Origin of the sequence: Pseudomonas sp. NBRC 111123, assembly GCF_001320205.1 — a bacterium.
Lineage (GTDB): Bacteria > Pseudomonadota > Gammaproteobacteria > Pseudomonadales > Pseudomonadaceae > Aquipseudomonas > Aquipseudomonas putida_J.
Map to the genome: position 1 here is coordinate 1 of NZ_BCAZ01000049.1, position 41,310 is coordinate 41,310.

Below are 41,310 nucleotides of genomic sequence, written 5' to 3' on the forward strand. Positions count from 1 at the left end.
CCGAACATCACCGACACATCTGCAAACCATACAGCACCTGAACCTCCTCCCACCAAACTAGGCTGAAAGGGAAAACACACGTTCATGGATGACCAACATGCCCCCACAAAAAGGTTGCCTGCTACGCCGAGGCAGATGTTCAGAGCCCGGCAGGCTCTACCTGCTCACAACTGTCACGCAGAACCGCCACCCCCTGTTCATGGATTTGCTACGCGCTCGAACCGTAATCAGGCACCTGCGTCTTGCTGATCAGGAGAACAGCTGTCACTCACTGGCATGGGTGGTAATGCCTGACCATATACATTGGCTGATCGAACTCAAAGCGATAACCCTGAGCACACTGATGCGCCGTTTCAAAGCAAGGTCGAGCCACGAATTGCGTAAGGCAGGAACCGTTGCGGCCCCGGTCTGGCAAGCCGGATATCACGACCGGGCCTTACGCAGGGAAGAAGATGTGGTAAAGGCCGCGAGATACAGTGTTGCCAACCCCATCAGAGCAGGGCTGGTAAGCAGAATCGGGGACTATCCACATTGGGATGCAATCTGGATCTGATCATCAAAGGCTGACAACCATGACCTGACAGGTTCGGCACGTTGCAACAAATGTAGGCGCGGATTCATCCGCGATGCGCCGCGCGGGCGGCGCTCGTTCTCACAGGCGCAGCAACCCTCCCGGCGCACACGTGGTGGCCCTGATGCGCCTTCACTCCTGGCGGGCCTCATCGCGGATGAACCCGCTCCTACAGACCGGAGTGAGCAAATGGGCCCGCACAGGTTTATACCGCAATCCGTTCAAACCACCGAGGCCGCGCCGCCGGCAGATGCGGCACCGCATCGAGCAAGGCTCGGGTGTAGGGATGACGTGGCTGCCCGAGCACCTGCGCCACCGACCCTTGTTCCACCACCCTGCCCCCTTGCATCACCAGCACCTGATCACTCACCTGCTCCACCACGCCAAGGTCATGGGAAATGAACAGGCACGCCAGGTTCAGCTCCGCCTTGAGCTCCGCCAGCAATGCCAGGATCCGCGCCTGCACCGACACGTCCAGCGCCGAAACCGGCTCATCCAGCACCAATACCTTGGGTTTCATGGCCAGCGCCCGGGCAATCGCGATGCGCTGGCGTTGCCCGCCAGACAACTCCAGCGGGCGCCGGTCGAGCAGCCCCACCGGTAACTGCACCCGCTCCAGCAACGCAGCCGCCTCGGTACGCTGCAAACCACGCGGTACACCGGCCTGGGCCAGCGCTTCGGCCAGCACACGCAACACGGTATAACGCGGGTCGAACGAGGCCAGCGGGTCTTGGAACACCACCTGAATCCCCTTCCGGGCCTGGCGCTGCTGTGCGGCGGAAAGCGCCAGCCAGTCCTGCCCGGCCAACTGCACACTGCCCTGCTCCGGTCGCTCCAGGCCCAGCAGGATGCGGCCCAGCGTGCTCTTGCCAGAGCCAGACTCGCCGACCACGCCAAGGGTCTGCCCGGCGCGCAGCTGCAGGGACACATCGCTCAACACCTCACGCGGCTTGCCGTCCGGCCCGACGAACGCCTTGCTCAGGCCGCGTGCTTCCAGCACCAAGGGTTGCTCGTCCACGGTGTCCTCCACCAGCGCCAGCGCCGGCACCAGCGGGCGCTGAAAGTGCACCGCCCGCGCTGCGCTCAGCAGGCGTTGGGTATAAGGGTCCTGCGGGTCCTGCAGGATCTGCTCGACACTGCCCTGCTCCACCACCACGCCATGGCGCATCACCGCCACCCAATCGGCCAGGCGCGCAACCACCGCCAGGTCATGGCTGACCATCAGCAGGCTGTTGTCGCGCGCGCGCAATTGCTCCAGCAGGTCAAGGATCTGCGCCTGAACCGTGGCATCAAGCGCGGTGGTGGGCTCGTCGGCGATCAGCAGGCGCGGCTGGCAGGCGATGGCCGAGGCAATCAGCGCGCGCTGGCGCAGGCCGCCGGACAACTGCCACGGGTATTGCCGGGCACGGAGTTCGGGCGCCGGCACGCCGACCTGGCGCAGCAGTTCGAGCACCCGCAAGCGACGTTGTTCGGCAGCCAGGTCGGTGTGCAACAGCAGGGGTTCTTCGATCTCGGCACCCACGCGCCGCAGCGGATCGAGCGAGCCCAGCGCATCCTGCATGACGAAGCCGATACGCCCACCGCGCAAACGCTGCCAGGCGTTTTCGCCGAGATGGCGCAAGTCCTGCCCGGCAAAGGCCAGGCACTGTGCCTGCACTTGAGCGCCACGCCCGGTGAGGCCGACCAGGGTACGCGCCGTGACGCTCTTGCCCGAACCCGATTCGCCCACCAGCGCCAGGCATTGCCCGGCATGCAGTTGCAGGTCGACGCCGTGCACCACCGGCACACCGTTGAAGCTCACGCGCAGGCCGCGGATGTCCACCAAGGGTGCCGGGTGCTTTTCGAAGATGCTCATGGGGTTCTGCCCTCGCTACGGCGCAGCCAATCGCGGCCGATGACGGTGATGGAAATGACAGTCAGGGTGATTGCCAATGCCGGCCAGGCCATCAGCCAGGGCGCATTGGCCATGAAGTTGCGCGCCACCGCCATCATCGCGCCCCATTCAGGCGCTGGCGGTGGTGCGCCGAAGCCGAGGAAGCTCAGCGCGGCGGCAGCGGTGATGGCGCCGCCCAGGCCGATGCAGGCCAGGATCAGCACAGGTTGCAAGGCGTTGGGCAGTACGTGGGCCAGCACCACAGCCGAGCGTTTGCGGCCCAGCGTCACGGCGGCTTCGACGAAGCCGGCGTGGCGGATGGTCAGGGCCTGGGCGCGGACCAGGCGGGCGTAGCGTGGGACCGAGGCGATGCCGACGGCGAGGATCAGGTTGCTGGTGCCCTGGCCGAACAGGGTGATGATGACCAGCGCCAGCAGCAGGTCGGGGAAGGCCAGCAGGACATCGACGGCGCGCATCAGCAGATTGTCCAGCCAGGACGGGGCCAGGCCAGCGACCAGGCCAAGCGAAGTGCCCAAACCGAGGCCGACCAAGGTGGCGGCCAGGCCGATGGAGAGCGATGGGCGGGCGCCGTGGATCAGCCGGCTAAGGACGTCGCGGCCGTTTTCGTCGGTGCCCAGCCAGAAGTGGGTATTGGGCGGGAGGTAGGCCAGGCGGGCATCGGCGGCCAAGGGGTCGGTTGGGGAGAGCCCATCAGGGAAGGCTACGGCCAGCAGGAGCAGGGCCAGGATGGACCAGGCCAGCGTCAAGCCGGGGCGAACCTGCCACCGCCTGGTCACTGTGGTCGGTGTCAATGCAATCGCGTTCATGTCTGTCCTTTCTTTATCGCCTGTGCTGGCCTCTTCGCGGCTAAAGCCGCGCCTACAGGGGCTGCACAAAACCTGTAGGAGCGGCTTTAGCCGCGAACAAGGGCGAAGCCCTTGCCATGCGGGCTACGGCGCCGGGTTGGGAATACGGCGGTGCACGGCCTGGATCTCAGCCAGCACTTCGTCGCTGAGCTGCACCTCCAAAGCACCGAGGTTCTCCTGCAACTGCAGCAAGGTGGTCTGCCCGGTGATCGCGCTGGCCACGAACGGCTGACGGATCACGAAGGCCAAGGCCAACTGCGCCGGCGTCAGCCCATGCTCCCGGGCAATCTGCACATAGCTGCCAATGGCACTGTTGGCCTCGTCACTGCCATAGCGGTTGAACGTGCGATACACCGACGACAACCGCGAACCCTGCGGCCTGGCCCCGTTCAGGTACTTGCCGGTCAACGCCCCGAATGCCAGCGGCGAATAGGCCAGCAGGCTGACGCCGTCGCGGTGGCTGAACTCTGACAGCCCGTTCTCGAACAGGCGGTTGAGCAGGCTGTACGGGTTCTGGATGCTGGCAATACGCGCCAGGCCCTGGTCTTCGCTGTGCCGCAGAAACTGCGCCACCCCCCATGGGGTTTCGTTGGACACGCCGATATGGCGCACCTTGCCGGCCTTGACCTGCTCGTCGAGCACCGCAAGGGTTTCTGCAATGGCGGCGGTTTGCGGGTGGTCATCGACGTAGGGGTATTCGCGGATGCCGAAGAAGTTGCTGCTGCGGTCGGGCCAATGCAGCTGGTAGAGGTCCAGGTAGTCGGTGTTCAGCCGGCGCAGGCTGCCTTCCAGGGCGGCGACGATGTTCTTGCGGTCGTGGTGCGACAGGCCATCGCGGATGTGCGCCTGGCCACCCGGGTCACGGGCCGGGCCGGCGATCTTGCTGGCGAGGATGAACGTGTCGCGGTTGCTGCGGGCTTTGATCCAGCTGCCGATGAAGCGCTCGGTGGTGGTCCATGTTTCGGCGCGGGTGGGCGTGGGGTACATCTCGGCGGTGTCGATGAAATTGATGCCGGCAGCGATGGCAGCGTCCAGTTGCTGGTGGGCGTCCTGTTCGGTGTTCTGGTGGCCCCAGGTCATGGTGCCGAGGCTGAGCAGGCTGACCTTAAGGTCGGTGTGGCCGAGTGGGCGGTAGCGCATGGGTGCATCCTGATGAATGGGTCTTGGGTTTGAGGTCCTGGGGCTGCTCTGCTACCCATCGCCGGCAAGCCAGCGATTGGTGCGCAAAGCGCCCCTAGGCAGCGAACTGGTTGTGGGCCTTGGGCAAGCCCAGGTGCTCGCGCAGGGTGGTGCCGGTGTATTCGGTGCGGAACAGCCCACGTTTTTGCAGCAACGGCACCACCTCCTCGACGAACACCCGTGCACCGGACGGGAACATGTCGGGCATGATATTGAAGCCATCCCCCGCCCCCGCCAGGAACCACTCGGCCAGGGTGTCGGCGACCTGCTCCGGTGTGCCGACGGCCAACCGATGCCCCACCAGAATCCGCCGCGACAGCTGGCGGATGGTCAGGTTCTCGCTGCGCGCCAGGTTCAACTGGGCTTCGAGAAAACCATGGGACCCCCGCTCGAAGTCCGCCACCGCGCCAATCCGTTCCCAGGGCAACGGCGCGTCCGGGTCCAGCTCGCTGGCATCGATGCCGATGCGCCCCGCCACCTGCTGCAGCAGACCATGCTCGCCATGCCAGGCATTGAGCTGGTCAAAACGTGCATGGGCCTCGGCCTCGGTACTGCCGATCACGGTCGACAGGCCCGGCATGATCTTCAGGTGCTGCGGGTCACGCCCCCAGGCCTTGGCGCGGGCTTTCATCTCCTGGTAGAACGCCTGGCCGTCGGCCAAGGTGGTCTGGGTGGTGAAGATTGCGTCGGCATAGCGTGAACCCAGTGCCTTGCCGCCTTCGGAGGAGCCGGCCTGCACCAGCACCGGCCGCCCTTGGGGCGAGCGCGGCAGGTTCAGCGGGCCCTTGACCTGAAAGTGCTTGCCCTGGAAGTCCAGGGTATGAACCTTGCGCGGGTCGGCGAAGCGGCCGGCGGCGCGGTCGCCGATGACCGCGTCATCTTCCCAGCTGTCCCACAGTTTCAGGGTCACATCGACGAACTCCTCGGCACGCCCATAACGGTCGACATGCAGCGGCGCGCCCGCCAGGCCGAAGTTCTGCGCCGCTGCGTCACCGGCATTGGTGACCACGTTCCAGGCTGCACGGCCGCCGCTGATATGGTCCAGCGAAGCGATGCGCCGGGCCAGGTTGAACGGCTCGTTGTAGGTGCTGGAACAGGTGGCGATCACGCCGATGCGCTCGGTGGCGGCGGCCACGGCGGTGAGCAGCACAGTCGGTTCCAGGCGCCCGCCGGGTTGGGCGGACACATCCGGCGGCAACGCCGGGCCATCGGCAAGGAAGATCGCGTCCAGGCAACCGCGCTCGGAAATGCGCGCGATGTCGCGGTAGTAGTTGACGTCGATATAGGCATCGAGCGCCGCCTCGCCCTGGCGCCAGGCGCCGGAGTGCGAGCCAAAGCCCAGGATGTTCATGCCCAGGCTCATCTGTTTGGTGGTCATTGGGGGTTCTCCTGTTCAGACCGCGCTGGCTTCGTCGCCGCTGCCTTGCCCTTGGCTGGCGGCAGCATGGCGGGCGCGCCAGGCCTGGGCCGGGCTGATGCCGTTGAGGTAGTAGTCGCCCAGCGCCTGCTCGCGGTAGATCGCCGGGTTGTGCGAGGCCAGGGTGCGCGCGTTGCGCCAGTGGCGGTCGAGGCGACGGGCATTGCTGGTGGCCGAGGCGCCGCCGACCTCGAACAGCAAGGTGCACGCTTGCAGCACCTGCGGCAGGACGATCTGCTGAGCCTGGAACGCCTGGATTTCGGCCTCGGTGTAAAGCTGCTCAGGCACCTCGCCTTGCTGCCCCGCTTCAAACACCGCTTGCAGGCTCTGGCCCACGGCAGTCACTTGGGCCTCGGCGGCGAACGCCAGGCTCGACAGCCGGCCGATCACCGCCTGCACCAGCGGGTCGGCGGCCGGCCGTGACTGCCCCGGCACACCAAAGGCGCGGGTGCGGCCCTGGACGAAGGCCACGGCATCGGCCAGCACCGCACGGCTGATGCCCGCCAGCGTTGCCAGGTGCACCGCCTGGTAGAACGCCGTGAGGTACGATTCGGCGCGCAATTCGCCCTTGGCGAAACGCCGCAGCAGATGCTGCGGTTGCACCTTCACCTGGGTGAAGCGCGTGGTACCGCTGCCGGTCAGGCGCTGGCCGAAGCCGTCCCAGTCATCGACCCGCTCCACGCCCTGCGCACGGGTCGGCACCGCCAGGCTGACGAAGTCGTCGCCGTGGTTGGCCACGGCCGCGACCCAGTCGGCGTAGAGGGTGCCAGTGCAATAGTACTTCTCACCCTCCAGTCGGTAACCGCCCTCGCCCTCAATGAGCTGCACGGTATTGCCGGTGCTGTCGGTGCGCTCGGCCATGGCCGCGCCCCACAGCTCACCGGCGACCACGCGGGCGAACCAGTAGTCCTGGGACGCAGCATCATTGGACGACAGGCGCCCTTCGACAAAGCCGAAGTGGGCGCGAAAAATCTGCGGCAGGTTGGAATCGGCCTGGCCCAGGCGCACCAGTTGGCGCAGCAGCTGCGCCAAGGTCACGCCAAGGCCGCCATGGCTGCGCGGCACACGCAGGGCGCCAAGACCGGCTTCGCGCAGCCAGGCCACCGGTTCATGGGCCAAGGTACGCTGCTGCTCGCGGGCTACCGCGCCTTCGGCGATGCGCGCGTACAACGGCGCAAAGCGCTCATCCAGTTCGGCATCGGTAATCGGGGTTTGACTCATGACGGTTCCTTTCTCGTGAATTCAGGGGCGTGCGGTGCGCGGGTCGATGGCGTGGGTCGCCAGGTCCACCAGCAGGTTGACCAGCACGTAGATGGCCGCTGCCAGCAGGGTCACACCGAGCACCAGCGGCACATCCTTGGTGGCGGTGGCGTCGAGCATCAGGCGGCCGATGCCTTGCCGGCCAAACAGCAGTTCCAGCACCACGGCCCCGCCGAGCAGGCTGGCGAACACGTAGCCGGCCAGGGTCACCAGTGGCACCAGGGCGTGGCGCAAGGCATGGCGCAGGCGCACCGCGGTATCGCCCATGCCGCGGGCGCGGGCCTGGGTAATGAAGGGTTGCTCCAGCACCTGCTCCAGCGACTGGCGCAGCACCTGGGCCAGAACCGCCGCGATCGGCAGCGCCAGGGCCAGGCTGGGCAGCAGCAGCGAGCGCCAGCCGCTCGAACCGGACGGCGGCAAAACATGGAAGTAGAAGGCGAAAGCCAGCAGCAGCACCGTGCCGATCACGAAGTTGGGCGCCGAGGACAGCACCAGTTCGATGCCCGATACCAGCGCCCGCAGGCGTCGCCCACGGTTGGCGGTGAGCAGCGCCGAGGCCAGCGCCAGCAGCACCGCCAACACGGCCGCACTGCTGGCCAGGGCCAGCGTCGCGCCGGCCTGCTCGGCAATCGCCTGGCCAACCGGAATGCGCAGCCGGTACGACTCGCCCAGCTCACCTTGGGCCAGGCGCAGCAGGTAATGGCCGTACTGCACCCCCAGCGGCTGATCGAGGCCATATTCGGCGCGCACCTGGGCCAGCATCGCTGCGCTCGGCATGGCGTCCGGGCCACCGAGAATGGCCAGGGCGGTGTCGCCACCGCTGTGCTGCATGCCGAGGAAGGTCAGACTCGCCGCCGCCCACAACACGATCACGCCGTCGCGCAGGCGACGCAACAAGGTCAGTAGCAGGTTCATGGTTGCTCCTTTTGCTGTGCTCGAGCGTCCAGCCACACGCTGGTGAACAGCGGAACGTTGTGCGAGCCGTCGAACAGCACGCCGCCAAGCACATTGCGGTAGGCCAGCAGCATCTGGCTTTCCACCGAGGGCACCGCCGGCACGGTCTCACCCAGGCGTTGCTGGGCCTGGCGATACAGCGTGCGGCGTTGTGCGGGGTCAGTGCTGCGGCGGGCTTCGCCGAGCAACTGGTCGAGGCTGGCGTCACGGAAGTGGCCAACGTTCTGGCCGATCATCCTCGCGCTGGGGATCGACTGGCTGTGATAAAGGATGTACAGGCCGTCGGCGGTGTTGGTGTGCCAGTAGCCGCCGCCCAGGGCATCGAAGTTGCCGAGGTAGCGCAGCTCCATGACCTTGCTGATCGGCAGCAGCACGATGCGCAGGTCGAAGCCGACCTTGCGCAGGTCCGCCTGGGCCGCCACCGAGACATTGGCCGGGAACGCCGGGTTGTCGTAGGTCAGCAAGGTCGCCCCGAGGCGCTGGCCGTTGCGCGTGCGATAGCCCTCGGCATCACGCCCGCTCCAGCCGGCGGCATCGAACAGGCGCGCCGCTGCGGCGGGGTCGAAGGCCAGCGCATCGCGCGCCACCGGGTCGTAGCCGGGGGTGTTCACGGCAAGAAAGTCGCCCTTGGCCAGGTACTCGCCGAAACCGGAGATCCACGCCAGGCCGTCGCGGTCGATGGCCTTGGCCACCGCCTGGCGCACCCGCACGTCATCGAACGGCACGCGCTCGACATTGAAGGTGATGCTGCGCGCCGGGTTACCTTTGCGGATGCGGTTGCGCAAGGTCAGCTGCGGGTTGGCGCGGATCGCCGTTGCGTTCTGTGCCGGGGCGTCCAGGGCCATGTCGTTGTCGCCGGCTTCCAGCGAGGTATAGCGGATCATCGCTTCGGGCACGTAGCTCAGCTCGATGCCGTCGAGGTAGGCCTCGCCTTGATGGTTGATCGCCGCTGGCGCCCAGTTGTAGCCCGGGCGGCGGGTGAAACTGGCGCGCTGGTCACGCACCCAGCCGGTCAACACGAATGGCCCGGTACCGATCGGCTGGTTGGCGATGGTCGCGGGCGCCTCTTTGATCTGCCGCGGCGAGATCATCCCCAGCCAGGCTTGCGAGAGTACATCGAGAAACGGCGCATAGGGCGCGCTCAAGGTGGCCTCGAAGGTGAAAGCATCGACCACCCTGCCGCGCAGGTAGGGTGCGATGTAGGCAGCGGCCAGCGGCGACTTGGTCTTCGGGTCGCGCATGTGTTCGAGGTTGACCCGCACCGCTTCGGCGTCGAAGCGCTCGCCGTCGCTGAAGGTGACGTCGTCACGCAGGTGGAAGGTGTAGGTCAGGCCGTCAGCGCTGATCGCCCAGCTTTTGGCCAGCCAAGGCGTCAGGGTGCCATCCTCGGCCTGGTAGACCAGGCAGTCGAAGAGAATGCGGCCCATCCACTGCATGTTGCCGTTGGACAACGCATGGATATCGAAGCTGCCGGCGTCAGCCGCAGCCGACACGCGCAAGGTGCCGCCGCGCTGGCCGGCCTGCTGCTCGACGAAGTCGCTGGCCGGGTAGCGCATCACGCCATTCACTTCGCTGACCACTTCGCCCTTCAGGGTGCCCTGGGTGGGTGGTGGCGTGGCGGGTGAACAGGCGGCAACTAACAGCGCACTGGCCAACAGGCATGACTTTAATAATCGGACATTTGGCTGCACAGCAGGCCCTTTATATAGACGGCTACATAAAGTGTTGTTGCAGTTGTCGTGCCAGCCTTTTACGTGCGTATTTACTGGGGATTGGTAAACAACCAAATTTGCCAGGCAAACAAACTGCCCGCTCGCTGTTGGAATACCAACAGCCAGGCGGCTCAAGCTCTGTGGGAGCGGGTTTACCCGCGAATACGGCGGTGGGCTTACTGCCGCATTCGCGGGTAAACCCGCTCCCACACGGCTCTCCGATTAATTTGGATATTTGGATATAACCAGCGCTGTTCGAAACACAACACAGGCACAACAAAACTTACTATTTCGTTCACCACCACACACTTAACAACCCGACAAACGCCCAACTTTCCGGCCTTTTGCCAGCTGGCACAGAAACTGCTCACACCTGTTTTGGCAGGCCTGACTATTCCCATAGAACGCCGAGGACCTACGATGACTTTCAAGGAATACAATGATGCGTGCGATTCAACTCCCTCCACTGCGCCTGGCCGTGGCCACGGCCCTGCTGGCCCCGGCCACGGTACTGGCCGCTGACCCGACCCTGGGCACGGTGACCGTGCAGGCCGCCAAGCAGACTGAAGTGCAACAGGCTGCCAGCGCCCTCGCCGAAGTGCCTGGCGGCACCAGCGTGGTCGACAGCGAAGAGGTCGCCAAAGGCCGTACTGCCACCCTGCAGGACACCCTCGCCTACCAGCCCGGCGTGTTCGTACAGTCCACCGGCGGTAACGACGCGGCGAAAATCTCGATCCGTGGCTCTGGTGCCAACACCTCGCCCGGCTACTTTCGCGAAGGCATCAAGTTCCTCTTCGACGGCCTGCCGCTGACCGGCCCCGGCGGCACTCCGTATGAATTCCTCAACGCCAGCGGCGTCAACTACACCGAGATCCTGCGCGGCGCCAACGCCTTCCAGTACGGCGCGCTGACCCTCGGTGGCGCGGTCAACTTCGTCAACCACAGCGGCTACAGCGCCCCCGGCCTGCGCGTGCGCGCCGAGGCCGGCAGCTACCACTACCAGAAGCAGAGCATCAGCTACGGCGGCGTCGAAGGCGACCTAGACTACTACCTGCAGGCCGACAACTACCGCAACGACGGTTACCGCGACTACAGCCTGTCGAAAAGCTCCGGCATTGTCGCCAACGCCGGCTACCGCTTCAGCCCGAAGCTGGAAACCCGCCTGCTGCTGCGCTACCGCGACGAAACCCACAACGACCCCAGCGCCACCACCCTCGACAACGCCCTGCACCACCCGCGCCGGGCCAGCGCTACCGCCGAAAGCAGTGGCGCCGGTGCGCGCCGCCCGGGCAGCATCTGGGTTGGCAGCAAGACCACCTACACCTTCGACGACGATGCACGCCTGACCTTCGGCCTGTCGTACCACGACTACCGCCACACCAACAGCCCGCGCAGCCCGAGCAACCCCAGCTACTGGGACTGGCACGACCTCGGCCTGCTGCTGGGCTATGACCGCGTCGACTACCTGTTCGGCCACGAGAGCCGCAGCAACATCGCCTTCACTTCGACCCAGCACCTGCGCGGTGGGGTGGATTCGGCCAACGGCAACAAAGTGTCGCTCAAGCAGGTCAACTACAAGGACTCGTTCGACCGGGTAATCGCCCTGGGCAACGACATCAACCTGGTCGACAACCTGTGGCTCACCAGTGGCGTGTCATTCATCAACGTACGGCGCAAGGTCAACATCGACTACGCGGTGAACCCCAACACCACCCCCTTCCCGCAGCACGTCGACTACGACAACTGGAGCGTCGCCCCGCGTATCGGCTTGCGCTACGAGTTCAGCCCCGACCTGCAGGTGTTCACCAACTTCAGCCGCAGCATCGACCCACCCGCTTCATGGGAGTACTCCGGCTCCGGCCCGACCCTGCCGTACATCCGCCCGCTGGTGGAACAGAAGGCCAACACCTTCGAGGTCGGCATCAAGGGTTCGCACGGCATCTTCGACGGCAGCCTGGCGCTGTACCGTTCGTGGATCCACGACGAGCTGCTGAACGTGCAGCTCATCCCCGCCACCTCTACCGCGGCGGCCGTTACCGGCGCGTTCAATGCCTCGCCGACCATCCACCAGGGTGTCGAGGCCGGGCTCAACACGCGCCTGTGGGACAACCCCCAGGGCGACCTGGTGCGCTGGCGCCAGTCGTACACCTACAACGATTTCTACTACCGGCATGACGACACCTTCGGCGACAACCAACTGCCGGGTGTGCCCAAGCATATCTACCAGGGCGAGTTGCAGTACCAGGACCACAGCGGCTGGTACACCGGGGTGAATGTTCAATCAGCGTCGCGCACGGCGGTGGACTATGCCAACAGCCTGTATGCGCCGTCGTACACGATCTGGGGGGCGAACCTGGGGTATGAGGCGCCGAAGGGCAACTGGAAGGTGTCGCTGGACCTGAAGAACCTGGCGAACAAGGCGTACGTGACGGCTGTGACGCCGGTGTACAACGCGCGGGGACTGGATACCGCGTCGTTCTGGCCGGGGGATGGGATCGGGGCTTATGTGGGGGTTGAGGTTCGTTACTGATTTTTCCTGTGGCGGCCTATCGCGGATAAATCCGCTCCTACACCGGCCTTGTAGGAGCGGATTTATCCGCGAAGAGGCCAGTACAGGCTTACGCCGTCCGCGGCATCAGCTCATAGGGGTGCTTCCACCCCGGCATTGCCTGAATTCGCTGTTTCCAAGCCTCGATATGGCTGAACTCGGTCAACACGATCCCGGTATCCTCCGGCATGAACACATACCCCGCCAGCGACAGGTCGGCAATGGTCAGCCGGTCACCCACCATGAACGGCGTCTTCGCCAAGTGCGCATCGACAACCCGGTACGCCGCCGTGGCGCGCTCACGCAGGAAGCCCGTCACCTCGGTCTCGCCAGTCTTCTTCAGGCACAACAGGAAACGCAGCGCAGCGTAGTAGCTGGTGAACTTGTGGTTGTCGAACAGCATCCAGCGCCAGATCTCGCGTTTCTCGTTGTCGTCACCCGGGCCAAACTGGCCGGTGCGCTCGGCCAGGTATTCGAGAATCAGCGCCGACTGGGTCAGCCGCTGCCCGGCGTGCTCAAGCACAGGCACTTCGCCTTGCTCGTTGACCTCGTCGCGCCATTGCGGCTCGCGGGTCTGGCCGTTGAAGAAGTCGACGAACACCGGTTGCCAGTCCTGGCCGGTGAGTTCAAGCATCAGCGCAGCCTTGTAGGCGTTGCCGGATTCGGCGAAGCAATGCAGCTTGTAATCGGACATAAGGTGACCTTCAGTTTCCATTGAATGATCGGCTGGACCACGCGGGGTCAACACAGACTACACAAAAGTATGCTTACATGCGCCGATCAACTCGCCAGGAAGGCCACCATGCCCTACCCCACGCTGCCCCGTACGTTGTCCACTCCACGCACCTTGCTGGTCCGCCCCACCCCGGCCTTCGCCCAGCAGCTGCAACAGGCGCTGATCGACAGCTACCCCCTGCATCAACCCTTCCTGGCCTGGGCCAAGCCTGACTGGACCTTGAGTGAAGTGCGCGACAGCCTGCAACTGAGCGCCGAGGAGTTCCTCGACCCGGCCAAGGAAAAGCGCTATTTCGTGCTGGCCGCAGACAGCGGCGACGTGATCGGCTGCATCGGCCTGCGCCCCGGCAATGACGAGTATGAAGTGGGCTATTGGGCGAACCGTGCCAGCAGTGGCCAGGGCCTGATGCGCGAAGCGCTGACCTGCCTGCTGGACGCCGTGGATGCCCCGGTGTGGCTGACCACCGACATCGACAACCACGCCAGCCAGCGCCTGGCCGAGCGTGCCGGGTTCGTACCGGCAGGCAGCAAGCTGACCGAGCTCGACCCCAGTACCCCACGGCCGCTCTATCGCCGCGCGCCAACCGAGCGCACCCACGAAACGATTACGGCGCGATAAAATTGAAGATAGCCGCATGGTTTGGATCGGGGCGCCATGCCAAAACTATCAATATTGATAGTTGCCCTTAGTTCTACAAAGCTTCAGAGTCGTCCAAATCGTTCGACCCAAGCAGGCCCCCACCATGCGCACCGCAAGCAATTCTCGAATTTTCTACCAAGGCGAACTTCCAAACACCCTGACTAGCAACGAGAACAATACAACCATACTCCAATCCAAACTCACACTGCTAGCAGAGCACGCAGAGATTTCAACACTGCTAGCGGTTGACATTCACAACTCCACCTTGAGCGACACGACAAACAACCAACAGACATGTTACTCGCCCTATGGTTGTAGAGTCCTGGAGCTGTTCTCCCGCCCCAGCCTAGGTTATAACGGACAGCTACAGTGGCCTTTAAGCCACCTTTACTCTCTAGGCAATGGCTATCGTTCATACTCCCCCCCATTAATGCGTTTTGCATCACCAGACAGTTCTAGCCCGTTTCAGCGCGGTGGCGTCAACGCCTATGCTTATTGCTCAGGAGACCCCATCAATCATACAGACCCAACAGGACACGTGAAAACCAGCAACCCAAAACAGCGTTTAATCAAAGCAAATACTTTGAAAGCACTCTCCACCAAACGCAAGGCAATGACACCACAAGAAAAAATAACCATCGACAACAAGAGGCAAACCCTCAACACCGAAAAACTCAAAGAAAGTCATTACTCATGGGCACCAAAGGAAATCATAAACCATGTCAACAAAGGCAAGAAGCTGATTGCCAAACTCCAAAAAATGCCACCATCTACTTCTAGAAACTCAAGCATAGACCTCATCAGCGTCGGCATTCACATGGCAACCTATGATTACCATATACCGTCCACGGTCACCATAGGCGCTCCCAGCAGATCTTCATACCTTAACTATATTGGCAACACCGCTACCGACATGAAGAGACTGTTAGAAAACAATAGTAGTCACCCTGCAGAGAATGCAGCCATACGCGGCGACCTGATAGTTCTTGATTAGTCAAAAATGAATCCACTCCAGAAGTAACGAGTAGGAAGCGAGCCGTTGGGAGTAACGTGCCTGCAATGGACACGGTCTGAAACACGAGGCGCTATTCAGCTTGTCGACGCCACTTGGGTGTGTGTGAGTCGGCCTGCGATGAGGCCATTGGCCCAACTCCCGTCCCTCGCGTTATATGCCCCTCGCCACCCCCGATGCGATAGTGGAGAAAACAACACGGATAAAACCCCCATGTACAGAAACACCTCTACCCCCGCGGACGACAACGGTTGCGGCTGGTTCCACCTCAGCCCAAAGCGCCAGCCACGCGCCGCGCACCGGGGCGGAGCGAGGCGCGCTGGGTGGTGCTCGGCGCGGGCTTCACTGGCCTTGCCGCGGCGCGGCAACTGGCGCTTCACCACCCTGACGATGAAATCATCCTGGTCGAGGCGCAGGAAGTCGGCTTCGGCGCCTCGGGGCGCAACTCCGGCTTTGCCATCGACCTGCCCCACGACATCGGCGCCCCTGATGACATTGGCGATCTGGCCACCACGCGGATGAAGCCCAAGCTCAACCTGCGCGCCCAGTCGATCCTGCGCGGGCTGATCAACCCACACGGCATCGACTGCCAGATCCGCCCGGACGGCAAGTACCAGGCCGCGGTCGAAGACAAGGGGCTGGCGGTGCTGGAGGCTTATCGCAGCAGCCTCGACAAGCTCGGCCAAGCCTATGAAATGATCGACACCCGCGACCTGCCCGAACACTTCGGCACCGGTTTCTACCGCAAGGCGCTGTACACCCCCGGCACCCAGCTTGCGGCGCACCCCGGACCAGCGCCTGCTGGTACGCAACAGCTTCAGCTTCAATGCCAATGGCCGAGACCAACAGCGCTACCTGGACCGTGCCGGGCGCCGAACGTGCACGCGGCACTGTGCTGCAACGGCCTGGGCATCACCCGCGGTACCGCCACCGATACCTTGCTGGCCTACTGGCTGAGCGGCGAGCGCGACGAACTGATCGGCTTCCTGCTTCGCTCCGACGGGCCCAACCGCAACCCGCCGGAACCGCTGCTGAGTGTCGGGGTCAACCTGAACCTGCACTGGGGCCAGCGCCGCGCGGGCCTGGAAAGCTGAAAAGGAGGCAACATGCATAGCCTGGGTATTCTCGGGGTCGGCGAGCTGACCGAAAAAGTGGTGGTCGGCCTGCGCCGCAGCGGGTTCGGGGGCAAGCTCTACTTGTCGCCACGTAACGCGCAGCGCGCCGAGGTGCTGGCGGCCGAGCACGGTTGTGAGGTACTGCCGAGCAACCAGGCGGTGGTCGACCAGGCTGACCTGGTGATCCTCGGCGTGCGCCCGGACTCACTGGGGCAGCTGGCCAGCGAGGTGCGCCTGCGCCCCGGCCAGCGCCTGGTATCGCTGGCCGCCGGGGTCAGCCTGGCGCTGCTGGCCACGGCCTTCCCTGGCGCGCATTGCGTGCGGGTGATGCTGTCGTATGCGGCGCAGTACAACCAGTCCACCGTGGTGGTTTGCCCGGCGGACGCGCTGACCGAGCAGTCCCTGGGGCCTTTGGGTAATTTGGTGGTGGTGCAGGATGAGCCGGCATTCGAGCTGGCCACGGTGGCAGCGTGCATGAATGGCTGGTTCTACTTCCTGTTGCATGACCTGCAGCAGTGGCTGACCGACAAGGGCCTGCCGGCGGCTGAGGCGCGTGCTTTGGTACTGGGCAACATGCAGGACTGCGTGACCTGCGCGCAGCACCAGCCGGCGTCCACCTTGAAGGCCCTGGGGCAGGCGATCGCCACGCCCGGGACCTTTACTGCCGATGGCTTGGCAGTGCTGATGCATCAGCCGGCGAGTGCCAGCTGGGGGGCGGCCTGCGAGGTGGTGCTGGATGCCTTGCTGACCCGTTCGGGATTACCAAGGCGATAGCGTTTAGCTGTTCTGGCCCTATCGCGGATAAATCCGCTCCTACAAGGGTTACGCGATCCCTGTAGGAGCGGATTTATCCGCGATGAGGCCTGCAGCCTTGATGCATCTCTAGCGCTGGCGATACACCCGCGCAGTGTCCTCTTCAAAGTGCTTCAGCTCCTCCTGCCGCCGCGTCTCAGACCAACCCATCGCCGCCGCCGCACGGTGCGACAACTGCTCCAGCCGCTCGCGCCCCAGGTGAGGGCCGAGCCCCCACGGCAAACGCCGACGCAGGCCTTGCCGGGGCGCCGGACCGGTCGGAACGGGGCGCAACGCGCCCCCGGCACTTTCAAACCCAGCAGATGCCCTTCACTTCTTGCGCTGCATCCAGGCCGCGCCCAGACCACTCAGGCAGATGATGGCGATGCCCAGCAGGCTCGCGCTGTCGGGCACCTGGCGATAGATCAGCAACCCCAGCAAACCGGCAAACACGATCTGACAGTAACTGAACGGTGCCAGCAACGCAGGTGCTGCATGGCGAAACGCCTGGGTCAGCAGCAGGTGCGCACTCATGCCGAAACCGCCCAGGGCCAGCATCAGCACCCCATGGTCCCAGCGCGGCACTTCCCAGAAGAACGGCACCAGCGCACTCATCACCAAGGTGTTGCACAACCCGGCGTAGAAATTGCTGGTAGTCGGGCTGTCGTAAGCCGCCAGGATGCGCGTGAGCAGCTGGTAAAAGCAGAAGCCCAGCGCCGAACCGAACGGGTACAGGATGGCCGGCGTGAACATCGCGCCACCGGGGTGCACCACCACCAGCACACCGATGAACCCCAGCACCACCGCCACCCACTGCCCTGCTGTCACCCGCTCCTTGAGCAAAGGCGCCGACAACGCGGTCACCAGTACCGGCGCAAGGAAGTTGACCGAGGTCGCTTCGGCCAGCGGCAGGTATTGCAGGCCGGTGGTGAACAACAGGCTGGTGCTCAGCAGGCTCAGCGCGCGCAAGGTCTGCAACACCGGGCGCCGCGTACGCAGCACATTCAGGCCGGCCTTGGGCAGGAAAATGCCGGCCATCAGCAACGTGTGCACCACATAACGAGCCCACACCACCATGACGATCGGGTACAGCCCACCGAGGAACTTGGACAAGGCATCGTGGCTGGCGAACAGCAGCGTCGCCACCACCACCAGGGCGATGCCGCGCAGGGGTTGGTTGACTCCGGACAGCGGTGTGCTGGAACTCATGGCGTTCTCGACGGCGGCGCGGCTTCATGCTGCGCCAGGGGAAGGTGTGACAGCACGGATTCTAGAAGAGATACGACAACTTAAGGAAGTTCATTTCCACGCTTTGCGTGGGACGTTTGCCATTCCGTTCGCTTATCGACCACTTTCCACTTCACCCGCATGGCCCGTGCCGGGTAATACGCGCACCATCGGCGATGGACCCTCGACCTTGAACAAGGAGTTTTCATGCAACGGCTCACCACCCGCAACGGCCTCGACCTGCCCTGCATCGGCCTGGGCACCTGGCCGATGACAGGCGACGCGTGCACCCACGCTGTGCACCAGGCACTGGAGCTGGGCTACCGGCATATCGACACCGCCACCGCCTACGGCAACGAGGCCGCCGTCGGCCAGGCCCTGCGCGACAGCAGCGTGCCGCGCGAGCAGATCCACCTGACCACCAAGGTCTGGTGGGACCGGCTGGAGCCCAAGGCCATGCGCCAGTCGCTGGAAGACAGCCTGCGCGCGCTGGGCACCGAGCACGTCGACCTGTTCCACATCCACTGGCCCGGCAAGGACTGGGACCTGGCCCGCAGCATCGAAACCCTGGTAGCCCTGCGCGACGAGGGCAAGGCGCGCAGCATTGGTGTGGCCAACTTCCCGCTCGGCCTGCTGCGCCGGGTGATCGAGGAACTCGGCGCGCCGCTGTCGGCGATCCAGGTCGAGTACCACGTGCTGCTCAGCCAGCAACCGCTGCTCGACTACGCCCGCCAACATGACCTGCTGCTGACCGCCTACACCCCGCTGGCCCGCGGCCGTGCGGCCGAGCAGGCGGTGATCCGCGAGATCGCGCGCAAGCATGGCGTGCTGCCGAGCCAGGTGGCGTTGAAGTGGCTGCTGGACCAGGATGGGGTGGCGGTGATTCCCAAGGCCAGCAGCCGGGAAAACCAGCTGGCCAACCTGGCGGCGCTGGAGGTGCGGCTGAATGAGGCGGACCGGGCACTGATTGCCGGGTTGCCGAAGGATCAGCGGGTGGTCAGCCCGGACTTTGCGCCGGACTGGAATAGCTGAGGCCTGCAAGGGCCTCTTCGCGGGTAAACCCGCTCCCACAAGTACTGCGCAAGCCTTGAAGGCTGTGGTGACCCTGTGGGAGCGGTTTCATCGAGCCGTCGAACCGCCGCGAATGGGCTGCAACGCAGCCCCAAGGCCCTGAGCCGACTACACAGAGACCTGCTTCAACCGCTCACTGGCCGGTGCCGGCCGCCCATACAGATAGCCCTGCAAGTGCGAGCACCCTTCCGCCCGCAGCCGCCGCATCTGCTCCTCCGACTCCACCCCTTCTGCCGTGGTCTTGATCATCAGGCTGTTGGACAGCTCGGTAATCGCGCGGATGATCGACATCGCTTCGCGGCTGTCGCACATGTCATGCACGAACGACTTGTCGATCTTGATGCGGTCGAACGGGAACGAACGCAGGTACCCCAACGACGAGTAGCCAGTACCAAAGTCATCCAGCGAAATCGACACACCCAGGTCTTTCAGGGCGCGCAAGGTGCGCACGTTCTCTTCGCTGTTGCCCAGCAGCACCGACTCAGTGATCTCCAGCTCCAGGCGCTGCGGCGCCAACCCCGAATCGGCCAGGGCCAGAGTCACGGTGTGGACCAGGTTGGCATTCTTGAACTGCACCGGCGACAGGTTCACCGATACGGTCTGCTCAGTCCCCCAGCTGGCCGCCTCCTGGCACGCCAGGTTCAACGCGCGGGTGCCGAGTTCGTGGATCAGCCCGGTTTCCTCGGCGATGGGGATGAAGTCCATGGGCATGACCATGCCCCGGGTCGGGTGCTCCCAGCGCAACAACGCTTCGTAGCCGGTCACGCTGCTGGTCAACTGATCCACCACTGGCTGGTAGTGCAGGTGCAATTGCCCCAGGTGCAGGGCGGTGCGCAGGTCGGTTTCCACCAGGCGCCGCTGGCGGGCGGCGACATCCAGTTCGAGGTGGAAGCACTCATAGCGGTTGCGGCCGTTGCGCTTGGCCTCGTACAAGGCCATGTCGGCGTAACCGAGCAGTTGCTCGGCCTGGTCGTTGTCTTCGGGCGCTATGGCGATGCCGATGCTTACGCCCACCGAAAACTGGTGGCCCTCGATCAGGAACGGCGGGCAGATCGCTTCGATCAGGCGCTTGGCGGTATTGCAGGCAGCTTCGCGGCTGTCCAGGTGGGTCAGCACCACGGCGAACTCATCACCGCCCAGCCGGGCCAGGGTGTCGTGCTCACGCAGCTCGCGGCGCAGGCGCTTGCCGAGCGCGCGCAGCAGCTTGTCGCCAAAGGCGTGGCCGAGGGAGTCGTTGATGTTCTTGAAATTGTCCAGGTCCAGGCACAGCGCGGCAGTGAGCTTTTCACCTTCGTGGCCGCGCACCAGGGCCTGCTTGAGGCGCTCGTGGAACAAGGTGCGGTTGGGCAGCCCGGTGAGCGCGTCATGGTGGGCCATGTGGTGGATCTGCGCATGGGCGGCCAGTTCTTCGGTGGCGTCTTCGGCCACGAACAGCACGTAATCCGCCTGGCCCTCGCACTGCTGGCTGAGCAATGCGCGGCTGCGCAAGGTGCGCGGGCCACAGGCGGTATCGACCCGGGTTTCGGCGGCAAAACCCTTGCTGCTGCGCGCGCCACGGCCGAGCTGGGTCTCCAGGTATTGCGCCGCAGCAGGTGCCAGGCACTCCCCGGGCGTGTGGCCGATCATGGGCTTGCCACGGCCACCGAACAGGCGCTCGGCCTGCTGGTTGGCGAGCAGAATACGCTGGCTTTCCAGGTCCTGAACGATGACGCTGGCGGGGATGTTGGCGATCACCGAGTCGAGGAACTGCGACAGGTTGGCCATTTCCTGGCTGTACTGCTCGGCCAGTTCCTTGGCCTGCAAAAGCTCAAGCTCCTGCTGGCGGCGCTCGGAAATGTCGCGGGTGACCTTGGCGAAGCCAACCAGCTGGCCGTGGTCGTCACGAACCGCCTCGATCACCACATGGGCGTGGAAGGCCGTGCCGTCCTTGCGCAGGCGGGCACCGATCTCTTCGAAACGGCCGGTGCTGCGGGCCTGCTCCAGGTTTTGTTCGGGCAACCCGGCGGCACGCTCGGTTTCGCTGTAGAACAGCGAGTAGTGCTGGCCGACGATTTCCTCGGCGCGATAGCCTTTGGCCCGCTGGGCGCCGGGGTTCCAGTTGGCGACAATACCGTCGGGGGTGAGCAGGTAGATGGCATAGTCCACCACGCTCTGGATCAACAGCCGGTACATGATGTCGGGGCTTGCGACTAGCGACATGAAATTTACCTGAACCTGCGACGTGCACGAAAGGAACCCCCAGCCAGAGCTGGACGGGTCTTGTAAAGCAGTGCTGGCATTATGCCTTGCGAGTCAGCTTTGTGAAGTAGGTCACAGAATTTTGCTGTATCAACCAGCACTCAGTGGAGGACCGAAGTCACCTGGTAGGTCAGCAGGTCCGGCTCATCGTCGGGGAAAATCTGTTGTACCGGCCGGTGCAGGTCGGCCACCACAGCCTTGCAGAACGCGACGGCGACCGGGTCCAGGGCATAGCAGCGCAGCAGCCAGTCACCTGGGCTGGCGAGGAACTGGTTGGCCACGGCGCGGCCGATGCCTTGGCGCCGATAGCGCTTGAGGATGAACAGGTCAGCCAGCTCCAGCGCCTCGATGCCGGGCAATTCGCTGCGCTCGACCAGCACGAAGCCGGCGATGTAACCGTCCGCCAGCACCAGGCTGGCGCTCCAGCCTGGAGACTGCCAGTAGCGCTGCAGGTGCTCTTCGTGGATGTAGAAGCGGCCGTCCACCTCGACGTCTTCCTGCTCCCAGTCGGAGGACTCATAGGCGTAGAACTGATAGAGGTTGCGGATCAGTTCGGCCTGGTTGGGGGTGGTGGGCAGCAGTTCGATGGGCAACATGGCAGGGTGGGCTCGGGTAAAAGGCCATTCTAAGGCTTTTGCATTGCCTGCACTGGCCCGCGATAAACAGCAGGCGGCTACCGGCGCTGACCTCGGCAACGTGGGAATAGGCATTGGCGCTGGGGTCGTACAGGCCTTGGGGATTGGACAGCTGGAATGCGTGGGTCATGGAACGCTCCTTCGTGTGAATGAGCGTCCGAGTCTGTTGGCTCAAGTGAGGTAGAGATCAAGCAGGTATAGGATTTTTCTTTATTGCGCTAAAGAAGCTCAACACCGCGTATGTAGGATTACGCCCCGTAGTTCGCTAGATTGAAGCTCCCGGCACGGAGGCCAGAGCCGCGGCGCAGCGCCGCTTCACTGAAGGAAAAGCCATGAGCAAGCCCTACGCGTTCCAACTCGCCTATACCATCAGCCCAATCAACAGTGACCACGAGGCTGATGCCGCAGCAGCGCGCACTCACCTGCGTGAAGAAATGGGCTGGAAGACCTCCGGCAAGGTCGAAACGACGCTACACGGTGAACTGGTCCTGGCCCCAGGTACCCCTGAAGAAAAACGCAAGGAGGCCGGCAAGTCGATCCGTGCCCGCATCCGTGACGCGTTCAAGGCGCTGGAGGTGCAGGACACGGTCGGCTTCGCCGGCAGCCTGATGGTCAGCGGCCTCGACCCGGCCATCAAGATCGGCATCAGCCCCGACTGAAACCACCGGTATCAGGCGCTGCGCGCCTGATACCGGTGCCGTCATTTTTCCTGCAGCACCGCCCTGCCCTTCACCGCCCGCGGCCCACGCCAGGCCCAGAACAGCAACCCAGGGAACGGTGCATAGACCACGAATACGACCCACAGCATCTTGCGTTCCGCGCGCCGATCGCTGCCGATGATTTGCCAGATGGCGAAGATCTCGAGCAGGATGACCAAGGCCGCGACAATGATCCAGATCGTTCCGATTTCCATGAGCACTCTCCCATTGGCATGTAAGGTGTTGGGTTACTGCCGGCGGCGAGGGTTCATTCCGATTTGCTATTGGCGCAAGGCCTGGGACACCGCGTTGACGAAAACCGCCTGCTCGTCATAGAGGGAACTCGGCGTTTCGGCGTTCTTCCAGGTCGACCACTGCACCATCACCAGCTTCTCGGCCGGGTTGATCGCGATGGTCTGGCCGTAGATGCCCAGCGCCCAGAAGGTCTGGTCACTGGTCGTGGTCTTCTTCGGCTCAAGGTTGGCATCGGCAGCCGGTGCGTTGTACCACCACTGGTAACCGTACTGCCCATTCGGGGCCGCCGCCGTCACCGAGCCCTTGGCCTGGGTCCAGTGGGTGGAGCGGGCGATCCAGTCATCCGGCAACAGTTTTTCGCCGCCGGGCAACTGCCCGCCACTCATCACAAACTGGCCGAAGCGGCCCCAGTCCCGCAGCGTGGCGTTGAAACCATGCCCGCCCATGTCGACCTTGCCCGGCACCAATGCATGCCAGACGCCGTCCTGCTGCATGCCGTAGCGGCTCCAGACCTGCGCTTCGAGGTTCTTGGCCAGTGTCTGGCCGGTGGCATTTTCCAGAACCCGGCCAACCAGCCAGGCGCCGCCGGTGTTGTACGACCACACTTCACCGGGTTTCACGCCTGGCTTGCGCTTCACCGACTTCACCAGGTTGAACACGCAGGTGTAAGGGTCTGGCGTCGCTTCGCATTGCGTCATGTGGGAGAAGTCGGAATCCTTCGAGGCGTAGTTTTCGTCCCAGACCACGCCCGAGGTGTGCTGCAGCAACTGATGCAGGGTCACGTCCTGCCAGGCGGTGCCTTCGAGCTCGGGGATGTAGCGGGTGATCTTGTCGTCCACCGAGTGGATCTTGCCCTGCTTGATGGCTACCCCGACCAGCACACTGACCACCGATTTGGCCACCGAGCGAGAGGTCCACAGGGTCTGCGGGGTATTGCCCTGTGCATAGTGCTCGTAGGCGATCTTGCCGTCCTTGACGATCAGCAGGCCGGTAACGCTCTGGTTGCGCTCATAGTCGGCGATGCCTTGTGGCTTGCCGTCCAGGGTGTAGCGCACCGCGTCCAGCTTGTGGGCCGCTTCGGGCAGCGGGAACGGCTTGGCGCCCTGGGTGCTGAACACATCGCCGCCATACAGGCGGTAGGTATTACGGAAGCCGACCACCCGGGTGGCCTGGTCCCAGTTGAGCATGTCCTTGGCCGCAGGCAATGTCTTGTCGAAGGGGTGCGGGCAGGTTTTCAACCCCGGCACGCCGCAGGGCCCCTTGTCTTCTGCAGCATGGGCCACGCCACTCATGGCTGCTACGACGGCCAAGGCAGTCAGGGATGTTCTTATTGTTGGAAATGCCGGCATGGGCCGCTCCTCGCAAGGTGTGGAAGTACGCCCAGCGAGTCTGGACAAGTTGCCAGGGACGGAAAAGCACAATAAATTTGCAGTCACTATTAAAAAAACTAACAAGTCAGGTTGCCCATGCCCCTCGACCGGCTCCCTCCCCTGAACGCCGTGCGCGCCTTTGAGGCCGCTGCGCGCCTGGGCAGCTACGTCGCCGCCGCCCAGGCATTGCATGTGACCCAGCCCGCCATCGGCCGGCATGTGAAGATTCTCGAAGCCTGGCTGGGCGTGCGCCTGCTCGACCGCTCGCCACGGGGCGTGAGCCTGACCCCGGAAGGCGCCTATTACTACCAATCCGTCTCGGAGGCCTTGAAGATGCTGGCCCATGCCGGCCAGGTGGTGGGCCGCCGGGTAACCGAGCGCTGGCTGCGGATCCTGTGCGTGCCGGCCTTCGCCTCGCGCTGGCTGACCCCGCGTATCGAAGCGCTCAAGGCCCTGCGCCCGGAGCTGAAGATCGCCATCGAACCCAACGCCACCTTCACCAGCGTCGATGCCCGCCAGGCGGACCTGGCCATCGCCTATGGCTTGCCAGGGGAATTGTCGGGGGTGCACGAAGTGCTGATCCGCCCGGAGGTGTTTGCCGTCTGCTCACCCGCTTTCAGGGCGACGCTGCCCTTGGCGCTGGCGGTGGCCGACCTGCCCAGGTGCAAACTGATCCATGTCGACAGTGGCAGCTGGTGGAGCAGCTGGTTCGCCGCCCAGGGCATACTGCAATGCGTCAAGGCCGACACCTCCCATGTGAGCAACGACATTGTGCTGAACCTGGCCAAGGCGGGGCACGGCATTGCCTTGGCCACCGAAGTGCTGGTGGCACAAGAGCTGGCCGACGGCAGCCTGGTACGCTGCGTGGCCCAAGGGGTGGCACTGGAAAGTTACCAGGTGCTGAGCCCGACACCCACGCCCGGTGAGGATGCGCTGTGGTTCATGGCCTGGCTGCGGGAGAACCTGCGCGGCAGCTTCCCGAACGCCGCGTGCTGAAGCCGGCGTTCGTGCGGGAACAGGGCAAGGCGTTCGCCAACTGCCCGGCCTGAGTAAAGCTTGCAGCAGACGCCACCCTTTGTAGGAGCGGCCTTGTGTCGCGAAAGGGCCGCAGCGCGGCCCCGGCGATCCCGGCGGTGTGGCTGAGATTGGGGCCGCTTTGCGGCCCTTTCGCGACACAAGGCCGCTCCTACAAGGGCTTCGCTTGCTGGCATGGCCCACTTGCCTCAACACGACCTGCAATACGACACGTGCCCGCTGGCGATTGTCTTTCCCGCACGCTGCCGCCACACTCTGCTGGCCAGCCAGGAAGCGGAGTCCAGAGTGCCCACCCCACGCCAGTTCAGCAAGAAGACCAGCACCAGCAACATGCTGCGGCTCAAGGCCAGCGCCGCAAGCCCCGAGGCCCCCTACCGCGTCGACTTCATCCTGCTCGAACATTTTTCGATGGCCAGCTTCACCGTGGCCATGGACGTGCTGGTCACCGCCAACCTGCTGCGCGCCGACAGCTTCCGCTTCACCCCGCTGTCACTCAAGGGTGATCGGGTGCTGAGCGACCTGGGCCTGGAACTGGTCGCCAGCGAGCTGTCCGCCAACGAACTCAAGGAACTCGACCTGCTGATCGTCTGCGGCGGCCTGCGTACGCCGCTGAAATACCCCGAGCTCGACCGTTTGCTGGGCGACTGCGCGGCCCACGGCATGGCCCTGGGCGGGCTGTGGAACGGCGCCTGGTTCCTCGGCCGTGCCGGCGTACTCGACGACTACGGCTGCAGCATCCACCCCGAACAGCGCGCCAGCCTGTCCGAACGCAGCCCGCAAACCCGCATCACCCCGGCCAGCTTCACCCTCGACCGCGACCGCCTCAGCGCCGCCAGCCCCAATGGCGCCATGGAGCTGATGCTCGGCCTGGTGCGCCGCCTGTACGGCGACGGCCTGGCCGAGGGCGTGGAAGAAATCCTGTCGTTCTCTGGCGCGCGCTACCGCCAGGTCGGCCCTGGGGCGAAAAAGTCCATGAGCCTGCACTTGCGCACCATTGTCGAGCTGATGGAAAACAACCTCGAAGAAACCCTCAGCCTCGACCAACTGGCCGCCTACAGCGGCCGTTCACGCCGGCAGATCGACCGGTTGTTCCAGGCCCAGCTCGGTACTTCGCCGCGGCGCTATTACATGGAGCTGCGCATCACCAAGAGCCGCCGCCTGCTGCAGTATTCCGACCTGTCGGTGATGGAAGTGGCAGTGGCTTGCGGCTTCGTTTCGGTGTCGCACTTCAGCAAGTGCTACGCCGCCTACTTCGGCTACCCGCCGTCACGCGAGCAACGGCTGGGCGAGTAAGATAAGTCAGGCGCGGATGTAGCTCAGTACCACGTCGCAGATCATCTGCCGGTGGCGCTGCTTGACCTGCTCGTCGGCCAGGTCGATCTGGAAGATGTCGCCGAAGGTGTGGCGGTTGGACACCCGATAGAAGCAGAACGAGCTCATCAGCATGTGCAGGTCGATGACCTCGATGCCTGGGCGGAACACGCCCGCTTTCACGCCACGCTCCAGGGTGCTGCTCAACGCCTGCAGCACCAGGCTGCTCATCTCGCGGATGGCCGGGGACTTCTTGACGTATTCGCCGTAGTGGATGTTCTCGGTGCAGACCATGCGCACGAAATCGACGTTGCGGTCGTGGTGGTCGAAGGTGAACTCGGCCAACCGGCGAATCGCCTGCTCGGCCGGCAGCGACTCCAGGTCCAGGCTCTGCTCGGTCTTGCGGATATCGCCGTAGAGCTTGACCAGGCACTCGACGTAAAGCTGCTCCTTGCTGCCGAAGTAGTAGTAGATCATGCGCTTGGAAGTGGCCGTGCGCTCGGCGATGGCGTCCACGCGCGCGCCCGCCAGGCCCTGCTGGACGAACTCGTTGATGGCGGCCTGGAGGATGTCCTCGCGGGTTTTCTCGGGGTTGTTCTTGCGCGGTTGGCGCGTAGCCGAGGGTTCAGGCGGGCTGAGGGGGGCTACGGGGTCGGTCATGGGGGCTCACGGGGTGATTATTGGAATTGGGTAGGGATTATCCGTGAGTGGGGGGATGCAGGGAAGCCGGCTCATGGTCGAAGGCTCGCACGTAGCGCAGGTGTGTTGCGTCCGGGGTGTGGAATACCGTGTCGACGCGAAGCTTTGCCACGGGCTCGTGCAGGTTGTCGAACAGGCGCCTGCCACTGCCAAACAGCACCGGGGCCAGGGCAATTTCCAGTTCATCGATGGCATCCATGCGCAAGTACTGCTGTATTACGTCCGCGCCGCCGCAGATGCGAATATCGCGCCCGCCTGCAACTTCCTTCGCCTTGGCGAGGGCTTGCGCTGGCCCATCGTTGCAGAAATGGAACGTCGTGCCGCCTGGGCGCACCCAGGGTTCGCGCTTTTCGTGGGTGAGCACGTATACCGGGCAATGGAACGGAGCTTCTTCCGGCCAACTGCGCTCACCCTGGTCGAACATGCGTTTGCCCATGATGGCGGCACCGGTACGCTCCATGGTATAGCGGAGCCTATCGTTGACCGGGCCGGTTTCGCCGCCCGAGGCGAACATCAGGTTCTCGCGGAAGTACTGCTGCTTGAGGATCCAGCTCATCAACTCCCCCCACCTGGCGCCCCAGTGCTTGTACTCGGGGCTGTCCCAGTGCGCCATATCCATGCCTTCCGGGGCCATGTAGCCATCAAGGGTCAGGCCGATGTTGACGAATACCTTGCTCATCATTGCCCTCTCGCTTCGAAGGGTTCACGTCATCTGACTACATGGCACACAAGCATAGATGACCAGGACTTGAGCCCCGATGACGTGTAATTGCCAATCGGGCTGTTGCGCCATGGAACTAAGCCACAGCCTCAGCCCCCTAATCCTGTGCGATAAGCCCAATGCCATTTACAGGAAGGTTTGATCAATCATGAAACGTGAACAGATCGAAGGTGTAGCAGAGAAAGTAGCCGGCAAAGCGCAGAGCGTAGCTGGCAAGTGGCTGGAAGACCCGGCACTGGAAGCTGAGGGGGATGCGCGCCAGGCATCGGGCCAGCTCACTAAAAGCTATGGTGATGCGCTGGATAACGTTTCGGCTTTTGTAAGGGAGAAACCGCTGACGTCGCTTGCCGTGGCAGCAGGGCTTGCACTGTTTGTCAGCCGCCTGTTGCGGCGCTGATTACCAGCGCAAGGCGCTGGGGCCTCAGACACTGCGCTTGCTTGATCGACGGCAACGTTCAGAACAGTAGCGCACCTGGTCCCAGCACCGCGCCCAGCGCTTGCGCCAGCTGAACGGCAGGCCACAGACGGGGCAGATCTTGCTTGGCACAGGCTTGTTCATCTTCGTGTGTCAATGTGTGCCTGATGGCATACGGCGGAAGAACAAGCTGATCTGCCCGACCTCAACGCCCAGTTTGCTCATCCGGGTGCGGTTGACCAGGGTGTCTTCGTCCATCAGGTACATCCAGTCATCCATGTCCATGGTCCAGTGCCGGCCATCGACCGGCAGGTCCAGCTGATACCGCCACTGCAGGGCATTGCCCGCCACCACGCCAGTTGCCTCGCCAATCACGTCACCAGCGGTGCCGCGCCAGCGGTTCGGGCCGTCGGGGGTCAGCGTCCAGGTGCGCTGCTGGCGCGTGCCATCGCTGTACAGGAAGTGCTCGTCAAGGATCAACCGCTCGCCTTCACGGCGGCTGTCGATGCGCACCTGGAAGCGCTTGACCACTTCGCCTGAGCGCTTCTGGAAAATGCCCCAGGCTTGAACCGGCTGCGAAAAGAACGCAACCAGATCCAGGCGCGGCTGCTCCTGGGCATAGTGCTCGACACCCACCTTGCAACTGCCCAGCAGCAGGCAGGCGACCATAAGCAACGCCTTGTACATACTTCGCCCTCCTCACTCGTTTGCGGCAACCCCCAACAGACGCTCGCGCAGCTGCGCATCGCGGGACCGGGGGTCCAGCCAGATGGCAAAGAACGCACGGGCCAGGACCGGGTCGGTTACTTCCTGGCTGAGCTGGCCATCGACATAGAAGCGGCAACCGTAGCCGGGAAGATACAGCCCGGTGATGCGTGTGCCGGGACGCACATCCACGAAGGCTTCAGTCAGGGTGGCCGCCCATCGCTCGACGGTATCGCTGGCCAATGGTGGCTTCGCCAGCCGTTGCATTTCTTCGATGCTGGCCTGTACCAAGGTGTTCCGGGAAAGCGCCCGGTGGTAGGTCAACTCGAGAGCGAACGGCTCGTTCCACGTCCAAACAGCACCCGCGCGCCACAGGCGGGCGGTGTAGAGACGAAGGCCGAACCAGGTGAAATCGCCGCTGCCGGACAGTTGCGCGGCAGGCAGGGATGAACGCCAGTCTGCAGAGGCGGGCGGAGCCAGGATCATCAGAATGATCAAGGCGAGTGGGTTGATGGCCGACGGTCTGAGTGCCACGGGCGCTGCACCAGGAAGCGATTTCTATACAAGGATAGTTTTATGTATAGCTTTTTGAGGTTTTTTTCTAAGGCCCGGCACTGCTCCTGTGGGAGCGGCGGTGCGGCGATCCGACTTGCCCGCGAACACCGGCGAAGCCGGTGCCCTGCACCGACTCGCCTTTTTCGCGGGCAAGCGCGCTCCCACAGGATGGGGGAACAGGCAACTCAACCGATGATCACAAGACCGGCTTGCGCACCGCCCCGCTACGCCGCTTGGCCATCGCCGCCAGGCGCACCGCGACATTCGCCGCACCATACCCGGCATAGCCACCCTTGCGCTGGATGATCTCGAAGAAGAAGCGCTCTTCGAACGGCTCGGTATACACGTGGAACAGCTCGCCTCCTTGGGCGTCACGGTCGTACAGCACGTTGTAGTACGCAAGTTCGCTGAGGAACTCGTCGTTGAAATCGAAGCGTGCCGCGAGGTCATCGTAGTAGTTCAGCGGGATCTCCAGCAAAGGCACGCCGGACTCCTTCGCCCGCGCCACTTCGCTGAAGATGTCTGCGCAATCGAAGGCGATGTGGTGCACACCCGAACCGCGATAGCTGGACAGCGCATGGGCAATGGCGGTGTTGCGGTTCTCCGAGATGTTCAGCGGCAGGCGCAGGCTGCCGCACTGGCTGCGCAAGGCGCGGCTCTTGACCAGGCCGTACGGGTCGGGCAGCACCACCTCGTCGTCGGCGGCAAAGTCGAACAGGCTCTTGTAGAACAGCACCCAGCTGTCCAGCGACTCTGCTGGCAGCGCCAGGGCCATGTGATCGATACGCTGCAGACCGCCGCTGGCATTGGCGGCCGGGTCCAGGCGGAAGTCGGTGTCGTACAGCGACGGCCCCTCCTTGCCCTGTTCCACCAGGTAGATCAGGCTGCCGTCGGGCGCACGCACGGCCGGCACTTCGCATTCGTTGGGGCCGACCAGGCCACGGAATGGCTGGCCCCGGAAGTCGGTGGCACGCTGCAGCGCAGCATGTTCGTCCTTCACCCGCAGGGCGGTGGCGCACAACGACGGGCCGTGGGCCTCGAAGAAGTTGTGGCCGAAAGAGTACGGCTCGGCATTGAGCACGATGTTGATGTCGTTCTGGCGCAGCAGGCGCACGTCCTTGCTGCGGTGCTTGCCGGCTTCGGCAAAGCCCAGGCGCTTGAGCCAACTGCCCAGGCGCGCGCCGACGGCCTCGTCGACGGCGAATTCGAGGAATTCCACGCCGTCATAGGCGCTGGCAGCCGGCGGGGTGAACAGCACGCCCGGCTCTATGGCAGTACCTTCCTGCTCCAGGCGCAGGCGGGTCTGCTCTTCGAGGTACAGCAGCGAGCGCAGGCCGTCGGCGGCATTCTGCCGTGGCGGCGCGGCGCGGAAGCCGTCATTGAAGATTTCCAGCGACAGCGGGCCGCGGTAGCCGGTGGCGAGGATCGGCGCAAGGAAGCCGGCCAGGTCCATTTCGCCCTGGCCCGGGAAGTTACGGAAGTGGCGGCTCCACTCCAGCACATCCATGTTCAGGATTGGCGCGTCGGCCATCTGCACGAAGAAGATCTTGTCGCCGGGGATGTCGCGGATCGCCGCCGGATCGCCTTTGAGCGACAGGGTGTGGAAGCTGTCGAGAATCACCCCCAGCGCCGGGTGGTCGGCCTGGCGCACCAGGTTCCACACTTGCTGGTAGGTATTGACGTGGCGGCCCCAGGCCAAGGCTTCGTAGCCGATGCGCAGGCCGCGTTTGCCGGCGTGCTCGCCGAGCAGGCGCAGGTCATCCACCAGGATCTGTTCATCACCCAGGGCATCGGCCTGGACGTTGCTGCACACCAGCACCAGGTCGGTGCCCAGCTCTTGCATCAGGTCGAACTTGCGCTCGGCGCGGTCGATGTTCTTCTGCAGGCGGTCGCGGCGGCAACCCTCGAAATCACGAAACGGCTGAAACAGGGTGATGGCAATGCCAAGGTCGGCGCACATCTGCCGCACTTCACGCGGGCTGCCGGCGTAGTACAACAGGTCGTTCTCGAAGATCTCGACGCCGTCGAAACCGGCGGCGGCGATGGCTTCGAGCTTTTCCGGCAGGGTGCCGCTCAAGGACACGGTGGCTATCGAACGCTGCATGGAGGAGTTCCTTGTTATTGGACGGACGACGGGCCGAAACCCCACGGGGTTCCTGGCACTGTTGATTATTCGCAGGTACAGTCTGCCCGGCAATCTGTTTGTACGGAATGGTTAGTTTTGCGTTCGATTACCGCACAAAACCGATTTTGGCGAATTGATTCACTGCCAACCCTAAGCAAACATGAACCCAGACGCAGGCACACCGACCGCCCTCTTCTGCCCCGACGGTCGCTCGGCACAACCTGCGCAGACACGCCCAACGTCACAACATAATAAGTTCAATAAACCGGGTACCGACCTATGCACACCTCCATCGCCTTGCGATCCGCACCTGCTCGTTCGTCCTCCCTTTGCAGACACCGCCTGCGATCGCTCGCGCTATAACGCACGCCCTACTCCCGACAAGCGATCGCACCCCTCTGGCCGCCCTTGGCGACGCCAGCCGTGCGGCGACCTACAAGAACAACGGAGACAACGATGGCCCACTCAAGCTCTCAAGCCAAGAAAGCGACCGCCAGCGGATGGATTGGCTCGGCACTCGAATACTACGATTTCTTCATCTATGCCCAGGCTGCGGCGCTGATCTTCCCGCAGATCTTCTTCCCCAACACCGACCCGAAAATGGCCATCATCGCCTCGCTGGCTACCTATGGTGTGGGCTACCTGGCGCGCCCGGTCGGGGCCTTTGTGCTTGGCCATTGGGGTGACACCCGCGGGCGCAAGAACGTGCTGCTGCTGTGCATGTTCCTGATGGGCCTGTCGACCATGGCCGTCGGCCTGCTGCCGACCTACCACGACATCGGCCTGCTGGCCCCGGCCTTGCTGGTGGTGCTGCGCCTGGTCCAAGGCTTTGCCGTGGCCGGCGAAATCTCCGGGGCCAGTTCGATGATCATGGAACATGCCCCGTTCGGCCGGCGTGGCTACTACGCCAGCTTCACCCTGCAGGGTGTGCAGGCCGGCCAGGTGCTGGCGGCGGCGGTGTTCCTGCCACTGGCTTACTTCATGCCCAGCGAAGCCTTCAACGACTGGGGCTGGCGAATTCCGTTCCTGATGAGCGCCTTCGTGCTGGTCGCAGGCTTCATCATCCGTAAGGAAGTGCACGAAACCCCGGCGTTCGTGAAGGAAGAGAAACAGGACAAGGTTGCCAAGTCGCCGATCAGCGAAGCCTTCCGCCACAGCTGGAAGCACATGGTGCTGGTGATGTTCATGGCCCTGATGAACGTGATCCCGGTGGTCGCCACCATCTTCGGCGCGGCCTACGCGGTGCAGCCGGCCTATGGCATCGGCTTCGACAAGAGCGTGTACCTGTGGATTCCGGTGGTGGGCAACATCGTCGCGGTGCTGGTGATTCCGTTCGTGGGCAACCTGTCCGACAAGATCGGCCGCCGCCCGACCATGATCGCTGGCTGCCTGGGCTCTGGCCTGCTGGCGTTCGTCTACCTGTATGCGATCAGCATCCAGAACGTGCCGATGGCCTTCGCCGCGTCGATCGTGATGTGGGGCATGGTCTACCAGGGCTACAACGCGGTGTTCCCGAGCTTCTATCCAGAGCTGTTCCACACCCGCTATCGCGTATCGGCCATGGCCATCGCACAGAACATCGGCACCATGCTGACTGCCATGCTGCCGGCGCTGTTCGCCCTGGTGGCGCCACCGGGCTCGGACAACATTCCGCTGGTGATCGGTGGCCTGGCGTTCTTCATCACCTGCGTGTGTGCACTGGCGGCCTACATTGCGCCGGAGACCCACCGCATGGCGATGGAAGACCTGGGTAATCCAGACGCCAAGCCGATGGACAAAGATGCCTTTGAGGCCAGCCGCAAGGGTAGCTTTCAGGCTGTGAGCCACTGATAAATCGCAAAGGGCCGCCTTGCGGCCCATTCGCGGGCAAGCCCGCTCCCACAGGGATATCACAGGCCTGTGGAAGCGGGCTTGCCCGCGAATGGGCTGCAAGGCAGCCTCAGCGATATCAGCCTGCAACCACGTCCTGCAGGTTCCGCCAAAGCTTCTCCAGATGCTCCCGCTCGGTCGGCAAGGCCCCCACCGAAACCCGCACCATCCACCGCCCTTCCAGCGTCGCCGGCGTCACATACGCCACCCCGGACGCATTCAACCGCTCAGCCCAAGCCTTGGTATGCGCATCCAGCGCCTCCCCTTCCACCCCCACCGGCCGATGGCGAATGCACAACGTCTGCAACTGCACCGGCGCCAGCACTTCCCACTCCGCTGCCGCTTCCACCTGTTGCGCCAGCCAGCGCGCATTCTCCAGGTCCCGCCGCAGGCGCTGCTGCAACGCCTCGACCCCTTCGCTGCGCAACATGAACCACAACTTCAACGCACGGAACCGCCGCCCCAGTGGAATCCCCCAATCCCGCAGGTTCTTCACCTCACCATCCACCGCCGATTGCAAATAACTCGGGTTGGTGCTCATCACCCGGATCAGGTGCTGTGGATCGCGCACGTAGTAAATCGAACAATCGAACGCCACACCCAGCCACTTGTGCGCATTGACTACCACCGAGTCGGCCAGCTCGATGCCATCCCACATCCAGCGGCATTCCGGCAGGATCATCGCCGAGCCGGCCATGGCCGAGTCGACATGCAGCCACAGCCCGTTGGCCTGGGCGATTTCGCCGATCGGGCGCAGCGGGTCGAGGGCGGTGGTGGTCGTGGTGCCCGTGGTGGCGACCACGGCACACGGCTGGTTGCCGGCTGCCAGGTCCTGTTCGATGGCAGCCTGCAGCGCCTCCGGGCGCATGACGAACTGCTCGTCGGTGGCGATCAGGCGGATGTTGGCGCGACCGAAACCGGCCAGCAGTGCGGCCTTGTCCACCGAGCTGTGGGCATGGGCACTGACATAGACGATCAGCGGCTTGGCCTCGGCCTGCAGGCCGCCACGTACCAGTGCATAGTCGGTGGCGCGCTCACGGGCACTGATCAGCGCCACCAGGGTGCTGGTGGATGCGGTGTCCTGGATCACCCCGCTCCACTGGGCCGACAGGCCGAGCAGCTGGCGCAGCCAGTCAAGGGTGGTTTCCTCCAGCTCGCTCAGCGCCGGGCTGGATTGCCACGACAGGCCCAGCACACCGAGGCCGGTGCTGAGGAAGTCGCCGAGCACCGACGACAGGGTGCCGTTGGACGGAAAGTAGCCGTAGAAATCCGGGTGCTGCCAGTGCGACAGGCCAGGCATGACCAGTCGATTGACGTCTTCAAGGATGGCTTCGAACGGCTCGCCCTGCTGTGGGGCGCCTTGTGGCAACTGGGCCTTGAGGTAGCCCGGCTCGACCTGCGCCATGACCGGGCGCTCACCGACGGATTGGCGGTAGTCGGCGATCAGGTCGATCAGCTGGTGGCCGTACTGGCGGAATTGTTCTGGGGTCACGCGCGCTCTCCTGTGGCTTATCTTCTGTCTGCGCCGGCCTTTGCGCGGGTAAACCCGCTTCCACAGGATCACCACAGGTCTTCAGAGCAGTGGAACACCTGTGGGAGCGGGTTTACCCGCGAAGAGGCCGGCGCAGACCACACAATGCCCCCAGTCTAGGCGCCTGCGCCCAGGCAGATAACCCCGCTTTGCGCATACCTGCTATGGCAATTGCGCAACGGCGCCCTGCACACCGAACTGCGACTGGCGCCACAGCTCGAACACCCGGTTACGCAACCAGCGGTGCTCGGCCGAAGCCTGCAAGCGCTGATGCCACACCACCCAATAGCGCTGGGTATGCTCGACAAACCCCAACGGCCGCCACGCCAGCCCATGCAGGCGGCACAGCTGCCGGGCGATGTGCTCGGGCACGGTGGCCAGCGCCTGGCTGTTGCCGAGCACCTGCACGGTGGCCGAGAAGAACGGCACTTCCAGGCTGATCCGCCGCTGCAAACCCTGGGCGCGCAGGTGGCGATCGATGAAGCTGTCCTTGTCGCCACCGCCGGAAATGCGCACGTGCTTATAGGCCAGGTAATCGTCCTGCCCAAGCACCTGCAGAGCGGTCAACGGATGATCCCGGCGCATCAGGCACACTGCGCGGTCTTCACCGAGCAGGCGACCATGCAGGTTGGGCGGCGATTCGTCGAACAAGGTGGTGGCCAGGTCGATCTCGCCGCTGGCCAGCAAGGCGTACTGCCCCGCCTGCCAGGTGCGGTAGTCAATGGACACCCCCGGCGCTTCCTGCTCCAGCGCAGCCACCAGCAGCGGCAGCATGTGCTCGGCCACGTAGTCGGAGGCGGCCAGGCAAAAGCGCCGCTCGCAGCGGGCCGGGTCGAAGGTGGCGGGTTGGCGCAGAGCCTGGAGCTCTTCGAGCACCTGGCGCAGGGGCTCGACCAGCGCCTCGGCGTGTTCGCTGAGCACATAGCCGCGGCCTTGGCGTACCAGCAGCGGGTCGTCGAAGGCTTCACGCAGATGGGCCAGCTGGCGGCTCAGGGCCGATTGGCTGACGCCCAGGCGGTCGGCGGCGTGGCTGAGGTTCTTGAGCTGCAGGAGGCAGTCGAGGGTGCGCAGGTGGGCGAGGCTGAGGGAGGCGAAGGTGGGGTTCATCGGTGTTCGGCTCCGGATTGCTGGCGAGGGCTTCGCCCTCGTGTCGCGACACAAGGCCGCGCCTACAGGACAGCGCCACACTTGACAGCGGCGCTGTACCTGTCGGAGCAGCCTTGTGTCGCGAAAGGGCCGCAAAGCGGCCCCAGCGATTAAGCGGTCAGGCCAACGTAGACGTTCTGCACGTCATCGTTCTCGTCGATCGCTTCGAGGAACGCCTCAACCTCGGCCAGCGCTTCAGCACTCAGGCTGGCCGCGCTCACCGGGTTTTTCGGGGTGTAGCCGATCTTTGCCGAAGTAACAGTGAAGCCATGGTCCGGCAGCGCCTTCTGCACGGCATCCAGGTCGGTGGTATCGGTGATGAACAGGGTCGAACCCTCTTCTTCACCTTCCTCGAAGTCCTGGGCACCGGCTTCGATGGCGGCCATTTCCGGGTCGGCATCGCCTTCCGGAGTGGCTTCGATCAGGCCGACGTGGTTGAAGTCCCAGGTCACCGAGCCGCTGGCGCCCAGCTGGCCCTTGCGGAACAGCACGCGGATCTGGGCCACGGTGCGGTTGACGTTGTCGGTCAGGCACTCGACGATCAGGGGCACCTGGTGCGGGGCGAAGCCCTCGTAGCTGACGGCATGGTACTGCACCGCCTCGCCGTCCAGGCCTGCGCCTTTCTTGATCGCACGCTCAAGGGTCTCACGGGTCATCGACGCTTTCTTGGCCTGGACGATGGCCAGGCGCAGGCGCGGGTTCATGTCCGGATCGGCGCCGGACTTGGCCGCGATCTGAATTTCCTTGGCCAGCTTGCCCATGATCTTGCCCTTGGCGTTGGCAGCTGTTTCTCTATGTTTGGCTTTCCACTGTGCGCCCATGTCGACTCTCTTTGTTTCAACGGCCGGTTCAGGAAGCGACCGGCCAAAAGTGGGAGCAGTTTATACGCCCTCGGGCAGTGGATCGACAAGAAATCTCATGCTTTGTCAGCCTTGCCCGCCGCCGCCGCGAAACGCGCCAGGCGCACATCCAGCCGGCGCGGCCGAACGCCACGGTCTTCGGCGTGCTCCTTGCGACGGATGGCGTTGCGCACCATCAGCGAGCCGAGGTAGCGGATAGGCTCGGGCGGGAACAGCCCCAGCGGCCCCTTGACCAGAGGCGAACGGGTCCACGGGTTGTCCAGGCCCAGCGCCAGCGACGACAGGATCTGCCCGCCCATGTGGCACGGCCCGACCCCGCTGCCGGAATAACCGAAGCCATAGAACACATTGCCCTGCCCATCCAGCTTGCCGAAGAACGGCAACCCGGTCACCGAGCGGTCCGACGGGCCGTTCCAGCTGGCCGCGAGCGGGACCTGGGCCAACGCCGGGAAGAATTCACCGAGGCTTTCGCGCAGCAGCGGCCGGTACGGCGATGGCTGGTCGAACACCGGCAACATGCGCCCGCCATAGGCGAAGGTGTTGCCGCCCTTGCCAAGCATCAGCCGGCCATCACTGGTGTTGTGGTAGTAGTGGACGAAAATCCGTGAGTCGAGCACGCTGACCCCGGTGTTCAAGCCGATCTCGCGCAGCAGTTCGGGGCAAGGTTCGGTGATCACCATGTCACTGGAGACAATCGCCACGCTGCGCTCGAACTGCGGGAAGGCCCGCGCCATCCAGGCATTGAGGCCGAGCACCACGCGGTCGGCGCGAATCGTACCGCCGGCGGTACGCACCTGGGCCGGGGCGCCATGTTCCAGGCCGGTCATGGCCGTGCCTTCATAGATGCGCACCCCGCGCTGCAGGGCGACCCGGCGCAAACCGCGCACCAGCTTGCCCGGCTGCACCGTGGCGGCGGCTGGCGAGAACCAGCCCTCCAGGTGCCGCGTCGAACCAGCCAGCTGCTGGACCTGGTCCAGTGGCAGGCGCTCGAACGAATTGATCCCCTTCTGCTGCAGCGCCGCAATCACCGCATCGGTGCCACCGACCTGAGCCTGGTTGGTGGCTGTGTACAAGGTGCCGTCCAGGCGGTAGTCGCAATCGATGCCATTGGCCGAACAGAACGCACCGATGGCCCCGATGCTGCGCTCCGACTCGCGTACCAGGCGCACCGCCTCGGCCACCCCGAACAGGCGTTCGAGGGTGAAGTACTTGGCCGACCACGACAATGCACACCCGCCATTGCGGCCACTGGCACCGGCGCCGCAGATGTCGGCCTCGATCAGCACCACGTCCAGCGCCGGCACCGCCTCTTTGAGCATCAGCGCGGTCCACAAGCCGGTGTAGCCCCCGCCGACGATGCACACATCGCAGCGGGCATCGCCTTCAAGGGGCGGGCACACCGCGTCCTGCTCCGATTCCAGGGCCTGTTGCAGCCAAAAGGGTCTCATTCGCTCGCTTTCCTTCAGGTACGCAGTGGCTTGATCGCCATGCTGGTATTGGGTGCCACGTCATTGGCCTGGGGCGTACCGGCCGGGCGGCTGTTCCAGTGCGGCAGCAGCACAAGGGCCGAGAACAGCGCGCAACCGGCGAACACGATGAACACCGTGACGCTGTCGAAATAGCCCGGCAGCAAGCCGCCGAGCACCGCGCCCACCGAGCCGCAGCCGTTGACGAAGCCCGCGGCGGTGGCGCCGGCCTTGGCCGTGCCGAAATCGATCGCCGCCGCGCCGCTGATCATCGAGTCCGGCCCGTACAGGGTCAGGCCCATGACAAACAGCAAGGCCACCACCATCACGATGCTGCCGGTGTGCATGGCCGCCATGAACGCTGCCAGGGTCACGGTCAGCAGCACCAGGCTGATCACGCAGGCCGGCATGCGCCGGGCGCCGAACAGCTTGTCCGAAGCCAGGCCGATGATGATCGGGCCGAGCAGCCCCGCCAGTTCAAAAGCGGTGGGGATGATCGCCGCGCCGACCTTGCCGACCGAAGGCATCTGCTCGAAGACGATCACCGGGCCCCACAGCAGGATGGCGTAGCGCGCAGGTTTCAACAGGAAATAGGCCAGGCCCAGGGTCAGCACGGTGCGGTTGCGCAGGATCTCGCGCAGCGGCGCCCATACGCTGCACAGGTTGCCACCCGGAGCCATGCTCTGCGGCTCTGGTTCGACCGCCGGCAGGCCGACGTCTTCCGGCTTGTTGCGCTGCAGGAAGAAGAACAGCACGGCCACACCGGCCACCACCGCAGCACTGGAGAAGAACGCGGCATGCCAGGTGCCTACCAGGGTATACGCCCACCAGCCGGCGAACGGCGAAGCGACCAGGCCGCCGAAGGCGTAGCACGAACTCCACAGCCCCAGCACTCGCCCGCGCTGCGAGGCCGGGAAGAAGCTGCCGATGTTCTTGCACAGCCCGGCCCAGCCGGTGGATTGCGCCAGGCCCTGGATCAGCATGCAGGTGGCGAAGATCGGGAAGGTCGCGTAACTGCCCATCACCACCGCGGCCACCGCCGAGATCAGCAAGCCGCCCAGCACCACCACGCGCGGGCCGAAACGGTCGGCAAGCATGCCCCAGGTGAACTGGCCCACGGCGTAGGCGGCCAGGTAGATGGCGTCGAGGTTGGCCATCGCGGCCTTGTCGAGCATGAATGTCGGGTCTTCACCGATGCCGAGCTTGGCCACCGAAAAGGCCTTGCGGGTGAAGTAGAAGGCGGCGTAAGCCAGCCAGGTGATAGCAAAAATCTGGATGCGCCAGCGTTTCATCGCGGCTAGTGACTGATTCATTGACTCTGACCTCTTGCTCAAGTGTGCCGGCAGATTGTTAAAAAACGCCTGTCTTGTTGTTGTGTTGCGCACTGCATGACGAAGGCTCGTCATCTGGTCAGATGGCACCGGTGTGCGGGCCATGGCCCGGCCGCTGCTCATGGCGGCGGCCTCGGGTTGAAACGTATGGAAACAGTTGCTGACTGATAAATAAAATCGATTTATCGTATTTCACACATAAGTTCAGCTTGTTACTGGAGTCGGCATGTCGGTTTCCCACGCTCAACTCAAGGCGTTCCATGCGGTAGCCGTGCATGGCAGCTTCACCCGCGCGGCGCAAAAACTGTTTCTGACCCAGCCGGCGGTGTCCGACCAGGTGCGCAAGCTCGAGGAGCGCTTCGGCGTGCTGCTGTTCCACCGCAACAAGCGCTCGGTGCAATTGACCGACCTGGGCGAGCGCCTGCTGGGTATCAGCCAGCGCCTGTTCGCCTGCGAGGCCGAGGCCCATGACCTGCTGCAGGATTCACGTGCCCTGCACACCGGCAGCCTGGTACTGGCGGTGGATGCGCCGGTGCACGTGCTGCCGCAGATCGCCCGCTTCTGCCAACGCTACCCGGGCATCCAGGTCAAGGTCGAAACGGGCAACACCGATGAGTCGCTTTCACGGCTGTTCAGCTACCAGGCCGACCTGGCGTTGCTCGGGCGCGATGTCGATGACGAGCGGCTGTACTGCGTGCCGCTGCGCCGCGACCCGATGGTGGCGTTCGTCTCGCACAACCACCCGTGGGCCAGCCGCGGCTCGATCAACCTGGCGGACCTGGACGACACGCCACTGGTGCTGCGCGAGCCGGGGTCGGTGACGCGGCAGACGCTGGAAGAAGAGATGCAGCGCGCAGGCTTGCGCATTCGCCCGGCAATCCAGGTGGAAGGACGCGAGGCAGCGCGCGAGGCCGTGGTGGTGGGGATTGGCGTGGGGGTGGTGTCGGCAGCCGAGTTTGGCGCGGATGCACGGGTGTGTGCATTGCCGATTGTCGATTGCCAGCGGCACCTGACCGAGACCTTGGTGTGCCTGAGTGAACAGCGTTCACGGCGGGTGGTGGCGACCTTCCTGCAGATGGTTCAGGAAGGGTTGTAGGGCTGTACCGGCCCTTTCGCGGCTAAAGCCGCTCCCACAGGTACTGCACTGGTTTCACAAACTATGCAGTACCTGTGGGAGCGGCTTGAGCCGCGAAGAGGCCGGCACAGGCAACCCAAGATTGCCAGCGGCACCTGACCGAGACCTTGGTGTGCCTGAGCGAACAGCGTTCACGGCGGGTGGTGGCGACCTTCCTGCAGATGGTTCAGGAAGGGTTTTAGGGCTGTACCGGCCCTTTCGCGGCTAAAGCCGCTCCCACAGGTACTGCACTGGTTTT

General features: G+C 64.2%; 36 protein-coding genes and 3 pseudogenes. 14 read left to right on the forward strand and 25 right to left on the reverse strand.

Translation table 11 applies throughout. The features are described 5' to 3' along the window. The first annotated feature begins 97 nt into the window (after positions 1–97). Positions 98–553 (forward strand): transposase, encoded by a 456-nt coding sequence (locus tag APH27_RS20980; protein ID WP_060485803.1) that lies wholly within the window; start codon positions 98–100, stop codon positions 551–553. Positions 554–776: 223 nt separating this feature from the next. On the opposite strand, the gene APH27_RS20985 is transcribed toward APH27_RS20980, so the two are convergent. The 7 genes from APH27_RS20985 to APH27_RS21015 form a co-directional block, all read right to left on the reverse strand. Then, the gene (locus tag APH27_RS20985; RefSeq protein ID WP_060485804.1) at positions 777–2,426 is read right to left on the reverse strand and encodes an ABC transporter ATP-binding protein; all 1,650 of its coding nucleotides are present in this window, start codon (positions 2,424–2,426) and stop codon (positions 777–779) included. Beyond that, positions 2,423–3,271 carry an ABC transporter permease gene (locus APH27_RS20990; protein ID WP_060485805.1) on the reverse strand — a complete coding sequence of 283 codons (849 nt, stop codon included), beginning with the start codon at positions 3,269–3,271 and terminating at the stop codon, positions 2,423–2,425. The genes APH27_RS20985 and APH27_RS20990 overlap by 4 nt, the downstream gene beginning before the upstream one ends. 123 nt (positions 3,272–3,394) lie before the next feature. Continuing rightward, positions 3,395–4,450, reverse strand: a complete 1,056-nt coding sequence (locus APH27_RS20995; protein WP_060485806.1) for an NADP(H)-dependent aldo-keto reductase — start codon at positions 4,448–4,450, stop codon at positions 3,395–3,397. Between the two features lie 94 nt (positions 4,451–4,544). After that, complete coding sequence (locus APH27_RS21000) at positions 4,545–5,867, reverse strand: LLM class flavin-dependent oxidoreductase (RefSeq protein WP_060485807.1); 1,323 nt, start codon at positions 5,865–5,867, stop codon at positions 4,545–4,547. A gap of 15 nt (positions 5,868–5,882) precedes the next feature. After that, positions 5,883–7,127: an acyl-CoA dehydrogenase family protein gene (locus tag APH27_RS21005; RefSeq protein ID WP_060485808.1), complete on the reverse strand. Its 1,245-nt coding sequence runs from the start codon at positions 7,125–7,127 to the stop codon at positions 5,883–5,885. 21 nt (positions 7,128–7,148) lie between these two features. Continuing rightward, positions 7,149–8,081, reverse strand: coding sequence for an ABC transporter permease (locus APH27_RS21010; protein WP_060485809.1), 933 nt, complete (start codon positions 8,079–8,081; stop codon positions 7,149–7,151). Beyond that, complete coding sequence (locus APH27_RS21015) at positions 8,078–9,775, reverse strand: ABC transporter substrate-binding protein (protein ID WP_371262729.1); 1,698 nt, start codon at positions 9,773–9,775, stop codon at positions 8,078–8,080. Before APH27_RS21015 ends, APH27_RS21010 begins: the two co-directional genes overlap by 4 nt. Positions 9,776–10,274: 499 nt before the next feature. Here APH27_RS21015 and APH27_RS21020 point away from each other — a divergent pair, with 499 nt between their 5' ends. Beyond that, on the forward strand, positions 10,275–12,362 hold the full coding sequence (locus tag APH27_RS21020) for a TonB-dependent receptor domain-containing protein (RefSeq protein WP_060485811.1): 2,088 nt from the start codon (positions 10,275–10,277) through the stop codon (positions 12,360–12,362). Between the two features lie 88 nt (positions 12,363–12,450). Here APH27_RS21020 and APH27_RS21025 read toward each other — a convergent pair whose 3' ends face one another. Then, entirely contained in the window at positions 12,451–13,074 is a 624-nt protein-coding gene (locus APH27_RS21025) for a glutathione S-transferase family protein (protein ID WP_027920404.1), read from the reverse strand. Between the two features lie 108 nt (positions 13,075–13,182). Here APH27_RS21025 and APH27_RS21030 point away from each other — a divergent pair, with 108 nt between their 5' ends. From APH27_RS21030 to APH27_RS21040, 4 genes and pseudogenes are all read left to right on the forward strand, one after another. Next, positions 13,183–13,734, forward strand: a complete 552-nt coding sequence (locus APH27_RS21030; protein ID WP_060485812.1) for a GNAT family N-acetyltransferase — start codon at positions 13,183–13,185, stop codon at positions 13,732–13,734. Between the two features lie 124 nt (positions 13,735–13,858). After that, complete coding sequence (locus APH27_RS26145) at positions 13,859–14,749, forward strand: RHS repeat-associated core domain-containing protein (RefSeq protein WP_082435223.1); 891 nt, start codon at positions 13,859–13,861, stop codon at positions 14,747–14,749. Positions 14,750–14,980: 231 nt separating this feature from the next. Further along, positions 14,981–15,861, forward strand: a pseudogene (locus APH27_RS21035) (NAD(P)/FAD-dependent oxidoreductase). Positions 15,862–15,873: 12 nt separating this feature from the next. Beyond that, positions 15,874–16,656 carry an NAD(P)-binding domain-containing protein gene (locus APH27_RS21040; RefSeq protein WP_060485814.1) on the forward strand — a complete coding sequence of 261 codons (783 nt, stop codon included), beginning with the start codon at positions 15,874–15,876 and terminating at the stop codon, positions 16,654–16,656. A gap of 348 nt (positions 16,657–17,004) precedes the next feature. Here APH27_RS21040 and APH27_RS21045 read toward each other — a convergent pair whose 3' ends face one another. Next, positions 17,005–17,883, reverse strand: a complete 879-nt coding sequence (locus APH27_RS21045) for a DMT family transporter (RefSeq protein ID WP_060485815.1) — start codon at positions 17,881–17,883, stop codon at positions 17,005–17,007. Positions 17,884–18,108: 225 nt separating this feature from the next. Here APH27_RS21045 and APH27_RS21050 point away from each other — a divergent pair, with 225 nt between their 5' ends. Further along, the gene (locus APH27_RS21050) at positions 18,109–18,933 is read left to right on the forward strand and encodes an aldo/keto reductase (RefSeq protein WP_060485816.1); all 825 of its coding nucleotides are present in this window, start codon (positions 18,109–18,111) and stop codon (positions 18,931–18,933) included. A 147-nt stretch (positions 18,934–19,080) separates the two neighbouring features. Here APH27_RS21050 and APH27_RS21055 read toward each other — a convergent pair whose 3' ends face one another. The 3 genes and pseudogenes from APH27_RS21055 to APH27_RS26945 form a co-directional block, all read right to left on the reverse strand. Then, positions 19,081–21,171, reverse strand: coding sequence for an EAL domain-containing protein (locus APH27_RS21055; protein ID WP_060485817.1), 2,091 nt, complete (start codon positions 21,169–21,171; stop codon positions 19,081–19,083). A 140-nt stretch (positions 21,172–21,311) separates the two neighbouring features. Next, complete coding sequence (locus APH27_RS21060; RefSeq protein ID WP_060485818.1) at positions 21,312–21,806, reverse strand: GNAT family N-acetyltransferase; 495 nt, start codon at positions 21,804–21,806, stop codon at positions 21,312–21,314. A 52-nt stretch (positions 21,807–21,858) separates the two neighbouring features. Then, positions 21,859–21,975, reverse strand: a pseudogene (locus tag APH27_RS26945) (RidA family protein); the annotation flags it as partial. A 202-nt stretch (positions 21,976–22,177) separates the two neighbouring features. Between APH27_RS26945 and APH27_RS21065 the strand changes: the two are divergent. After that, on the forward strand, positions 22,178–22,504 hold the full coding sequence (locus APH27_RS21065; protein WP_027920410.1) for a hypothetical protein: 327 nt from the start codon (positions 22,178–22,180) through the stop codon (positions 22,502–22,504). Positions 22,505–22,545: 41 nt separating this feature from the next. Here APH27_RS21065 and APH27_RS21070 read toward each other — a convergent pair whose 3' ends face one another. Continuing rightward, positions 22,546–22,758 carry a PLDc N-terminal domain-containing protein gene (locus APH27_RS21070; RefSeq protein WP_027920411.1) on the reverse strand — a complete coding sequence of 71 codons (213 nt, stop codon included), beginning with the start codon at positions 22,756–22,758 and terminating at the stop codon, positions 22,546–22,548. Positions 22,759–22,824: 66 nt separating this feature from the next. Then, positions 22,825–24,147, reverse strand: a complete 1,323-nt coding sequence (locus tag APH27_RS21075) for a serine hydrolase (protein ID WP_027920412.1) — start codon at positions 24,145–24,147, stop codon at positions 22,825–22,827. A 117-nt stretch (positions 24,148–24,264) separates the two neighbouring features. Between APH27_RS21075 and APH27_RS21080 the strand changes: the two genes are divergently transcribed. Both APH27_RS21080 and APH27_RS21085 read left to right on the forward strand, forming a co-directional pair. Beyond that, positions 24,265–25,164, forward strand: coding sequence for a LysR substrate-binding domain-containing protein (locus tag APH27_RS21080; RefSeq protein WP_060485819.1), 900 nt, complete (start codon positions 24,265–24,267; stop codon positions 25,162–25,164). Positions 25,165–25,488: 324 nt separating this feature from the next. Next, positions 25,489–26,496: a GlxA family transcriptional regulator gene (locus tag APH27_RS21085; RefSeq protein WP_060485826.1), complete on the forward strand. Its 1,008-nt coding sequence runs from the start codon at positions 25,489–25,491 to the stop codon at positions 26,494–26,496. A gap of 6 nt (positions 26,497–26,502) precedes the next feature. On the opposite strand, the gene APH27_RS21090 is transcribed toward APH27_RS21085, so the two are convergent. Together APH27_RS21090 and APH27_RS21095 are read right to left on the reverse strand one after the other, a co-directional pair. Continuing rightward, complete coding sequence (locus APH27_RS21090) at positions 26,503–27,174, reverse strand: TetR/AcrR family transcriptional regulator (protein ID WP_027920415.1); 672 nt, start codon at positions 27,172–27,174, stop codon at positions 26,503–26,505. Between the two features lie 37 nt (positions 27,175–27,211). Beyond that, positions 27,212–27,892 carry a dihydrofolate reductase family protein gene (locus APH27_RS21095; protein WP_060485820.1) on the reverse strand — a complete coding sequence of 227 codons (681 nt, stop codon included), beginning with the start codon at positions 27,890–27,892 and terminating at the stop codon, positions 27,212–27,214. A 190-nt stretch (positions 27,893–28,082) separates the two neighbouring features. Between APH27_RS21095 and APH27_RS21100 the strand changes: the two genes are divergently transcribed. Beyond that, positions 28,083–28,331, forward strand: a complete 249-nt coding sequence (locus APH27_RS21100; RefSeq protein ID WP_060485821.1) for a CsbD family protein — start codon at positions 28,083–28,085, stop codon at positions 28,329–28,331. Positions 28,332–28,355: 24 nt separating this feature from the next. On the opposite strand, the gene APH27_RS26160 is transcribed toward APH27_RS21100, so the two are convergent. From APH27_RS26160 to quiC, 4 genes are all read right to left on the reverse strand, one after another. Then, positions 28,356–28,493 (reverse strand): DUF2256 domain-containing protein, encoded by a 138-nt coding sequence (locus APH27_RS26160; RefSeq protein ID WP_079230518.1) that lies wholly within the window; start codon positions 28,491–28,493, stop codon positions 28,356–28,358. Positions 28,494–28,502: 9 nt separating this feature from the next. After that, on the reverse strand, positions 28,503–29,036 hold the full coding sequence (locus APH27_RS21105) for a DUF3833 domain-containing protein (protein ID WP_060485822.1): 534 nt from the start codon (positions 29,034–29,036) through the stop codon (positions 28,503–28,505). A gap of 12 nt (positions 29,037–29,048) precedes the next feature. After that, on the reverse strand, positions 29,049–29,540 hold the full coding sequence (locus tag APH27_RS21110; RefSeq protein WP_060485827.1) for a chalcone isomerase family protein: 492 nt from the start codon (positions 29,538–29,540) through the stop codon (positions 29,049–29,051). A gap of 265 nt (positions 29,541–29,805) precedes the next feature. Then, positions 29,806–31,713 carry a 3-dehydroshikimate dehydratase QuiC gene (quiC, locus tag APH27_RS21115; protein ID WP_027920420.1) on the reverse strand — a complete coding sequence of 636 codons (1,908 nt, stop codon included), beginning with the start codon at positions 31,711–31,713 and terminating at the stop codon, positions 29,806–29,808. A 477-nt stretch (positions 31,714–32,190) separates the two neighbouring features. Between quiC and APH27_RS21120 the strand changes: the two genes are divergently transcribed. After that, positions 32,191–33,564: an MFS transporter gene (locus tag APH27_RS21120; protein ID WP_027920421.1), complete on the forward strand. Its 1,374-nt coding sequence runs from the start codon at positions 32,191–32,193 to the stop codon at positions 33,562–33,564. 118 nt (positions 33,565–33,682) lie between these two features. On the opposite strand, the gene APH27_RS21125 is transcribed toward APH27_RS21120, so the two are convergent. The 5 genes from APH27_RS21125 to APH27_RS21145 all read right to left on the reverse strand — a co-directional run bounded on the left by APH27_RS21125 (position 33,683) and on the right by APH27_RS21145 (position 39,919). After that, positions 33,683–35,095: a DOPA decarboxylase gene (locus APH27_RS21125; protein WP_060485823.1), complete on the reverse strand. Its 1,413-nt coding sequence runs from the start codon at positions 35,093–35,095 to the stop codon at positions 33,683–33,685. A 201-nt stretch (positions 35,096–35,296) separates the two neighbouring features. Continuing rightward, positions 35,297–36,241: a LysR family transcriptional regulator gene (locus APH27_RS21130; protein WP_027920423.1), complete on the reverse strand. Its 945-nt coding sequence runs from the start codon at positions 36,239–36,241 to the stop codon at positions 35,297–35,299. 149 nt (positions 36,242–36,390) lie between these two features. Then, positions 36,391–37,101: a YebC/PmpR family DNA-binding transcriptional regulator gene (locus APH27_RS21135; protein WP_027920424.1), complete on the reverse strand. Its 711-nt coding sequence runs from the start codon at positions 37,099–37,101 to the stop codon at positions 36,391–36,393. Positions 37,102–37,196: 95 nt separating this feature from the next. Next, positions 37,197–38,588 carry an FAD-dependent oxidoreductase gene (locus APH27_RS21140; RefSeq protein WP_060485824.1) on the reverse strand — a complete coding sequence of 464 codons (1,392 nt, stop codon included), beginning with the start codon at positions 38,586–38,588 and terminating at the stop codon, positions 37,197–37,199. A 14-nt stretch (positions 38,589–38,602) separates the two neighbouring features. Next, positions 38,603–39,919, reverse strand: a complete 1,317-nt coding sequence (locus APH27_RS21145; protein ID WP_027920426.1) for an MFS transporter — start codon at positions 39,917–39,919, stop codon at positions 38,603–38,605. A 244-nt stretch (positions 39,920–40,163) separates the two neighbouring features. Here APH27_RS21145 and APH27_RS21150 point away from each other — a divergent pair, with 244 nt between their 5' ends. After that, positions 40,164–41,033 (forward strand): LysR family transcriptional regulator, encoded by an 870-nt coding sequence (locus APH27_RS21150; RefSeq protein WP_060485825.1) that lies wholly within the window; start codon positions 40,164–40,166, stop codon positions 41,031–41,033. Between the two features lie 119 nt (positions 41,034–41,152). Then, positions 41,153–41,254: pseudogene (locus APH27_RS26475) on the forward strand (LysR family transcriptional regulator); the annotation flags it as partial. Between the last annotated feature and the right edge of the window lie 56 nt (positions 41,255–41,310).

Coding starts and splice junctions, on each gene's coding strand:
- APH27_RS26160 (WP_079230518.1), bottom strand. CDS start 28,493: ATGAACAAGCCTGTGCCAAGCAAGATCTGCCCCGTCTGTGGCCTGCCG.
- APH27_RS21005 (WP_060485808.1), bottom strand. CDS start 7,127: ATGAGTCAAACCCCGATTACCGATGCCGAACTGGATGAGCGCTTTGCG.
- APH27_RS21025 (WP_027920404.1), bottom strand. CDS start 13,074: ATGTCCGATTACAAGCTGCATTGCTTCGCCGAATCCGGCAACGCCTAC.
- APH27_RS21040 (WP_060485814.1), top strand. CDS start 15,874: ATGCATAGCCTGGGTATTCTCGGGGTCGGCGAGCTGACCGAAAAAGTG.
- APH27_RS21100 (WP_060485821.1), top strand. CDS start 28,083: ATGAAACGTGAACAGATCGAAGGTGTAGCAGAGAAAGTAGCCGGCAAA.
- APH27_RS21145 (WP_027920426.1), bottom strand. CDS start 39,919: ATGAATCAGTCACTAGCCGCGATGAAACGCTGGCGCATCCAGATTTTT.
- APH27_RS21060 (WP_060485818.1), bottom strand. CDS start 21,806: ATGTTGCCCATCGAACTGCTGCCCACCACCCCCAACCAGGCCGAACTG.
- APH27_RS21080 (WP_060485819.1), top strand. CDS start 24,265: ATGCCCCTCGACCGGCTCCCTCCCCTGAACGCCGTGCGCGCCTTTGAG.
- APH27_RS21055 (WP_060485817.1), bottom strand. CDS start 21,171: ATGTCGCTAGTCGCAAGCCCCGACATCATGTACCGGCTGTTGATCCAG.
- APH27_RS21050 (WP_060485816.1), top strand. CDS start 18,109: ATGCAACGGCTCACCACCCGCAACGGCCTCGACCTGCCCTGCATCGGC.
- APH27_RS21110 (WP_060485827.1), bottom strand. CDS start 29,540: ATGATCCTGGCTCCGCCCGCCTCTGCAGACTGGCGTTCATCCCTGCCT.
- APH27_RS20980 (WP_060485803.1), top strand. CDS start 98: ATGCCCCCACAAAAAGGTTGCCTGCTACGCCGAGGCAGATGTTCAGAG.
- APH27_RS21090 (WP_027920415.1), bottom strand. CDS start 27,174: ATGACCGACCCCGTAGCCCCCCTCAGCCCGCCTGAACCCTCGGCTACG.
- APH27_RS21120 (WP_027920421.1), top strand. CDS start 32,191: ATGGCCCACTCAAGCTCTCAAGCCAAGAAAGCGACCGCCAGCGGATGG.
- APH27_RS21095 (WP_060485820.1), bottom strand. CDS start 27,892: ATGAGCAAGGTATTCGTCAACATCGGCCTGACCCTTGATGGCTACATG.
- APH27_RS21045 (WP_060485815.1), bottom strand. CDS start 17,883: ATGAGTTCCAGCACACCGCTGTCCGGAGTCAACCAACCCCTGCGCGGC.
- APH27_RS21000 (WP_060485807.1), bottom strand. CDS start 5,867: ATGACCACCAAACAGATGAGCCTGGGCATGAACATCCTGGGCTTTGGC.
- APH27_RS21030 (WP_060485812.1), top strand. CDS start 13,183: ATGCCCTACCCCACGCTGCCCCGTACGTTGTCCACTCCACGCACCTTG.
- APH27_RS21150 (WP_060485825.1), top strand. CDS start 40,164: ATGTCGGTTTCCCACGCTCAACTCAAGGCGTTCCATGCGGTAGCCGTG.
- APH27_RS21070 (WP_027920411.1), bottom strand. CDS start 22,758: ATGGAAATCGGAACGATCTGGATCATTGTCGCGGCCTTGGTCATCCTG.
- quiC (WP_027920420.1), bottom strand. CDS start 31,713: ATGCAGCGTTCGATAGCCACCGTGTCCTTGAGCGGCACCCTGCCGGAA.
- APH27_RS21130 (WP_027920423.1), bottom strand. CDS start 36,241: ATGAACCCCACCTTCGCCTCCCTCAGCCTCGCCCACCTGCGCACCCTC.
- APH27_RS21140 (WP_060485824.1), bottom strand. CDS start 38,588: ATGAGACCCTTTTGGCTGCAACAGGCCCTGGAATCGGAGCAGGACGCG.
- APH27_RS21020 (WP_060485811.1), top strand. CDS start 10,275: ATGCGTGCGATTCAACTCCCTCCACTGCGCCTGGCCGTGGCCACGGCC.
- APH27_RS20985 (WP_060485804.1), bottom strand. CDS start 2,426: ATGAGCATCTTCGAAAAGCACCCGGCACCCTTGGTGGACATCCGCGGC.
- APH27_RS21135 (WP_027920424.1), bottom strand. CDS start 37,101: ATGGGCGCACAGTGGAAAGCCAAACATAGAGAAACAGCTGCCAACGCC.
- APH27_RS21065 (WP_027920410.1), top strand. CDS start 22,178: ATGAGCAAGCCCTACGCGTTCCAACTCGCCTATACCATCAGCCCAATC.
- APH27_RS21075 (WP_027920412.1), bottom strand. CDS start 24,147: ATGCCGGCATTTCCAACAATAAGAACATCCCTGACTGCCTTGGCCGTC.
- APH27_RS26145 (WP_082435223.1), top strand. CDS start 13,859: ATGCGCACCGCAAGCAATTCTCGAATTTTCTACCAAGGCGAACTTCCA.
- APH27_RS21105 (WP_060485822.1), bottom strand. CDS start 29,036: ATGTACAAGGCGTTGCTTATGGTCGCCTGCCTGCTGCTGGGCAGTTGC.
- APH27_RS20990 (WP_060485805.1), bottom strand. CDS start 3,271: ATGAACGCGATTGCATTGACACCGACCACAGTGACCAGGCGGTGGCAG.
- APH27_RS20995 (WP_060485806.1), bottom strand. CDS start 4,450: ATGCGCTACCGCCCACTCGGCCACACCGACCTTAAGGTCAGCCTGCTC.
- APH27_RS21010 (WP_060485809.1), bottom strand. CDS start 8,081: ATGAACCTGCTACTGACCTTGTTGCGTCGCCTGCGCGACGGCGTGATC.